This is a genomic window from Pelosinus baikalensis (assembly GCF_020819555.1).
Lineage (GTDB): Bacteria > Bacillota > Negativicutes > DSM-13327 > DSM-13327 > Pelosinus > Pelosinus baikalensis.
This window is the reverse complement of the sequence record NZ_JAJHJB010000015.1, coordinates 57,672-110,894: the sequence shown is the minus strand read 5'-3', so window position 1 is coordinate 110,894 and position 53,223 is coordinate 57,672. Positions and strand designations below refer to the sequence as shown.

Below are 53,223 nucleotides of genomic sequence, written 5' to 3'. Positions count from 1 at the left end.
CTCCCGCTCGCGGATGTGGCAGAGGCGCATCGACGCATGGATGCGAAAGAGATTACGGGGCGAATCGTTCTTAAGTCCTGAGTAGAATAGCAAAGGCAGACAACCTTTGGATCCAGTGTTAACATGGCATTGGTGCCATGTCCGTAAAAGTAACTGCTTGAGCAACTTTCTCTTTACCCCCAGTAAGTAATATAATTACATTTGCTCGTGTGCCTGCTGGATGTTGCTTTCTTTGAAGTAAATTTTTCTTTTCAAGTAGTAAATAAGAAGTATGGATACCAATAATAGCGAAAAACTCCTGTAAGGATTCTAATAAGAATCCTGCAGGAGTTTTGTATATTTGAAAAATGGCTAACTTGGGCTACACATATTCCAAGTGTGGAAGAGTGTAAAGAAAGAGCAACTACTGCTCTTGAAGCATTTAAAGAAAAGAGAGATTTACCATTCTATATTTTTACTAAAGATGAACAGAACTTTATTGGTAGAGCTGGATTACATCATATTGATTGGTCAGTTCCAGTCTGCTACTGTATTTCATGATAAATTTTAATCTTTTTTATTAGGCCACAAGAAAGAAGGTCAATAATATGGTAACAAATTATCTTGATAATGTGTCCTTTGAATTAAGAAAGAAACAAGATTTTTTATGGCTGAAAGAACTAGGAAAAATTTTCTGCGTGTTTGATCAGCAAGATTCTGGAAATATTTCCTTTGGTGTGCAAAATGGCGAGAAAAATATTTTGTAAAATATGCTGGAGCGCAAACAATTGAGTACGAAGGAACTACGCAAACTGCAATAGATAATCTTAATCAAGCGGTAACTGTATATCAGGATCTAAGACATGAAAATGTAATAAACTTTGTTGAGAAAATAAATACAGAAGATGGTATAGCACTTGTATTTGACTGGTTTGATGGCAAGTGTTTGTTTGCTCATTGGACATTTGATAAATGGAATAGATATACTCATCCAAACTCACCCTATTATAAATACAGAAGGTTGAGTTTGGAAAAACGGTTGAAATCGATAAATACAATCTTCCAGTTTTTATCGTTTGTTGAGCAACAGAATTATGTTGCGGTTGATTTCTATGACGGAAGTATCCTATATGATTTTAATAATGATAGAACCCAAATCTGTGATATAGATTTTTTCAGGAAGAAACCTACCGTGAATGATATCGGCGAAAATTTTTGGGGACCCAAAAGATTTAAATCACCCGAAGAATATACTCTCGGGGCACCTATAGATTCAATAACAAATGTATATACAATGGCTGTACTGTTATTTGGACTAATTGGTGGAGAAGCTGATCGTTCGTTTGAAAAATGGGAAGGTTCAAAAGAACTATATGAACTTGTTTGTAAAGCGACTTTGCCAGAAAGGGAACTGCGATTTCAATCCATAAAAAATTTTTATAAAGAATGGGAACTTTCTACGAAGAACTGCAAAAACAGGACTAACTAAATACGTCTCAAGCAAATGTGGCTAAATGAGAAAATTATGCGGTGTTAAGCTAGATAAATTCTAGGATTAGAGATTTCTCGGTTTAGGATCTAAATCGTTCAATGACATGTTATAGAAGTGAATTGAAACAACGCAAAGGTAGATAAATTAAGGGCTCATTGTATGCGGAGAGCTTGCTTTTTCAATGGCATGTCATGGAGCAAACTACAAAGCCTTGTAGCAGTTGGATTTGCTGGCTTTTCAAAACTTGTAAACAGTATTTTAAGTGACAGTGGTGCCATGTCCATGTAACATTTATTTTTAAGATTAGTTTGGGAGAAACGTATTGCAAACGGAAAATTTCCTGCTGAATTTTTGTATGAATTTGACAGGGATTTTTTATTTTTAAAGGAAATGTATAATTAAGGGAAATGTAATAGTTAGGGGGATTTAACTTGAAACAAAATGTCTATGATGATGAGATTTTTTATAAATCTTATGTTGAACTTAGAATAAATTCAACGGGTCTTAATGACGTTCTTGAGATTCCTGCATTTAGAACACTCTTGCCCGAGGATTTAACGCATATGGAAATCTTGGAATTAGGGTGTGGGTTCGGACAATCCTGTAGTTGGTATGTTTCTCAAGGAGCTGGGATGGTTATAGGCATAGACATTTCTGAAAAAATGATTGCTAGGGCAAGGCAGCTTTATCAGCATGATAAAATAGAATATGTACGCCTTCCTATTGAAGATATAAATTTTCCTAAGGAAAAATTTGATTTAGTGCTTAGTTCGTTAGCATTTCATTACGTTGCTGACTTAAAAAACGTTCTTGAAAGAAGTTATCATTGTCTAAAAAATAATGGATTTTTGATTTTTTCACAAGAACACCCCATTGCAACTGCTAAAAAGGTTCCAAACGGCTGGGTGAAAGACGAAAACGGCAAAAAGATGCATTGGATATTGGATAACTATAATGATGAAGGTATTAGAAAGCAAAACTGGTTTATTGATGATGTAATAAAATATCACCGAACAACATCAAGTATTATCAATGTTCTAGTTGAAACAGGGTTTAAGATTGTAAGAGTGTTAGAGCCAGCAGCAATTAAAGAAGCGGAAATGATAAATGATGATTTGAAAGAGGAACGAAGAAGACCACCTTTTCTTCTTATAAAAGCGCAGAAAATATAAACTGATTTATTCAATCGGATAGAAGAATAAACAAATATAAAACCTACTACGACCCCAAAACCAAAAATCACGACATCCACAGCCAAAACACCAATAAACCTAACCGTCTAATTTACGAGAAATCCCCATATTTACTGCAACATGCCAATAATCCAGTAGACTGGTATCCATGGGAGCAGAAGCGTTTCAGAAAGCACAGCGTGGAATCGGCCTGTATTTTTGTCTGTGGGCTATGCCATTGTCAGGATTGCTATACTGTGCAAAGTGCGGCAGAACAATGCAATATAAGCGGTATAAAGGAAAGAATGAAACCTATTGGAGTACTGCACGAAGTGCAACCAAAAGGGGAGAAAACTAGATGCAGCTTTCTATCATGCTTTGTATAGCACAATCACCAAGATTGACGAACAGACATTACAAATGGTTGATGCAACGAATGACCAGTGTAGCGAAACCAGAACATTATTGGAAATGAGGCAGAAGGAATTAGTTCAGACGGAACAGGCAATAGAGAAACTATTTGAGCTATATGAAGATGGGACAATATCAAAGCAGCGGTTTTCAGATCGGATGGCAATTCATAGCAAGAACAAGCAAGAGGCTCAAAGGGATATCGAGAATTATCGACATTTATTGGCTGTGAATGCGGATATGGTGACGTTGGATACGATTCAGGAGCAAGTAAGTGAGTTTAAAGAGGTATGGAATAATGCTTCTACTTCGAGTGAGACAAATAAGGCATATAGGTTGTTAATTGATAAGATTGTATATGATCGAGAAGAGAATGGTATAGTGCTGGAAGTTTTATATAAATAAAGTTTAGGTTAATTTTATAGAATTGAAAGTAAAAGAAGGAAACTCCTATTAAAATTTGTATGAATTTGGCAGGAGTTGTGTATTTCTTTGGGAATATTATAAATTATCATGGTACAACTCTTTAAGTACTCTTCTTGCGAATTTTTTCAATTGCAGAAGAAGTTTTTGGGGGGATAATATGAAGTGTAATATCAATGGAAAAGAATATAGTTATAATTCTAATATAACTGATAATGAACAGATACGAATCAGTTTTAATGAATTGGCCCAAAAAACATTTGGATTAAATTTTGAAAATTGGGAAAATAGCTATATTCCGCATGTTCTTTTGGATAATAAGCATGTGGTTGCAAATGTTTCTGTAAATATAATAGATACAGTATGGCAAAACCAGAGAAAATCTTATATTCAGCTTGGAACTATTATGACAGACATTGAGTATAGGAATAAAGGTTTGGCTCGCTTGTTAATCAATAAAATATTAGAAGAATGGAAAGATAAATGCGATGCAGTTTATCTTTTCGCAAACGATAGTGTTCTTGACTTTTATCCTAAGTTCGGTTTTGTTGAGGCAATTGAATATCAGAGTGAAATGCCTATTTATAAAACTCAAGGTGTTGTGAAAAAGCTTGATATGTCATTACCACAAGACAGAGAATTGCTGCTAAGTAAATATTCGCAATCAAATCCGTTCTCAGCCTTACCAATGATAGACAATGTAGGCTTACTCATGTTTTATTGCTCACAGTTTATGAATAATAATATTTACTATATTGAAAAGTGTGATGCAATCGTAATTGCGGAATATGAAGATGATAGCTTATTATGCTTTGATATATTCTGCAATAATGACAAAGATATGTGTGATATTCTATCCATTATGGCTATAGAAAGCACTAAAAATGTAGTGTTTGGTTTTACGCCAAAGTCGGCTTATAACTACAAAATCTCGCGATTGAATAAAAAAAATACTACGCTATTTGTTTTAAGCAGCAAAGAAAATGTCTTCGCCCACAATCAGTTAATGTTTCCTTTATTATCTCATGCTTAAAAGATCTTCTTGCTGCTTATGAAAAAACGGAGATAGAGAAATGTAAGCTATCTTTGACATCTCAAGTTACAATGGTGAGATTAGATACGATTCAGGTACAAGTAAGTGAGTTTAAAGAGGTTGTTTGGAATACGGCTTATAGATAATTGATTGATAGGATTGTATATGATCGAGAATAATGGGATTACGCTGGAGGTTTTGTATAAAAAGGGATTGTTATAACGAATAAAATACTGCTGGATTTGTACACATTTGGTAGTACCTTATCTGATTAAATGGTGATATTTAAAGGAGGGGATATCAAAGTTCTCAGATACTGATATGGGAGTGAGTATGTGGAAAATAAAAAACTCGTGATTCTGCAGGAAATAACGAAGACGATAGAGATTGGCTCAAATTGAATGTTATTCACTCTGATGAAATGGAAAATGCCATTAATATTCAACGAAAAATAATAGAAATATTGATATTAGTAATTTCAATAAGTGCAAACAGAGTTTGACTCATTCAGATTTATGGTGCGATAACATTTTATTTTTTTCAGACAACGTATCTGCAATTTTAGATTTTGACAGATTACAAGTAACTTATAAGGAATTAGATATAGCTAGAGCGCTACTTTCATTTGCTTTAGATGATAATTGTATGAGATTGGATATTATTAAAAATTTTATCAGTGGATATAACAAACTTAGTAATCTTTCAGTAAAAGATGTGATCGGTTCTATGAAACTACTATATTGTTTGGAAAGTTTTTGGTGGCTTGTAGGAGATGATCAGATTAAAGATGGTCCACCAAAAAGATTTGCAGAAGAAATGGTTTGGTTGACTGCCAACTGGTTTAACCTAGATAAGATATTTAAGACAATAACATAATATAGCTCTTAATGCAGAGATGGAGGTGAGTCAATGGCATTTAAAGATGCATTTAAGACCTTTCCGATTATTGAAGCAAAAAGACTGATATTACGTCCTACAATTTGTTGGGGTATTGCGCTTAAAGAAAGCAATGAACTAATTGGACGATTTGAGATATGTAGGTTTATTCGTCAGTCTATGGCAGAAGTTGCATATTCATTGGCGAAGGAGCATTGGAATAACGGATATATGACAGAAGCATTACGAGCTGTAGTAAAGTTTGGATTTGAAATAATGGACTTGCATAGAATAGAAGCTACAGCAGCAACTGAAAATGAGGCAAGTGCTAAAGTTTTACACAAAGCTGGATTTATTACAGAAGGGATTTTGCGAAAGTATAACTATGGTGATGAATTTCGAGATACATATATTATGTCAATTTTAAATGAGGACTATTTTAGTAAATAGCCAAAATGTTTAACAATAGCCTGCATGGATACTATTTCTATGCAGGTTTTAATGCGTATATCTTCATAATAATGGATAACCTAACCATATAAAATTTAGGAGGCGTTATTCATGGAAAATAAAACCTACTTCGACCCCAAAACCAAAAATCACGACATCCACAGCCAAAATACTAATAAACCCAACCGCTTAATTCACGAAAAATCTCCATACCTACTGCAACATGCCAATAATCCAGTAGACTGGTATCCATGGGGAGCAGAAGCGTTTCAGAAAGCACAGCGTGAGAATCGGCCTGTATTTTTGTCCGTAGGCTATTCTTAGCTGTGCTTAAAATAAATGATAGGATGTTACATTAATTTACATGCCATTGGTGTCACGTCATGGAAAGAGAGTGTTTTGAAGATCAAGAAATAGCAGATGTGTTGAATCAGCATTTTATTGCCATTAAGGTTGATCGGGAAGAAAGACCGGATGTGGATGGAATCTATATGTCTGTATGCCAGGCTCTCACAGGGCAAGGTGGCTGGCCGTTGACGATTATTATGGCTCCTGATAAAAAGCCCTTTTTTGCTGGAACTTATTTTCCTAAACATAGAAAGATGGGTAGGATGGGGCTATTAGAGCTTTTAACAACACTACATCAGCATTGGGAAAAGAATCGGAGTGAAATCCTAAAGGCTGGTAATGAAATTGTCAATATCCTGCAGCGACCAAAGCCGCCAAGTGGAGAAGGTCAAATCGGAGAGGATTTGTTAAAGCAAGCATACTTGGAATTAGAAAATAGCTATGATCCCCAGTATGGCGGTTTTGGCTCTGCGCCTAAATTCCCTACGCCTCATAAGATAACTTTTTTACTAAGGTATTGGCAGCATTTTAAAGAACCAAAGGCACTTGCCATGGTAGAGAAAACTCTTATGTCTATGTGGCAAGGAGGGATTTATGATCACTTAGGGTATGGCTTTGCTAGATATTCTACCGACCAGAAGTGGCTAGTGCCTCACTTTGAAAAGATGTTATATGATAATGCTTTGTTGTGTACTAGCTATCTGGAAGCCTATCAGTGTACTGGTAATCAGGAATTTGCTAGAATCGCTGAAGACATTTTAACCTATGTGATGCGAGATATGATGGACAAAAATGGTGGATTTTACTCGGCGGAAGATGCGGATTCCGAAGGGGTGGAAGGCAAATTCTATATTTTTACCAGAAAGCAGGTATTAGAGATCCTTGGGGAAGAAGAAGGAACTCTTTTTGCTGATTTTTATCATATATCTTCTCAGGGAAATTTTGAACATGGGACAAGTATTTTACATCTTATTGGGCGCAATCTAGAAGAGTATGCTAGAGTTGCCAATAAAACGGTAGAGAATTTGTCTGAGGTGCTAAAAAAAGGGCGGGAAAAACTGTATCAGGTGCGAGAAGCACGCATACATCCCTATAAAGATGATAAGATCCTTACAGCTTGGAATGGGTTGATGATTGCTGCATTTGCTAAAGCAGCACGGGTACTGAAACAAAGTAAGTATGCTAAAGTGGCGGAACAAGGGATAGCGTTTATTTATGAAAAACTCATGGGGTCAAACGGGCGTCTGTTAGCACGCTATCGAGAAGGAGAAGCAGCCCATCTGGCATATCTTGATGATTATGCATTCTTACTTATGGCTCTTATTGAAGCATATGAGACAACCTGCAATGATTACTACTTGCAGCAGGCTGTTATATTAGCGAAGGATATGGGAGAATTATTTGGGGATCGTACTGAGGGCGGATTTTATTTTTATGGCAATGATGGTGAAGAGTTGATTGTGCGTCCCAAAGAAATCTATGATGGTGCAATTCCTTCTGGTAATTCTGTTGCGGCCTTAGCATTGCAAAAATTAGCTGATATGACAGAGGATAGGAGTTTCAGCGATACAGCAGAGCGATTGTTAGGAAATTTTGCTGGAGAAGTCAGCCGATATGCAGCGGGTTATACTTACTTTATGATGGCTGTAGATTACTACTTAGCTGATAACACCAAGATTGTAATTGTTGGTGATAAAGAGGCTGCTGATACGAAGGCTATGTTCGATGTAATTAACAATTGTTTCTTGCCTTCTGCAGCAATGCGATTTTATGATAAACACTCCCGGGAAAATATGGAATACAAAGAAATAGATCATAAGGCTACTGCTTATATCTGTAAGAATTTTGCCTGTCAGCCACCAATTACTAATGTTGAAAAATTGCGCAATCTGCTCATGAAAGAGTATAATAAGATTAATTAATAATAATTATCAATAAATAAAAAAAGTTATTGATAAGAGCTGAGAAATATGTTAAAATTAACCTCATAAAAGATGTAATTGTTTTGAAATGAAAGGGGAATATAAAATGATCAGTACGAAACTTCAAAATGCATTTAATAATCAAATTCAAGCTGAAATGAACTCGGCACATATTTACTTAGCAATGTCTGTAGAAAGTGAGGCTAAAAATCTTAGTGGCTTTGCTACCTGGCTTAGAGCTCAATACCAAGAAGAAAATAGTCATGCTTTTAAATTAATTGATTATTTATTAGAGCGGGGCGGCAGTGTTAAACTGCAAGCTATTGAAGCTCCAGCTGCTGAATATGGTACGCCAGTAGAATTATTTGAAAAAGTATTGGCCCATGAAATACATATTAGCAATTTAATTAATAAATTGTATGAAGTAGCTTTGGAAGAAAAAGATTATGCAGCACAAATCTTCCTACAATGGTTTATTGCTGAACAAGTAGAAGAAGAAGCAAGTGCTTCTTCTGTTTTAGAAAGATTGAAATTTGTTGGCGATAAAGGCGGTTCCCTTCTTTATATTGATAAAGAGCTTGGCAAACGCGCGTAATAGAATGAAAGAATCCATCTCGCAATATGGGATGGATTCTTTTTCATTTTGATCAATGATAAATATTTCTTTCGTAGTGGATAGTAATACAGGTAACCGGGAGTTTTTTTGACTTCGGGTTATCCTTTTTTTTGAATATTATTGATACAATTCTTTAGATTTTCTTGCTTAGATTAGACTATATTCATCAACAATAAATATGGTTACTGCAAGAATCTGGATATTTATTGTGATATAAGTATTGACAAAAAATAGAAGGAAATGATATCTTAATAAAGATAATACTTTTTATAAGTATTATAAAAAGTATTGAGGGGTGCAGTATGATTCCAATAATCAACAATACGATAAGAGTGAAACAGGTCAATGTTGAGCTTGTCAAAACTGCTTTGAAGGCTTTGACATTTGGAACGAAATTAACGATAGCAAATGCAACAGGGTTAAGTGTAGCAACTTGTGGCAACATTCTAAATGAACTATTAGAACGTGGAGAGGTTATAGAAGCTGATTTAGAGCAGCCTAATGGTGGAAGACCAGCACGCCGTTTTATGTATAATGCCAATTACTCTTATATTGCTTGTATTTATGTGAGCAATGAAGGCGGAATCTATAAAACGATTCATGCAGTTACAAATTTAACAGGTGAGATTATTGAGGAAAATTCGGTGGAAGTAGAAGTCATTAACTATGAAGTCATCGATAATCTGATTGAAAAACTGATTTGCAATTACGAGAATATCAAGGCTATTGGCATTGGTATACCAGGGATTATACATAGAGGTGTAATTGGTGCCGGCGATATTAAAGAACTGGTAAATATTCCATTAGCCACCCGGTTAAAGGCTAAATATAATCTGGAAATTACAGTTGAGAATGATATGAATCTCATCTCATATGGCTTCTATAAAAGGCAGAATTATGATGAAGATAAAACGATTGCGGTTGTAATTTTCCCCCAGGATAATTGTTCCGGGGCAGGTATAATTGTTGATGGGCATATTATTAGGGGCAATACGAACTTTGCAGGTGAAGTGTCCTATTTACCTTTTGATCATTTACGAGAAGAGCAAATCATGCAGATCAATAATGCGGATATTGTTTTCCCTTTAATGGTGAAAACAATTGCATCTATCATCGCAGTGATTAATCCTGAAACAATTGTAGTGACAGGAGGATTAATCAGGGCTGATATGATGGACGATATTTCTAATGCTTGCGAAACATTGATACCTCATGAACATATGCCACAGATTATTATACAAGAGAATATGCAGAGTGATTATATTAATGGCTTGGTTTCCATTACTTTAGAAAGTCTGACCTGTGATATTCAACTGGTAGAAAAAAGAATGTAAGGAATTTTAGTAATGAGGCTTAGGTATTTTAATTCATATGATAGGTAGGTAATTAGATGGATAAAATGAATGAGACCTTTATAGTTCAGCGTGCCCTGACTAAAAATGAGTCCAAAGGGCAGTCAGGTGACTGCTCATTTTCTAAGTATCCTGTACCGGGTTCGTTGCAGCAGATTTCCACACGAGTAGCATTTTTCATTGCTGGATTTGGGATCTCAGCATGGGCACCTCTTATTCCCTATGCTAAGGATCGCCTTGGTATTGATGAGGGTGTTCTGGGACTTCTTTTGCTGTGTTTGGGGGCAGGATCTATTATTACGATGCCCATCGCTGGTGCACTTGCTGCGCGCTTTGGTTGTCGGTTAATGATTGGGGCTGCTACTGTACTTATATGTGCTTCTTTACCATTTCTTGCGATGGTCGCAAGCGTTCCAGCACTCGTGATTGTACTGTTGATCTTCGGTGCTGCTATTGGTGCTGTCGATGTGGTAGTCAATATCCAGGCCGTGATTGTCGAGAAAGCCAGTGGTAAAGCAATGATGTCTGGATTTCATGGGCTGTGGAGTGTTGGTGGTTTTGTTGGAGCAGGTGGTGTTAGTGGTCTTCTTTGGATGGGTGTATCACCACTAGTAGCGGTATTATGTGTCATAGTGGTGATTGTAGGGCTCTTATTAACGTTCGGAAGGCACTTGCTGCCCTATGGAACTGAAGATAAGGATGGACCGCTGTTTGTTCTTCCTAAAGGAATTGTCCTTTTCATAGGATTTTTATGCTTCATTGTTTTTCTTGCAGAAGGATCAATGTTGGATTGGAGTGCCGTATTTTTGACTTCTCTGAGAGGGGTTGATTTTTCTCAAGCGGGACTTGGTTATTCCTTGTTTTCAGTTACGATGATGATAGGCAGGTTAAGTGGTGATCGTATTGTTCAAAAATTTGGAGGAAAACAGATACTTATATTCGGGGGAATCTGCGCAGCTTCAGGAATTGCCATTGCTATATTCATTCCAACTTGGATCGCCTCTCTTATTGGTTTTGGGCTAGTCGGGTTAGGGGCCTCCAATATTGTGCCAGTACTGTATTCCGTACTAGGCCGACAGAAAGTTATGCCGGCAAACTTGGCAGTATCAGCTGTTACTACTCTTGGTTATTCAGGTATTCTGGTGGGGCCGGCACTCATTGGTGCTATTGCTCATATAACGAGTCTTTCCTTCGCTTTTTTGATTGTCGCCGCAATGCTGCTAATTGTGACAGCCAGTTCGCGTGTTGTCGCTAAATCATAACGCGGCTGTAACATTTTGTAATTCACTTTGTTCAGGTAGGAAAAGAGTATCAAAATCTGATTATAACCTTTTATCTAAAACCAGTGGGTTATCTTGAGTCTAACGGTAAGATATTTGCAAAGAGGAGTGGTTTTGATGAATAAAATTGATTTGCATATTCATTCCAATCATAGTGCCGATGGTGAATTGGCAGTCCAAGAAATTTTGGACATTAGTAAAAGACAGGGTTTGAACACGATTGCCATAACGGATCATAATAGTGTAAAAGGCATAGAAGCTGCAATTCATTATGGGAATCAGTTGAATATAGACGTAATTCCCGGTATTGAAATTGATTGCTCGTATCATTCCGTTAATCTTCATTTATTAGGCTATTTTATTGACTGGAAGAGAAAAGAATTTATCGATCTGGAAGAAAACTTATATAATCAGGAGATGGCGGCCTTTCCTAAAATGATTCGTAAATTAAGAGCTGCCGGAATTGTGGCTGATGAAGATGAAATATTGAAGGAAGCTGCTGGTAAAGTACCGTGTGGCGAATTGATTGGCGAAGTCCTGCTTCACAAAGAAAATGCTAAGAAAAACCCTATGTTGAGACCATATTTAGAAGGTGGCGAAAGGAGTGATATGCCCTATCTAAATTTTTATCGGGATTTTTTCGCTCAAGGCAAAATTGCGCATGTTCCGTTGCAGTATTTGCAGCTGAAAGAGGCAATAGAGCTAGTGAAAAATAGTAATGGTATTCCTATTATTGCGCATCCTGGTGATAACTTAAAAAACAAGATGGATTTGCTTGATGACATAATTCAAGAAGGGGTTATGGGTATAGAGGTTTTTAGCAATTACCACACTCCCGGTCAGATCGAATTTTTTCATAAAAAAGCAGCAAAAGAAAGCCTTTTCATTACCTGCGGAAGTGATTTTCATGGTAAAAACAAGCCTGGAATTACTATTGGTGCTTGTAATTGCCAGTTTGAGATAGAGCCTCTGAGAAGGCCAAAAGATAAGTTAGAGAATAGATAATAACAGCAGTAGCACGAATGAAACTACAAAGTCTACATGTGATGTGGTTTCTTGTGCAAAATATGGCCGTACCCTTTTAGAAACAGTATGATTGTGATGACACTGGCCAAAAGGTCTGTTATACTGCTTTTTCGCATAATTGAAGCCGATGATCGGCTGACAGCCCTGTGCAATTCCGTAAACGGGCATCAGGAAAACATTTATTAGGGCAAAGTTAGTTATATAACACCTCATTAGTGTGAAGTAACTGAATAACCTTTTTTGAAATGAATAGCTTTCAATATATCGGCAAATAATATATATAGGCTTCCAAAAATCATTACTGGAGGTGGCGTAATGGGAAAAGTTATGTCAGAAGAATCGAAATATAAATTAGCTCATGATCTTGGTTTTGGGGAAAAAGTTGAAGACCACGATTGGAGCGATGTCACTACAGGTGAAGTCGGATCTATGGTACATGAAGCTATAAAACGTGGGGAACAAGTGATGGCGGAAGAAGCTAAGGCTAATGGAGAAATACATCAAAACGCTAAATAATTTAAAAAGATGATCCGAAGCTCTAACAAGGACTTCGGATTATCTTTTTTTGTGTGCTATTGTTGCCATAGCAGTAAAAACAGGATGGAAGTTATTTCATTACTGTACTTGACAATCGTTAGATATCTAATAAAATAAAGTTATGAAACACAAAAATGTAATTGCTCTTGCGAGCCGAATCACAGAAAAGACGCACAGGCTTATTGTCAGAGAACTTGAAGCTCATGGGATTGATGGTATCGTTCCTTCTCATGGGGATATTTTGGTGAATCTCCTCAATGGTGAGAAGTATACTATGAAGGATTTAGCCGAAAAAATACATAGAACAAAACCAACAGTGACTGTATTAATTGATAAGCTTGTAGATTTTGGTTATGTTACCAAAATAAAAAGTAATGAGGATAGTCGAGTTACATTTGTTGAATTAACAGAGAAGGGATTAGGATTGAAACCTAGTTTTATGGAGATTTCTGAAAGGTTGAATGCTATTGTGTATAAAGATTTATCAGACAAAGAAGCTGAATTTATTGAAGCAGTATTAGGAAAAATAAATCGAAATCTAGATGAATAATCTTTAAATGATTATTTATTAGCCATATAGTTAGATGTCTAACAATGAAGGAGAGGAAAAGAATGAAATGTAGTGTGAAAGATGTAGCAGTAAATTATGAAGTATATGGTGATGGTAAAGCAGTAATTATGTTGCATGGCTACTCCCCAGATCACAGATTAATGACGGGATGTATGGAACCTGTTTTTGAAAAAAGGGCTGGGTACAAAAGGATATACATCGACTTGCCAGGTATGGGAAAAACAAAGGGTGAAGACTGGGTGAACAGTTCGGATGTTGTTCTGGATATTCTTTTGGATTTTATAGACATGCTCGTCCCTGGTGAAAATTTTTTACTTGCAGGTGAATCCTATGGTGGATATTTATCCAGAGGAATCATTTATAAGATGCCTCATCGGATTGATGGACTGTTTTTATTATGTCCGAAGATTTTGGATGGAAAGCAAAAAAAGGATGTTCCGTCACATGTTGTATTAAAAAGAGATGACGATTTGCTGGCAAAGTTGGACCCACCGGATGCCAAAGCATTTGATGCGATGCATGTTGTACAAAATGCGGGCATTTGGCGGCGATATCGGGATGAAATTTTATCTGGTATAAACTTGGCGGATTTTGGTTTTCTACGAAAGCTTAAGACAAAGTTTTCTTTTGAAGATACATTAAACGAGACATTTACCAAACCTACCCTATTTCTCTTAGGTCGGCAAGATGCCAGTGTTGGCTACAAAGATGCATGGAACATATTAGATAACTACCCAAGGGCAACTTTTGCCGTATTAGATAAAGCAGGGCATAATTTGCAGTTGGAACAAGTAGAAGTATTTAATTGTTTAGTTGATGAATGGATAACAAGGGTTGAAGAAGAGTAATTTAAGAAAAACAGTTATTCAAATTCATCTCATTGGAGCGACGTGCAACGGGAGAAGTTGGTTCTTGGTTAGAGAGGCTATTAAGCGGCTAAATGAAAAATAACGCGAAGTCTTTATTGAGGAATTCGCGTTATTTTTAAAGTTTTCCTAATTATGGTAGGAGTTTTATGCTTTTCTTGGAAATAAAGTTATTTAGTGTAGATAATTACAAGTGGATTTTATGAGAAGAAAGGGAGGCGATATACATGACAAGCTTGGAAAATACAATCAAAGTTAAAGCCCAGCAATTGGGATATGAAGCATGTGGTATTATTACAGCAGGTATATTTGAAGAATTTTTAATGCAGCTCAATACGCGAAGTGAGCTTTTTCCTCATGCGAAGTGGTTTTACGAGAAGTTGAGAAAACTAGCTATACCCCAAGAACAGATTGATTGGGCAAAGTCAATTGTTGTCTGTGTGCGGCGATATGATAAATACAAGATTCCAGACGGATTTATTGGCAAAGTTTTTGTGTGTGACGGTCGGTTGAATTATTCGCAGGAATATAAAAATAATGCGGCGTTTGAAGAGTTCTTACAGCAGCTTGGTTTTCGGACAATGCCAAATGTCGTACCTGCACGTTGGGCGGCTGTTAAGGCTCGGCTAGGAAATTAAAGCGTTTACTGGTAGTGCAGTAACTTTATCAAAGATGTCAGTATTGAAGAATGAGGAGAGAGTGACAATATGACTGTAAAGTTTTGTACATCCGTATTATTAGTAAATAATATAAAAGATTCACGTGAGTTCTATGAGGATATACTAAATCAAACGGTAGAAATAGACCATGGAGAATGTATTGGATTTGTCGGTGGATTTTCAATTTGGCAGATAGAGCATGCATATGAAATCATGGCTAAGAAGTTTTCGAATAGCTCAGTTGGTAATGAAAATGGCCATTTTGAATTGTATTTTGAAAGTGATGATCTAGATGATATGCATAAAAAGCTGACAGCTAAAAAAGTCGAGTTTGTGCATGATATGATTGAGCAGCCATGGGGGCAGCGGGTATTTCGGATATATGATCCGGATAAACATATGGTTGAACTTGGCGAGCCGATGACTGCAGTAATAAAAAGATATTTAAATCAGAGGATGACACCGATTGAAGTGGCGAAACGTACGTCAATGCCGCTTGAAATTGTTCAAACAATGGTAATAGAAACTAAGTAAACGGAAAAGCACATTAAGTTTATATCCCCGAAAAGGGTATTTAGAAACAGGTTTTTCAAACTTCAAGTAGCTTAAAGTAGCTAATTGGAAAAGGTCGTGTATAATAAAGTCGGAAATGTGATACACTTAGAAATACATTACAAATAATTTTTGAACGGAAAAAGGTTATTCAGAAACATCACATTGGAGCGATGTTACTACAGGTGAAGTTGGTTCCATGGTACGTGAGGCAATTAAACGTGGTGAACAAGCAATAACAGATGAAGCAAAAGCTAATGGTGAAGCTCATCAGAATGCTAAATAATTATAACGATGACACGGAGTTCCTTCTTTGGAACTCCGTGTCTCTTTTTGTTGCATAACATGACATTGTTCCATATTTGCAAAATTGGAACCAGAAAAATCATTTAATGTTGCTCTAATTACGCATTTGAAGGATTTTCCTTTCTTAAAATGTAATTATATTTAAATTACAGATATAAAATATAGTGGAGTTATTTTATGAAACAAAATATATTTATTGACTTTAAACCTATGCTCCTCGCTATGTTTACTAAGGATAGAATGTTATATTCTGAGTACCAGCCTTGCAAGGAGCTTCGCCAGATTATAAATTGTTATTGGGTGTCCCCGACGCTGTATAGCCTTGAGCAACGTATAGATAGTGTAAAACAAGAAATAATTGTTCCCGATGGTTGCCTAGATATTATTTTTGAAGTAGACAAACAAACTAATGACTATAATTGTTTCATTGTTGGTATGATGTCCAAGCCAATTATTACTTCACCGGACTTTTCCAAAAAACAAATTTATGCCATTCGATTTAATCCTGGAGGAGCATATTCTTTTTTTAGGAATGATTTGGATGATTTCACAGATTTAAAGGTTGACTTCAAGAATGTATCCAAGAATCTCGAAAAGGGATTGGCTGCGATTTTTCTTTCTAAGAACAGCCTTTACGAAAAAATTAAGTATTTAGATGCATTTTTTCTTAGGAGCTTTGTTGAGTGGGGACAAAATGCAGTTATTATGAATTCTTTAGCAAATATTTTTAGCGCTAAAGGAAATGTGGAAATAAAAAAAATGGCTCAAGGCCAGTATGTAAGTGAGCGGCAGTTGAATCGGCTGTTCAAGCAGTGGATTGGCTTATCCCCGAAGGAGTTTACTAGAATTATTAGATTTCAAAATGCCTTGCGAAATATAATTTTAGCTGATAATGTAAATTGGAGTTCTCTGGCAGTGGAGAGTGGATATCACGATCAAGCTCATTTTATTAGCGAATTTAAAGCTTTTACTGGTATTACACCGACCCAAGTAGCTAAATAATGGTTTATGTCCGATTTTTACAATACAGCTACTAAGAAATATTATAAAATGCGATTAAATAAGTTTAGGAATCGGCTTAAGGCTGATGAAGTTTTATGTCTACAAAACGGTTATTAATAGGTGGAAAGGAATGATTCGATTGAAACAATTAACTCCCAATTTGATGGTTGATAATGTGAACGAAACAGTGAACTTCTATCAGGAGATTTTAGGATTTGAGCTAGTTATGTCAGTTCCCCAAGAAGGCGTATTTAATTGGGCTATGGTACAACACGGCGATGTTAGTTTTATGTTTCAGGAAAGGGAAAATATAATTGGGGAATATCCAGTGTTAAAAGATGTACCGATGGGTGGCGGGCTCACTTTCTATATAAAAGTCAGAGATGTCAAAGGCTTGTATAACAAAGTACAGAAGCGGGTAAACATTGTGCTTGATTTACACAGGACATTTTATGGCGCTGAAGAGTTTGCCATTCAAGATATCAATGGTTTTTTATTAACCTTTGCAGATGCTGCCAGTACTGAAGAATGAGGAGAGAGTGTCAATATGACTATAAAGTTCTGTTCATCTGTATTATTAGTACATAATATAAAAGATTCACGTGAATTTTATGAGGATATACTAAATCAGATGGTAGAAATAGACCATGGAGAATGTATTGGATTTGTTGGTGGATTTTCAATTTGGCAGATAGAGTATGCATATAAAATCATGGATAATGTTTTTTCTAAGAGGGTATCTAGTAATAAAAGTGGCCGTTTTGAATTGTATTTTGAAAGTGATAATCTCGATGACATTCATAAAAAGCTGACAGCTAAAAAAGTCGAGTTTGTGCATGATATGATTGAGCAGCCCTGGGGGCAGCGAGTATTTCGGATATATGATCCAGATAAACATATGGTTGAACTTGGCGAGCCGATGACTGCAGTAATAAAAAGATACTTAAACCAAGGGATGACGATGATTGAAGTGGCGAAACGTACATCAATGCCAGTTGAATTTGTTCAAACGATGGTAATGGAAGCTAATTAAACAAGATGCGCATTGAGTTTATGTACCCCGAAAAGGTTATTCAGATACATCTCATTGGAGCGATGTAACCACAGGGGAAGTTGGCTCTATGGTACGGGAAGCGATAAAACGTGGTGATCAGGCAATTGCAGATGGAGCAAAAGCTAATGATGAAGCTCATCAAAATGCAACATGATAGAAGTGACCCGAAGTTCTTTGTGGCTTCGGGTTAGTAGTATGTTTATAGGTTAAAAAAATAATATTGACAATAAGCTTTCACCTGTAATATATTTATTACAGGTGAAAGCTTATTTCGGATTGCGCCTGCATGATTTATTTTTTTAAAAAGTAGAGGATTCTTTAGATGGGGAACTGGAGGGGAAGAAAATAAAAAAAAAATTACAGCCAATATCACCTTCTAGAGAGGATTTAATTAAAATGTTAGAGGCACTGGCAAATCCGCATCGCTTGCAAATCATAGCATTGTTGTGCGACAGGCGTATTCATGTGAGTCAACTTGCTCGTGAGGTTAGGATAAGTCGACCATTGCTATATTTGCATTTGAAGCGTTTGGAGCAGGCTGGCTTGGTAACAAGTAAACTAGAATTATCGGCGGATGGAAAAGCAATGAACTATTATGAAGTAACACCATTTGTACTTTGCTTAAGCCCGGAGAGTATTGCGGAAGCGATGAAACCAATCAATGTAAAAGAATTCGGCGAGGTTACTATTGATGTTGATGAGGAAGAGGGGGAGAACGAATGAAAAGCTTTGATATTTATGGATTTACTTTCTTAGTTGCCGGAATGATACTGATGTTGATGTTGGCGTGGCAATGGTTTAAGATGCATCAAATTCGAATTACGAGTACGGCTGAAATAGCAAGAGACGAGGCGTATCGTAAGTTGACGGAGGAAGCAATCTTAACACAACAGAAAATGAATGAAAATCAACAAAAAATGCTTGAAGAACTTTTCGAACTGCGGATACGTATCACTAGTATAGAAAAAATGCTGCGGGAAGTTGAGTGAACAACAAAATGGAATATGGGAGGGAAATGATTAAGTCTATATCTGTAATCATAAAGAACACCAACCGAAAGTATTTAATCACTGTGATAGCGGTCATGATATCAATTGTTTTAATTGTTTCAGGAAGTTTTGTCTATAAAAGTTTAACATTGATTCCAGAAATGTTTCAATTAAATAGTGAGCTTCGTGCCGAAGGGTATTATATGGGGGAATTTGAATTTAAGATGGTCGGAATCGTCTACTATATTGACAAAGGTCAATATATAACAGCATTTAGCCGACTCAATCAATTTCATAAGCAATTAAAAAACAGAGAGGGCCTAATTAAGGTTCCAAAGTTTGCTGATAAAAAAGAGGAATTAGAATTTTATTTAGGATTGCAAAACCCCAGGACAGGTGCATTTATGGACGATTCGTATCCTCTTTGTACATATGTTGGTTCTACGCTTAATATGGTGAACCACCTTGAACTATTGGCAAAGGAATTAGGTCAGCCACTTCATCTAAGATATCAGCTAAGCTTCTTAGATCAAATGAATACAGGAGAAAAATTAGAGACTTACTTAGATGATTTGTCCACAGCAGGCTGGATTGCATCCAAATTACCTAAGACTCCATATATATTGGCTTTTGAAATAGTCTACTTTTCCGACTTGGAACGTGTTAATTTATACGATTTCTCTCCTGAGTGGAAACATGCACTTTTACAATGGTTTTATGAAAAACAGGACAGCAAAACTGGATTTTGGGGTCCCAGATTAAGGAGTTCTGGACAACTATTAGATTCAGGAGATTTAGTAGCTACTTCTCATATTGTGAGACTGTTTGTAGATGATCAAGGCAACAACCGCCATTCCGAGTTTCCTCTGCGATATAAAGAGGCGATGTTTGCTAATACATTGCAGAAGCTTTCCATGCCTATGCCTAAAAATTTAGCTGAACAGCACGACTGGTCATTAGCTACCTTCCGTGCATTAAGAATTCTAACGAATTTTTTATGGAGCGATGCTTCGACTGAAAATAAAGATAGTGTTAGGGAAATTATGGAAAATATTATGCGGAATAGATTTGAGAAGTTCTATATTCCGGATCAGGGTGCTTTCAGTTATTATTCCGGAGCATTGGAGGCCGATTTAGATGGTACGGGAGAAATTTTAGATATGCTGCGAAATATCGGGGTACTATCAAGAGCGCGACAAGAGCGGCTATGGGGTAAGAATGATCAGACCATTACAGATTTGGGAGTATATAACGTTTCGGAAATAAAAGAAGATGACTTTGAATTATTGAAAAACTTTTCTGACATCAACTCCATACGTTTATACCGGATAGATCCCGTTCATGACAGTTATACATCCAATGTTGCTAGCGTTATCTACCCCAAAGAGACGTCAGTCTTAGATAGTATGGAGTTATTACCGAAAATGAGTAGGTGGCTGAACGAAACACCGCAAAACATGGGAAACTGGATATCTAAAGAATGGCTTATACAAGAATTGGCGGCTATACAAAATCAACCAGTTCCAGTTTCCAAAGGAGGCATTCCTTTGGAACTTGCGAATACGGTGTTACAGAATAACCGGGAACTAATCGTAGTCGGTTTTGATATATTACAAGTACCTAAATACAAAATGACAATTCGCATTAAATATAAATAGGTTATATCTATCCTACAGGAATTCGCACTTTTATTTTAAATTTTGCATCCTACATTGGGAAAAACGATGTTCGCCTAGTTACCGTGAACCGTCAATCTTATTTAATTTACCGCCTAGGCGACCTATATCTTGCTGAATGTAAATGTTTGTTAGAATTATGCTCATTCATAGGTGTATATCTACTCTTATCAGGTAAAACTACATGAGTAAATATAAACTCAGGAGGTCTTACTGTGAATAATCAGATATTAATGTGGTCTATGCTATTTCTGCCATGGCTTACTTTGTTTTTTATGAATAAAGAAGAGATAAAGCGTTTTATGCCTGTCGCTCTGTTCTCTGCGCTTACTAGTGTATTAGTTGTAGAGACGGGGGAAAGTCTAGGGTGGTTTATTTATGGAGAAACAACTTATCCTTTAAGGACATCTTCTTATCATATTTTCGGATTAAATTGTGTCACTACTATCTGGCTTTTTCATTTTATCTATGGTGATTTTTGGAAATACATAATAATAGATCTAGTGCTAAACTTTGGATTTATATATTTATTTCATGTCTATTTCCTTGGCGGTAGAGGGATTTTTCATGAGGTAGGTATCACTCCTTTTATAAATGCATTAATTACTACTACCGATGGTGTTTTAATATATGCTTATCAAATGTGGCAAGAAGGTATTTTCGTTCGTTATGAGAGAAAAAAGAATTTGCGAGTCTTACAGTCGGAAGCAGCCAAACCATTAGACCATGAAAAACAAGAGGATAATGAGCATTAAAGTGGTGTCAGGGGAAGGGGGTGATCCTAGCCAGACTTGACTTGCTGGAAATTCATTTTTATGTGACGCTAATAGCAATAGCTTATTAAAGAACTAGTTGAAAAGATTGATTTTATTTAGAGAAAACGCTAGGAAGTGAGTATTAAAAATGAAGCTGCTTTTGCATTCGCTGCCCATACGCATTTTTCACTGGGTTATGTTTTTGGCAGTAATCATATTGCTGTTTACGGGATTGTACATGAATGCTCCTTGGAGTTGGCTGCATCTGCCTATGGAAGTGGTGCGCAAAACCCATACGCTTTTTAGTTCTATCATTATTGTTAATTTAGTAGCCCATATTTATTATTATCTTTATACGAATAAAATCACTGAAATTTTATTTTTACCTCGGGATTGGGTGAATGTGCCTAGTTTTATACGTTATGTTTTTTTTATTACTGAAAGTCATCCTAATTTTGGACGTTATAACCCTGGGCAAAAGCTAGTATTTTCCTCATGGTTTTTAGCAGTAATAATTGCTGCAATAACTGGAATCATAATGCTCTTTCCCGCAAATTCTCAGTGGCTGCAGTGGAAGTTGGGGGGATTGAACGTCATTCGAATTCTTCATTTTGGCGTTGCGATTTTTTTTGCTGCGTCTATCCCTTTACATTTATATCTGGTATTTACGGAAAGCCCAGCCAATTTACAGGCTATGTTTACGGGATATATTAATAAAGAAGTAAAACCTGAAACTACAAAGAATGAGCATAAAGACTTGCTGCCTTAATAGTAATGAATGATGAAATAGTAAGATTTACTAGTGTAAATGTGGAATGGACTAGTAAACCAATTCTAAATTATCATAGTAGGGATTTCAGGTGCATCTATCATATGGACGGCGCAGGTAAAACAGGGATCAAAGGAGCGAATTACTCGCCCAACTTCAACTAAATCCTCTGTATTCGCTACTGGTGTACCAAGGAGGGCTTCTTCTACTGGACCGCGTTGTCCTTGATTATCACGAGTGGAGAAGGTCCAAGTCGTTGGCGTGATAATTTGATAATGATCAATTTTACCATCTTTTATTCGCAGCCAATGACCTAGACCGCCGCGCATGGCATCTGTTAATCCGATGCCTTCGCCCTGCATTACCGATGTATATGGGGTATGGGTTGGCCCGCCAGGAGAAAGTTGTGCCAGCCATTCTTCTGCCAACTGGCATATTTTTAATGTTTCCTGAGCGCGTGTTATGATTCGGTCCATTACGCCCGTACCTCGCTGGTACTTGCCGCTTAGCCAGGCTCTTGCTAGTGGACCGCCTTCAAAGGCTTGTCCTGCATAACGGGGGGCTTTTACCCATGAGTAAGCATCTGCTTTATTTCGGTCTGGTATTGTTGTTCCTTCCTGTGGTCTTTGCATTGTATCGCCTTGATACCAACTGTATTTAATATCTTCGCTGATTTTATTGATATCAAGGGCCTGAACTTCTCCTTTGGCAAGCATGACGCCCGATGCATATTCCCTTCTGCCAGTTATGGGCTGGGGAAACATGCCGTAGGATATCATATTGCCTTTTGAACTTCCGATGGTATAGTAATCTTTATAATAATCGGCCAGTACAGCCACATCATATAGATAAACTTTTTCCACCCATTCCATGAGTTCATGTAAAATACTTGCATAAGCACTGATACGGTCAGCAGTTGCTTGTTCGGTAACACCTGTAACAAGAATAGTCTGCTGCATCGGAATCTTAGCGCCAAATATTGCTAGCATTTCATGGGCACGCATTGCCTTTAGCATTCCTTCCTTAGTATGGGTTATTAATTCCTCATTTAGTTTTTGGGGCAAACGATAATCTCCTTCTCGGCGTGGAGAGTAGGGAGGCATATTTGGGCCTTTGACGTAATCATAAATAACCAGTAGATAAAAATGGCGAATATGATTTTGTATAATATCACCAGCAAAAATCATATTTATAAGATGCTGTCCGTTTGGTGTAGGTAGCACACCGAACGCTTGCTGAAGGGCAAGGGCAGCCGAGATCGCATGGGCAGTTGAACAAATTCCGCATATGCGCTGTGTGAATAGTGCAGCATCACGCGGATCGCGTCCGATCATCATATTTTCAAAGCCACGGAACAAGGTAGCGCCTACTGTTGCTTCCACGACCTGACCATTTTGTATTTCTACGTCCACGCGAAGGGGCTCATGTACCCTTGAAACTGGAAATATTGTTTTTTTTGTCATATCTCTCCTTATTCTCCACCTTTGTCTTTAGGATAAAAAAATTCAGCTAATTTACGTCGCCACCATTTGCGATGGCGCAAGGCTTGCTTGACATCTGATTTTGTAGTGATGGAAAGCAAGGCATTTTTTTGCTTTGTTAATTCATTCAATTCCTGCTTAGCCTGTTCTAGTGTTTCAGGTGGCAGCGTTTCAAGGGGCTTTGTCCCCTTTATATAGTGTTTATGAATACGTTTTTTTAGTACTGCCGCGGCAAAGTGGGTGCCAACTCCTCCAATACCGAATGCTACCAGCCCAGCGCTGATCTTTTTGATGTTTAAAGTAGCAAACGAAGTCGGAATATCTGGTAAATGATTGTAGAATGGCATCATGCCATCGGGGAAATGAGGGCTGGCGCAACCAATACAGGGAGCGCCAGCTTTGACTGGCCAGTTGACACCATGGTTCCATTGTCGCAAAGGGCAATCAGCATGAGTAACTGGACCTTTACAGCCGACTTTATACAAACATCCTGGACCACCAGGAAAGTCGGCAAAGATCCCATCTTCAAACTGTTGACGACGCTCGCATAGATCATGAATGGTTTTACTAAAGAAGAGGAGCGGACGATTATAACTATCAAGTTCTGGCACCCCATAGAGCAAAAGATGGGTAAAGGTGCCACTCATCCAGTCTGGGTGGGCAGGGCAGCCGGGAATATTGATGACCTGTCTTTTCACTACTTCCCATACTCCTTTGGCACCACCAGGATTGGGAAAGGCTGCTGAAGGTCCACCGAAAGCGGCACAATCCCCCACCGAAATTACATATTTTGCTTTGGCAGCAATCTCCATCACCGCTTCCATACCTGTCACCATTTTGTCGTTCCTCATGAAAATTTCATTATAACGACCGTTGTCTGCTGTCATCACTGACCCTTCTACAATGAGCCAAAAATTTCCGGCCTCTTTTTCCACTGTATCTTCTAGTGCTTTCGTGATATCATCTCCCTGGGCAACGTTCAGCAGCCAATGATAGCGTACATCCAATATTTCCGACAGTAGTTGTTCCATGGATGGGTTTATGGCGTTTTCCAAGGATACGGAGTTTCCAGTACAGGAACCAAGTTCCAGCCAGATTACTGGTGCCTTGGCGGTTTTACTTTGCGCAAATGTGCTGCGCATGACGGGAATTAAGTATTCTGTAAGACTCATACCAACCGTTGCTGACATACACAGTTGAATAAATTCACGTCTTGAAAGCATAACGAGTTATTCCTCCTGGTGTATTATTCTGTCTAGCTTTGCCAATTTTGCAATAGTTTATGTAATGGTGGGAGAATAATCCATATCTACTGGCGGAATAGTATCGTTAAGGACGCGAAATACTATGGTAAGGGTGAATTTGTATGCTAAAACATTGGTATCAGGCTAAAAAACCGCGAAAAATCGGAAAATATAACAATGCTCATTATGATACCAGCAACAGGGAAAAATATGATGCCATTGTAGTAGGAGCAGGGCCAGCTGGAGCTAGTGCTGCCTACTTTATGGCTAAACAAGGTCTTAATGTTCTACTTCTCGAACGCGGACCATTTCCAGGTGCTAAAGTTTGCGGCGGTACCTCATTAATTTCTGAGCATACTCATAAACTATTTCCAAATTTCTGGGATGAATGTCCCTGCGAACGTATTGTAACGCAGCAGGCCTATTGGTTTATGACGGAAGATTCGCTATTATCAACTTCCTTTCAAAGCACGAATTTGGCAGCTGCCCCTTATAATCATATTACTGTAAAACGTAAATTGTTTTACCAATGGCTTGTGGACAAAGGGATGGCTGTAGGCGTAGACATTCACTTTAATCATCATGTTACAGAAGTGTTATTTGAGAATAATCAAGCTGTTGGGGTTCGAGTATCACCGCCGCAAAATTGTCAGTTTTTTGCGAATATCATTATTTTAGCTGATGGTGCCAATGCAATGGTTGGCCAACGTTCTGGTCTTGTACCTAGAGTATCGCCCCAAGATTTAGCTCTCTACGTCAAAGAAACCATTGCTCTACCTGCAAAAGTGATTGAGGAACGGTTCAATTTGCTGCCTGGTTATGGCAGTTTAATCGGAGTATTGGGTTATCCCACAGCTGGCTTCAATGGGACCAGTTCCATACATACGTTTAAAGATTGTATTAATCTTAATGTAGGTATGGCAATTTCTGATTTTGCAATTTCAGGCATTCGGCCTTATGACCTCTTGGATCGTATAAAAAAGCACCCTTTGATCAAACCACTGTTGCTTGGCGGAACCGTATTGGAATATGGTGCAGCAGTCATCCCCGAAGGCGGCTATCACGCAGTTCCCGAACTTGTCCATCCTGGTCTGATGATACTGGGTGATGCTGGATCATTAGTGAATGGCACTCATGGCATAAATTTAGCTATGTGGTCAGGATTTTTCGCTGCCCAAGCCGCTAATGAAAGTAAGAAAAGCAGAGATTTCTCCATAGAGAAATTATCCTTATATCGCACATTGCTTGATGAAAGTTTTATTATGCAAGATCTCAAAGCAAATGCAAAAATCGCTAGCTTACAACGAGATCTTCCTTATCTGTTTGATTTATATAGTAAAATAGTAAATCAAACAGCCTTTCATGTTGCCAAAGTGTATACTATGCCGAAAAAAGCTAAGCGTATATTTATCTTCAAAAAAATAACCAGTATCCAACCTTTACTTAAAATGGCCAGCGATATTTGGAAAGTACTAAAGGTGGTCAAAGGATGAATAACGAGCTTCAGGAACGACTGTCATTACTTCATTACCAACCAGATGAGAAGTGGCAGCATGTTACCATTTTAGACCAAACAATCTGCCGAGATTGCAAAAATAAACAATGCTTAACTTTCTGCCCTTCTGGTGTATTTAGGGAGAATTCACAAAAAAAACAATCACTTCTCATACTGTATAAACAGTGTGTCGAATGCGGCGGTTGTCGTTTAATTTGTGATAATATTGATTTTTCTTATCCGAAAGGCGGGTATGGGGTTACTTTTTTAGAAGGGTGAAGAGCAAAATAAGGTAGTCCATGAGTCTTATATACAAGACTCATGGACTACCTTATTTTAGTGAGTATGTGACTAGATAGAATAAATAGTTATAGAAAAATAACCTGTCCGTTGGAAAAAGAGGCGATACGGGCTAAGGATTCCACTCGGTAGCCCGCATCCATTAATTTTTTTGCACCAGGCTGGAAGGATTTTTCAATAACAATACCGATTCCAGTAACCTTTGCATTGGCTTGATGGACAATCTCAGCCAAACCGGCAGCAGCCTCTCCATTAGCCAAAAAGTCATCAATAATTAACACATGATCGTCCTTTTGCAGGAATTGCTTTGAAACAATAATGTCATTGCTCTCTTGTTTCGTAAAGGAATAAACTTTTGTATAATATACATCTTCAGTGATCGTAACCGATTTTTTCTTTCTTGCAAAAACCACTGGTATCTTAAGCACTAAACCTGCCATCACAGATACTGCAATTCCAGAGGATTCAATCGTCAATATTTTAGTAATTTGCTCTCCTTGGAAGCGATGAGCAAACTCTTCACCTATTTTCAGCATAAGATCAGGATCAATTTGTTGGTTTAGGAAAGAATCGACTTTGAGTAATGAATCATTTAGGACCAGTCCGTCAGATTGAATCCGTTTTTTTAATAATTCCATATAACCTCCTAAATATAATATATAAAAAGATCTTGACAGTACGAATGCCGCTGCCACGAAAATCCTTAGTGGCCGTTGCGTCTTTGTGGTTCGATTATTTTATAGATTTTAAAGACGCGTAGCGCCTTTTTACGTTATATCAATGTGTGCATTTATTCTAGCAGTCTAAATATTATTGTCAATTTAAGATAAGGACAAACCAAAGATTTCTTTACATTTTATTTTCCGGAAAATATAATGAGTCTATCCATTTTTGGTGGTCTAACAATCGATAGAAGATTTTTTTATGTATTACGTAAGCAATAGAAGCGTATTTTCAATTTTTTTGTTGAATAAAATCGTATTTTTATCGAATCTATATCTTTAGATAGAGGCATTTATTAGTAGAATATTCTATAGTTAGTAGTAATTGGTTCATACATCAGCAATTTATATAAAATTAAATAGCATTATGTCGAATGAATATCTACTATATTATAATGAAAAAGGGATTGCCAGGGGAAATGAAGAAATAAATGCTAACTTCACAGTAAGGAGGATAGAAGCGTGGCAAAAATAGTAGATATAATCAATAAGGCTGAGACCACTCATTCTTTAACGAAAGAAGAGATTGTGGATTTGCTGAGATGTGATGAATATGATCAACAATTGTTTCTAGCCGCTGATAGAGTGCGTAGCCAATATGTGGGAGATCAAGTGCACTTGCGTGGTTTAATCGAATTCTCAAACATTTGTCAACAGAATTGCTTTTATTGTGGGTTAAGAAAAGAAAATACTAAGGTGAAGCGGTATAAATTGACCCCAGATACGATTATTGATCTTGCCGATAAGGCCAAAAGCTATAATTATAAGACGGTTGTACTACAATCTGGTGAAAGTCAGTCTTATACTGTGGCTGATATGCAATACATCATTAGGAGCATAAAGGCTTTAGGATTAGCCATTACTCTAAGCCTTGGCGAAAAAAGCAGAGATGAATATCAATTCTATAAAGAAGCTGGCGCAGATCGATATTTACTTAGAATCGAAACAACGAATTCAAGGATCTATAAAGAATTGCATCCAGGCATGAGTTTTGAAAATCGATTACGATGTTTACAAGATTTAAAAGATCTTGGATATGAGCTGGGGACAGGTTGTTTAGTGGGACTTCCGAATCAAACAATGGAATGTTTAGCGGATGATATTTTGTTTTTTAAATCATTAGATGCTGATATGATTGGGTTAGGACCTTTTATTCCCAACGCTGATACTCCGCTGGCACAAGAGAGAGGGGGGACTTTTAACACAAGTATAAAAGTGATGGCAATTACTAGGCTTTTATTGCCTGATGCTAATATTCCAGCTACTACGGCTATGGAAACATTAGACAAAAATGGACGTATTATTGCTCTGCAAAGCGGTGCTAATGTAGTGATGCCCAATGTTACCGAAGGTGAATATCGAAAAATGTATATGTTATATCCAGGTAAAATTTGTGTTAATGACACTCCAAAACACTGCGTAAGCTGTATTACGGGGAAAATTCAAGGAATTGGCAGACATATCTCTACCGAATTTGGCTTTCGTCAAAGCAAAAAATTAACAAATAATTTGCAGGAATATGCAGAAAAAGAAAGAAATATGTAAGAGGCAGATTGTGGATTTATTTTTACAAGTATATATGCTAACTAGAAGTAACTATACTGATCGTTAGGTTTAGGGGGATCTGAATTGTGGAATTATCAACAATAATTGGTATTGGACTCGGATTTGTGGCTGTTGGCGTAGGGATGGTGCTTAAAGGTGCAAGTTTAGTAGTGTTAATAAATCCAGCGGCATTTTTGATTATTATTGCTGGTACGGCAGCTTGCTTGTTAAATGCATTTCCTATGGAAGTTCTTAAAAATTTTCCGACGCTTGTTAAAATGTTATTTAAACAACCTGAATTTATGTCAAAAAGTGACATGTTAAAGATGTTTGTGGAATTATCACAAACAGCTAGACGGGAAGGTATTCTAGCTCTGGAAAGTCGTGTGGAGGAAGTGCCGGATGTTTTTCTCAAAACTGGTTTGAGCATGGTAATTGATGGACTTGATCCAGATTTCGTGGGTGATGTGCTAGAAGCTGAGATTCAAGGAATGGAAGAACGTCATCGTGTTGGTGCGCTGATCTTTTCCCAGGCAGGTTCCTATGCGCCTACATGGGGGTACTTGGTGCTGTAGTTGGTTTGATTGCTGCATTAGGAAATCTCAATGATATTGATGCTCTGGGACATTCCATTGCAGCTGCGTTTGTAGCTACCTTGCTCGGGATCTTTACGGGATATGTAATCTGGAATCCTTTTGCAAACAAGTTAAAGATCATGTCCAAAAAAGAAGTTGATGTAAGAAAAATGATGGTTGAAGGAATATTGTCCTTGCAGGCAGGAGATTCTCCTACTGCAATTGAAGCCAAGCTGAAGGTGTTTATTTCCCAAACAGAAAGGGAGCAGATGAAGGCTAAAACGGAGGAAGCATAATGTCTAGAAGGAAGAAACATCATGAAGCTCATCATGAAGAACATATGGATGAATCTTGGCTCATTCCTTATGCTGATATATTGACTTTGTTGTTAGCGTTATTTATTGTATTGTTTGCTACAGCTCAAGTAGATCAAAAGAAATTTGATCAGATGGCCTATGCTTTTAATACTGCTTTCAGTGGAAGTCCTTCGATTTTCGATAATAATCAAGCAATCACTCCTGAATTGAATTCAGCAATACCTAACCAGCAGGCCGCCGAAGGTACTATGGGCCAGGAGCAGCTGCAAGAGACCGTTCAACTTTCTGAATTAAAAAAGCAGATTGACCATTATATTCAAGAGAATAAATTAACTGGTGATTTAAATACAACACTTACAGAAGATGGGCTAATGATTCGTATTAAAGATTCTGCCTTATTTACATCAGGACATGCGGATTTGCGTCCTGAATCCTTGCGTGTTGGTGAGGAAATAGCCAAAGTATTGGTTCCTTTAACCCAGAAAATTGTTATCTCAGGGCATACTGATAGTATACCGATTAATACTTCGGAGTTTCCGTCTAATTGGGAGCTTAGCTCCAAGCGGGCGATTAACTTTATGAAATTTATCTTATCTAGTGAAAAAAGTTTACAGCCTGAGCGCTTTAGTGCTATTGGATATGGGCAATATCGTCCACTTGAGGCGAATGATACAATTGATGGGCGAGCTAAGAACCGACGAGTCGAAGTACTCATTATGAGAAACTTTAGGAAATGAATATAGAAAAGAAAGACTTAGCCTAGGCTAAGTCTTTCTTTTCTATATTCATTTCTTGTATTTTGCCCGTATCTATTGGCAAAAGACAGTTAATGCTGGTACAATGAATGATAGTAAAAGGTAATATGGAGTGAAATCTGTGATTATTGGTACTGGAATTGACATTATTGAAATCAATCGTATAAAAGATGCTATTATGCGCCAATCTTTTATAGACAAAGTATTCACCCTGCAGGAACAGCAATATTGTGAAAGTCGAGGTATACAAAAAGCGTCTTCTTATGCAGCACGATTTGCTGGTAAGGAAGCAGTCATGAAAGCCTTTGGCACAGGAATGGCAGGTGGAAGACTTAAGGATATTGAAATTATTCTTGATGATAAAGGTTGCCCGCATGTGAATTTAAGTGGACAATTTGGCGCTTTAGCTAAAAGTATGGGGGTTAGTATGACATATATATCATTGACACATGCACGAGAATATGCCGCTGCCCAGGTCATTTTATGGGGAGGAAAATAGTATGAAAGTAGTAACCGTTGCTGAAATGAAAGATATAGAAAGGGCAGCAATCGAAGAATATGGTATTCCTGGTATTGTTCTCATGGAGAATGCTGGCGTAGAAGTAGCAGGGCAAATTGAGAGTATACTAGGAAATTTACATAATAAAAAGATTTCTGTATTTGCTGGTACTGGAAATAATGGCGGTGATGGCTATGTAGTTGCTAGGCATCTTCATAACCAAGGGGCGAAAGTCAAAGTTTTTTTAATCGGCAGTAAAACGGCTGTAGTTGGTGATGCGTTAACGAATTTACAAATCATTACCAATATGGGAATTGATATTTTAGAAGTGATAAATCAGCACGACTGGGATAAAGTAAAAATTGCTATGACCTTTACGGACTGCCTGGTAGATGCGCTGCTAGGTACAGGCTTTACTGGTAAACTTAGGGATCATATGGTCCAGGTTGTAGAATGTATGAATAAAATGAATAAGGTTATTATTGCCGTAGATGTACCAACAGGTGTTGATGGCGATACAGGTCAGATTCAGAGTGTAGCGGTAAAAGCAAATTATACCATTACGTTTGCTCTGCCTAAGCAGGGACTTTTGTTATACCCTGGTGCTCTTTATGTTGGTGAACTGTACGTGGCTGATATTGGTGTACCTAGATTACTGGTACAAAATATTGCAATTCAGCAAAATCTTATTACCAGCGGCGACGTGACAAACATGCTTGGCAAAAGACAGCCTGATGCCCATAAAGGGAGTTGCGGCAAAGTATTCGTAGTGGCAGGTTCTAGAGGATTAACAGGTGCTGCTGCCCTGTCAGCAAGTGCCGCTATGCGCTCTGGTGCAGGTACGGTAAATTTAGGTATTGCTGAAAGCTTGCATGATATCATGGAAATGAAAGTAACGGAAGTCATGACCAGTCCTTTAGCTGAGGTGAGTCCTGGTGCTTTAGGAGAAGAGTCTTTTTCTGAACTTCAAAGACTTTCCTTGCACAGTGATGTAGTGGTGATTGGTCCTGGATTGGGCCGCCATGAAGAAACCATGTCACTTGTGCGCCGTGTGATTACGACAATTGAAAGGCCTTTAGTGATTGATGCAGATGCCTTATATGCACTGATTGACCATACTTCTTTATTAACCGAGGCTAAGTCTGTACCGATACTAACGCCGCACCCTGGAGAGATGGCGCGGCTTGTCGGTTTAACTGCCGAAGAGGTCAATCAAGATCGCATATATATTACTCGTCAGGCGGCGATTGAGTGGGGAAGTATTATTATTTTAAAAGGAGCACGTACAGTAGTCGCATTTCCAGATGGTGAGGTATATATTAATAGTAGTGGTAATGCTGGTATGGCAACTGGCGGTGCTGGTGATGTGCTAACTGGAATCATTGCAGGATTTGTCGGCCAAGGCTTGTCAAGTCATGAAGCAGCATTGGCTGGTGTATATATTCACGGCTTAGCTGGAGATATTGTCGCCAGAAATGGAATGATTGGTATGATCGCAAGTGATATCATTAAGGCATTGCCAGCAGCAATATTTGGTATTCAAGAAAATGATTAGGCATAAATTCCTCTTGTTTCATGCATACTTATGATAGTGGGGTTATTCAATGACAAGTCGCTCAAGACTCCCATTTTCGATAAGCAGCAGTTAGAGCGGCTAATTTCGGTGGATAAGTGTGACTACGATCCAAATGGAGTTAATACTCCATTTGAGTCAAGTCTTTGGTTATTTAAATATGTGCGCAGCCGGTCATCATTCGCCAAATGATAAAATCGTGTATAAAAAAATTGACATTTGTATATAAAGAAACTATAATCTATCTATATGAATGTTGTGTTAACTGGCGGGGGTGAAGGCGTGGCAGAATTGAGGCGTATTATGATTAGTATCCCGAATAGCTTGCTTCAAGAAGTAGATGGTATTATTGCAATTGAAAAATTAAGCCGTAGTCAATTTGTGCGTGATGCCATGCGACTGTGTATTGAAGAGCGTAGACGTAAGGAAATATATGATAAAATGCGTAAGGGATATCAGGAGATGGCTGGGATTAATCTGACATTAGCAGAGGAAGGCTTGCTAGCTGATGCAGATCTATTTGAAATGCCTACCCTACTGGCGGAGCGTGAATAAAAGATGGTCGTAAAACGTGGAGATATTTATTATGCCAATTTAAGTCCGGTAGTGGGTTCGGAACAAGGAGGGCATCGTCCCGTTTTGGTCATCCAAAATGATGTTGGTAATAAATATAGTCCGACCATTATCGTAGTAGCCATTACTTCGCAGATTTCGAAGGCTAAGCTGCCGACTCATGTGGAAATCAACTCGAAACAATCGAATTTGGAAAAAGATTCTGTGATTCTATTAGAACAACTGCGCACCATTGATAAGCGTCGTTTAAAAGAAAAGGTTTCTCATTTGAGTGAAGATATTATGTCTATGGTTGATGAATCAATTAAAGTGAGTTTAGGGTTGGTTGAGGTATAATTTTTGTATCATATAAGGATATAGTTCTTTTAAAATTTCGGCATGCAGCTAAGGCTTGGTGTAAACCAAGTCTTTTTAGTTATGAGAGATAGACGTTCTCATGTTTGCAATGAAGTGGTACTATTTTAGGAGGTAAAATGATGGGACGTAAGTGGTTTGGGGTACTTCTGGTAACCCTTGCTATGCTGGTAGCAGCAGGATGTGTTAAAGACAGAGAGGCAAATGTCAGTCAAGGACAGACAAATTCTCCTCTTACTGTAAAGGTGTTAGATATTGGGCAAGGAGATGCTATTTTAATTCGAGCGGCAGGACAAACTGTATTGGTTGATACAGGAGATACTGGCACGAAAGACAAATTAGCAGCGTACATAAAAAAAGAAGGAATTACAACGATCGATAAAGTGATTATTACTCATCCTCATGCCGATCACTTAGGGGGAATGTCGAGTATTCTAGAGAATTTTAAAGTAAATCAAATTTATGACAGCGGACAAACGACGACTACGGCATTGTACCGTAAATATTTATCCTTAGTACAAAGTAAGAAGATACCGTTTTCAGTTCTTACTGCCGGTACGGAAATTGTTATCGTAAATGATATAAAACTAAAAATTTTGGCACCAGAGAAACCTTTTATAAAAGACTCAGAACTAAACAACAATTCCATTGTAGCAAAATTGATGTATCATGATTTTTCGATGCTACTAACAGGCGATGCAGAGAAGGAATCAGAAGAGCGTATGTTGAAAAAGTATAAAACAGAACTGAAAAGTACGATTTTAAAAGCTGGCCACCACGGCAGCAATACATCTTCGTCAGTTTCTTTCTTAAAAGCCGTAGCTCCTGAAGCTGCTATTATCTCGTTAGGTGCGAATAATGATTATCATCATCCTCATCCTTCTACATTGAAAAAATACGGTGAGGCTAAAGCAAAAGTATATCGTACCGATACAGATGGTACGGTGACAATCAATAGTGATGGTAAAACCTATACCATAACAAAGGAGAAATAACAGTATGAAGGTTTTAGCTGTAATTGATCGTTTTGAAGGGGATAAAGCAGTATTATTGTTAGACGATGAAGAAGTGCAAGTCATATGGCCCCGAGAGAGTTTGCCAAGTGAAGCCCAAGAAGGGGATGTCATAACCATGGTGCTGCAAGTCGATCATGAGGCAACGATAGCAGCCAAAGCAGAAGCAGAGCGATTATTAAAAGAAATAATGGAAAGAAATCAGGAAGGCTAAAAGCTTTCCTGATTTTTTTGCAGCATCAAAATTTATAAGTATTATTAGTCTGCCAGGAGAATAGTTTCATAAATCTAAATATTCTATAAATTATTAAAAAATAAGCAGGAATTTTATTGTTTCAGGTAGAAAGGTTAAGTAAACGTTTACAAGGATAACTGGTTAGGAGTTTATGATGGCATATGATAAAGAAAACTTTAGAAATGTAACAATTAAAGATGTCGCGAAAAAAGCTGAAGTTTCAATTGCAACAGTGTCGCGAATCTTGAATGGAAAAGGCGGAGTCTCACCATTGTTAGCAGAGCGTGTTTTGCTAGCAACCAAAGAATTGCAATATCAGCCAAATGATGTGGCAAGAGCGTTAAAGATAAAAGAATCTCGTAGCATTGGTCTTATTATTCCGGATATCGAAAATCCTTTTTTCCCTGCGTTGGTGAGGGGGGTTCAAGATGCGGCTAAAATACATAATTATGCTGTTATCTTGTGTAATACCGATGGAAAAACAGAAGAAGAAAAAAAATACATCCAGTTTTTGTATAGTAAACGTGTGGATGGCATAGCATTTACTGAAAGTGTTGACAACAAAAAAAATATTGCGTTGTTAGATTCATTAGGCATCCCTGTTGTTTTGCTGGATCGGAGAGTAGAGGGAATGAAGGCCAGTGGTGTTAGTACGGATAATCGCTTAGGGGCCTTTATGGCTACCAAGCATTTAATTGAAAGAGGTAAGCGGCGGATTGCCTTTATTAGCGGATCGCCAAAACTTTCTTCAGGAGCTGATCGGGCAAGTGGTTACCAAGATGCTCTTCTTAGCTATAACATTCAGTATGACAAGAAGTTGGCGTTTATTGGTGCTTTTACCTATGAGAGTGGTTATGCTGCAGTGGAGAATCTGTTATTGAGTCGCCACCAATTCGATGCTATTTTTGCATCTAACGATATCATGGCCATCGGTGCAATTGAAGGTTTGAACCAATATGGCATTCGGGTACCAGAGGATGTAGCCGTTGTTGGTTTTGATGATATACGGTTGGCGACATGGTATAAGCCGTTATTAACTACGATTCGGCAGCCTGTATATGAGATGGGACAATATGCGATAAAGCTTTTGGTAGAGCATATTACAGGTGAACGAAGCAGTCCGTATGAAAAGATATTTGTACCTGAACTGATGATTCGTCAATCTTCAGGTGGCTTGGAGGAATCAAAATGAGCATGTTGACAAAACCAATACTGGTTGTGGGCAGCCTAAATATGGATTTAGTGGTAACCGTTGCTGAGCTGCCCCAAAAGGGTGAAACTATTTTCGGGAAAACGTTTACAACCTTTCCAGGCGGCAAGGGCGGGAACCAAGCGGTGACCGCGGCTAAATTGGGATCGAAGGTAACAATGGTAGGAGCTGTCGGGCGGGATGAATTTGGTGAAAGGCTACGATGCAGTCTTTCACAAAGCGGGGTAGGTACTTCCTATATATCTTTAGCTGAAACTTCTACTGGTACAGCATTAATTACAGTGGATCAAAGGGGAGCCAATTCCATCGTGGTAGTGCCTGGAGCTAATTACGCATGTTGTCAGCAAGACATAGATTCAGCATTGGAAGCGGCAGAAGTGCCTGGAATTCTTCTTGTACAGAATGAAATACCAGAAACAATCGTGGAATATACAATTAGGACCGCCAAGGGGAAAGGGTGGACTACAATTTTGAATCCTGCACCAGCGCGCCTAATTTCAGAGGGACTCTTATCGATGATCGATATTCTGATTCCCAATGAGACAGAAGCATCGGTGCTTACGGGCGGCGAAGCTGGCGCAGAAGATGAAGCGGCACAAGTTCTATTAGATAGGGGCGCAGCAGCCGTCATTATTACATTAGGCAGTAAAGGGGCTTTATGCTGTACCGTAGAGCAGAAGCAGCAGATACTCCCCTATAAGGTAGACGCAGTAGATACGACTGCTGCTGGAGATGCGTATGTCGGCGCACTAGCCACTGCCTTAGCGGAGGGGAAAACAGTGCTGGAAAGTGCAAAATTTGCAGCAGCTGTAGCGGCTATAGCAGTGACGAGACCTGGAGCCCAGCCATCATTGCCTTGGCGAGACGAAGTAGACGAATTTATTCGTAAACAGGAGGAGGGACAGCAATGAAGAAAATTGGAGTATTAAATCAAGGGATCAGTGAAGTCATTGCTGGTATGGGACACAAAGATCAGCTAGTCATTGGAGACTGTGGTTTGCCAATACCGCAAGGAATACGACGGATTGATATAGCCTTGACTCCTGGTATTCCAGGATTTTTAGAAACGCTCTGTGTAATATTGCAAGAACTAGAGGTGGAGAGTGTGGTGATAGCCAATGAGATGGAAACCGTCAGCCCAAAGATGTATGAGGGTGTGAAGGAACTGTTAGGAGCTGTGCCTATTCATCGATGTAGTCACGAAGAGTTTAAGGAAATGAATCAGAAGGCAGTTGCTGTGATTCGCACTGGTGAGTGTACCCCTTACGCCAACATTATACTAAATTCAGGTGTCAACTTTTAACTGGGGGTGATTACGGTATGGACAATGAAGTTATTTTACGCATGCAGGATATTAATAAGGCTTTTCCTGGAGTGCAGGCTTTAAATCATATTAACTTTGAACTCCGTAAAGGAGAAGTTCATTGTTTATTAGGAGAAAATGGCGCAGGTAAATCGACCTTGATTAAGATTATGAGTGGCGCCCATCAAAAAGACAGCGGTACAGTTCTATTGTACGGTAAAGAAGTAGACATTAAAAATGCTCACATTTCTCGTGATCTTGGCATTAGCACTATTTATCAGGAAATGAGTTTAATCCCAGGAATGAGCGTGGCAGAAAATATTTTTTTGGGAGAAGAAATTGTTAAATCTCCCTTCTATATAGTTGATAAAGAAAAAATGGAAAAGCAGGCAGAAGAAATCTTTCGTGAAATGAATATCGATATCAATCCCAAAGGACTGGTTAAGGAAATGAGTACAGCCCAGCAGCAGATGGTAGAAATTGCCCGGTCATTAGTAAAAAAACGTCAAATTATTATCATGGATGAGCCAACTTCCTCGATTAGTGACAAGGATACCCATGAATTGTTTCGGATCATTCGCAAGCTGAAAGGCCAAGGCGTGGCGATTATTTACATTTCTCATCGACTGCAGGAACTTAGTGAAATTGTAGATCGCATCACTGTCATGCGAGATGGTCAAGATATAGGAACTGTTAATATGAAAGATGTGACAATCGATCAACTGATTACGATGATGGTGGGACGGACATTAGAAAAAATGGATAAACCAGTCAGGGATCATATTGGTGAGGTCTTGCTGGAAGTGAAAAATATTAGCTGGGGTAATGTTGTACAAAACGCCAGCTTTATTTTAAGAAGAGGTGAAATTTTGGGATTTGCAGGTTTGGTTGGTGCTGGCAGGAGTGAGCTGATGAGGCTGCTCTTTGGTGCAGAAAAAATGGATGCGGGCAGGATATTGCTTCAGGGAGCCCAGGTGGAAATTCACTCTCCAATACAGGCGATTGGTCATGGTATTGGCTATCTCAGTGAAGATCGGAAGAGAGATGGGTTAGTACTTAGCATGGGGATTGATCAAAACATTACCATGGCAAATTTGCCCAGAGTGTGCAATGGCTTTTTCCTTAGTCGCAAGAAAGAACAGTTGGAGGCAAAGAATAGCGTACAAGCTTTAAATGTAGCTACCAATTCTATTCATAAGTTGGTGAAGTTTTTAAGCGGGGGAAATCAGCAAAAGGTGATTATCGGAAAGTGGCTTTTGACGGATTGTCAAATATTGATTTTTGATGAGCCGACTCGGGGGATCGATGTAGGAGCAAAGGCTGAAATTTATAAATTGATGAATAGATTAGCTCAGTTAGGCAAGAGCATTATTATGGTGTCTTCCGATTTACCTGAAATTATTAGAGTCAGTAATCGGGTTATTGTAATGAATCAGGGAAGGATTGCTGGTGAATTTGAAAATGATGGTACGATTACCCAGGAGGGAATTATGCCATTGATGTTAGGGGGCGTTGGAAATGTTTCATAAAATTGCAGATCGATTCGGAATCGGAATTGCAATTGTCGCATTGTTTGTATTTTTGTCCGTTAGCAGTCCTCATTTCTTGGATATTGCCAATCTACTCAATATTTTGCTGCAAGTTTCGATTTCAACGATTATTGCCGTCGGCATGACCTTTGTTATCCTCACCTCTGGTATTGATTTATCCGTAGGACCGCTGACGGCATTTTCCAGTGTAATAATCGGCTTAACGTTACATTTAGATATTGGTATTGGCATACCGATACTGAGTGGAATTCTAGTCGGTGCTTTATTAGGCTTTATGAATGGAATATTAATTGCCAAACTTAAAATTCCAGCATTCATTGCAACCCTTGGTATGATGAGTGTGGCAAGAGGAGCCGCCTTATTTATTACAAACGGGCAGACTATACATATGTTTCCTAGTGAATTTCGTTTTATAAGCGCAGGAAACCTGATGAGTATTCCGATTCCTGTCATTTATGCTCTTGTTGTTGTAATGATTGCGATCTTTATTTTAAATTATACTAAATTTGGTCGTCACATTTACGCTATTGGAGGAAATAAAGAAGCTGCTCGTTTATCGGGAATTAATGTGAAGTCTGTAGAAACATGGGCCTATATCATTTGCGGCATAACATGCGGTATTGGTGCCGTTATTTTGACAGGTCGTTTGAATGCTGCCCAGCCTATTGCAGGAATCGGCTATGAGCTAGATGCCATTGCTGCCGTTATCATTGGTGGTACCAGTTTAAATGGCGGTGAGGGATCTATTGGCGGTACGCTTATGGGAGCGATTCTGATTGGGATGCTGCGCAATGGCTTAAATCTTCTGAATGTTTCGCCTTTTTTGCAGCAAATTGTAATTGGTGCCGTTATTGTTAGTGCTGTGTTTTTTGATCAATACAGAAGATCAAAAAAAGACAGCAGTGCAGCCAAGGGACTGAATCGACCAATCGAAGCAGTGGGGGCGACAAAGCCATATCAATGACAACATATAAGCTTAATTTGTGTAGACCTTGTTGGTAAACAATCTTATTGCATTTCTTTCGTAAGGTTGTTATATACACCAAGGGCTAGGACTAGAATGATGCTTAGCGTCATTTTAGCCTAGTCGAGCTTGAATCATCAGACTAAGGCGCCCTCAGCCTTTCTTATGAAGGTGAGAATATTTATAGCGAATTCGTCTTGAGATTCAAAAGAATCGTAAGCGGCAAAAGAGTCCTTTACTGCTTGCAAGAACAGGTAGCACAGCGAGTTTAAAAAGAGGGGGAGAATCAACTTATGTACAAAAAAACATTAGCGATTCTGGTGGGAGTAGGTTTAATGGCATCTTTAGTAACTGGATGCGGCAGTTCTGGCAGCGATAAACCTGCTGCGAAGGCGGACAAAAAAGAATTAAAAATTGGCTTTGTTATGAAAACATTAAGTAATCCGTTTTTTATCAGTATGGAGAAAGGCGCTCAAAAGGCTGGGAAAGAATTAGGTGTGAAATTGGAAGTTCAGGTAGGTCAAGAAGAAACTTCAATCGAACAGCAAATTGCCATTGTAGAGAATATGATTGCGACAAAAGTAGATGCAATATGTATTGCTCCAGGCGGTTCAAAAGAAATAGTGCCTGTTCTGAAAAAGGCGCAGGATGCAGGAATTCCAATTATTAATATTGATAATCGTATTGATGCAGATGCAGCGAAAGCGGCTGGACTTAAACCCATTCCGTATGTTGGCGCCAGTAATCTTGATGGTGGTTATCTTGCAGGTAAATATTTGGCTGAGCAACTGAAAGGGAAAGGGAAAGGGAAAGTGGCTATCATAGAAGGTATTCAAGGAGTCGATAATGCAGAGGGAAGAAAGAATGGAGCTAAAAAAGCATTTGCTGAATACAAAGATATTCAAATCGTCGCTTCTCAATCTGCAAATTGGAAGACAGAAGAAGGTCTCAATGTAATGACAAACATTCTGCAGGCAAATCCAGATCTCAATGGGGTATTTTGTGCCAATGATATGATGGCTTTCGGTGCCATTCAAGCCATTGATGGCGTTGGTAAATCTGGGAAAATAATAGTAACAGCGTATGATGCTTTAGACCAAGCGAAAGTATACATTAAAGAAGGGAAAATGGCATCAACTGTGGATCAAAAACCTGATGATCAAGGTTACTATGGTGTAAAATATGCCGTTGACTTGATCAATAAGAAAGAGGTGCCTATGGAGTATATGGTTAAATTGGAAAATATCACGAAATAAAAATAGAATATGCCTGTGTCAAAAAGAGGGCCGTAGCTGTGGTTTGTTGCAGCTAGGTCCTCTTTAAAATCACAAAGTGGATTTTTTCTTGATTTTTTATCCTTATACCCGAAAGTCCTGCAGGATTTTTGTCAGTAGGCACGAATTGTAAAACAATATATCATCATATGCATTTTTTTGAAATATTATGTATGATAGATTGATTTGCCTATAAAAATAATAAACTTGTGGTGACAAACGGAGGTGTTATAAATTGCGTCGATTTCGTTCTGCTTTCTTAAGTCTGCTATTCTTGATGCTATTTTTGGTGCCTCAGGTTGGTATGGCGGCGTTAAATGATAATAGGCCAGGGGCTAAACCAGCGGCAGCTATAACTTCACTGAAAGCAACAGCGCTATCGCAGACAAAACTTTCTGGTAACAATCAGTTAATCAATGTTCGGTGGTTAGTACATAAAGATGCTGTGGAAGGGACTAGTAAATTACGCTTAGTAATTGATACCAAGGATGCCGTGAGAGTTAGCAGCAAGCTGGATGGGGCAAACGGCTCTCAGTTAGTCATTGATATTAACGGTGCAGCAGTGGGAAATGTTAATAATTTAGTAGACTTAGATGGTAAAATTGCGGACAAGGTTCGATTTATCAAAAAAGATAATACCAACAGTCAAGTCATAGTAGACCTATCTACTATGATTGAGGATAGTGATTACAAAGTGTTTACTTTGAAAAGTGACGCAATTAATAATAAAACCTTTCGTGTGGTAATTGACGTGAATCAAGTCGTACCTAAGGTCGAGTATAATTTTACTGCTGGTTTAAGGAATAAAGTGATTGCTATTGACCCTGGGCATGGTGGCAGTGACCCAGGCGCCATTGGTCCTAACAAATTGCAGGAAAAGACTGTGACTTTGGCAGTAGCACAAAAGGTACAGGCTTTACTAGAAAAGGCAGGCGCTAAAGTATTAATGACCAGAAAGACAGATGTAGATGTCTTTGGACCGAATGCTAGTGCCGTTGATGAATTAAATGCTAGAACTTTGGGGGCAAATAACAATAAGGCAGACGTATTTGTCAGCCTGCATATTAATGCCTTCACTAGTCCCAGTGTAGGCGGTACAGCTACTTATTATTATCAGAAGAGTAATTATGATATCTTGTTGGCAAATTGTATTCAAGATAACTTGGTTAAAACCGGGGGACTGCAAGATCGTGGAATTAATGCCGCAGGATTTTATGTAATCAAAAAAACCAAAATGCCTTCTGTTTTGGCTGAGTTAGGTTTTATTTCTAATCCTGATGAAGAAAAATTGTTGAGTACTCCACAATTCCAGCAGAAACTGGCGCAAGGGATTGTGCAGGGATTGGATGACTTTTTTGCTCAAGCCGCTAGAAAGGGAGGTGGCTTATAGTGTTTGGTAAAAGAATCGCTTTAATAAGCATGTTGCTCATGCTATCCATGATCCTGGGTGGCTGCGATACGGCTGCTCCTCAGTCGCCAACAGTGCCGAATGTGCAAAATGAAAATTCCCAAACAGGAATAGAGCCAGGCAAAACAGTGAATCCAGGGCAAGATACGATGACCATGACAGTATATTTTGCAACAAAAGATGCAGCGAATTTAATAAGTGAGAAATATGTGGTTCCAAAGAATAGTCATCCAGCGCAAACTGCTATGGAGTTATTAATAGCAGGAACCAAGAACCCTGATTTAGTCGCTGTATTTCCGGCAGGAACTAAGTTGCGGAATATTTTGGTCAAGGATCATATTGCCTATGTTGATTTTAATGATAGTTTAGTGAAGAATAATAAGGGTGGTTCTGCCTTAGAAATATTGCTGGTAGGTGCCATTGTCAATACGTTAACAGAGTTTCATGATATACAAAAAGTGCAAATTCTGGTAGAGGGTAAAAAGATTGATACGATATCAGGTCATATGGATATCGGAGAACCTTTAAGCCGATCTGAGAAAATAATTAAAAAAAGTAAATAATACTTCTAAAAGCAGCAATCTAAAGTCAGATTGCTGCTTTTATGTATTTTAGCAGATCGATACGGTGAATAATAAGGCAAATGGTAATAAAAAATATTTTTTATAAGATTGTTGCATATGCAGGATTTCAAACTTGTAAAACAGAATTTTAATACATTTATACTGTTTGGCGGTTAGGTAGGTGTAAGATGGAAATTAAAAAATTGGGAGAGTTTGCTTTAATTGATCTGATAAAGGTCGATACGATTCATAACAAGGAAAATGTAGTGATTGGAATTGGGGATGATGCAGCAGCTCTGATACCAGCCCCTCACCACTTGCAATTGGTTACTACTGATATGCTGGTAGAAATGGTCCACTTTGATCTATCTACTACCAGTGCCTGGCAGTTAGGGTATAAATCGATTGCAGTAAACCTAAGTGATATTGCAGCAATGGGAGGACAGCCAACCCATGTTGTTATATCTATCGCTTTGCCTAGCTATTTGTCTGTAGACTTTGTTGTATCCTTATATGAGGGTATGAAAGAAATTTGCCATGAGTTTGGTGTTAATATAGTCGGTGGGGATACCGTTTCGAGTCCTAATGGATTGGTGATTAATGTAACGGCAATGGGTGAAGTAGATCCAAAGAAGCTCCAGCGGCGTTCGGGAGCTGGTGTAGGAGACTTAGTGGTTGTAACGGGTGCATTAGGTGACTCGGGATGTGGATTAGAGCTCTTGCAGCAGGGAAAATGGACGGAGCATGGATTCTTTCAGCCTTTAGTGACAAGACATGTAACACCAAGACCGCAAGTTACAGCAGGAGCGATGATTGCGTCTTCTGGTTCAACAAGTATGAATGATATTAGTGATGGTTTGGCAAGTGAAGCCAATGAGATTGCTAGGGCGAGTCATGTAGGGATGCGAATCTATGCTGAGATGATTCCCTTGTCGGCAGAAGTATGTGCTGCAGCCCGTGCTTTGGGGAAAGATGGTCTAGAGTACGCATTATATGGTGGTGAAGATTATCAATTGGTCTTTACGATTCCACCGCAGCAATTTTCACTGTTATCCCAAGCTGATCTTGGTACTAAGCTGACGGTTATTGGTGAAGTGATTGAGGAAAGACATGGTGTGCTATTGGTGGATGAAGATGGAGCAGAGTCACTGCTAGAACCTAAAGGGTATAATCATTTTCGCCAGTAGGCTAGGTAATTAGGAGGAATTTTTTCGTATGCTGGAATTTAAAACAACTTCCCCTGAGGAAACATCTGCGTTTGGCAAACGTTTAGCTAAGGTGCTATCTGCAGGGAAGGTAGTATGTTTGGTTGGAGATCTAGGGGCTGGAAAAACCTTATTGGTACAGGGGTTAGCAGAAGGATTGGGCATAGCAGAAAGCGTACATAGTCCCACTTTCACCATTTTAAATGTATATGAAGGGCGTTTTCCTGTATATCATTTTGATTTATACCGATTAGAAAATGCTGGGGAATTATTTGATATTGGTTTTTATGAATATACGGAAGCGGATGGGCTTTCGATCATTGAGTGGGCAGACAAGTTCCCTGAGGAGCTTCCTGCTGAATATTTATGGATTGAGATACGTTCGAACTATGAGAATAATGAAGGTAGCGTAGAGGAAAGAGTCTTGCAAGTACGGGCACTTGGAGCTACTTATGAACAACTTTGTGAGGAGCTGAAACAGACATGCCAATTCTTGCGATAGATACAGCTACATTGGTGTCCAGTGTTGCTTTAGCAACTGTGGACAACCTATTGGCTGAGATTACATTACAAACAAAAAAAACACATTCTGAATTATTAATGCCTCATATTGCTAAACTAATGGATATGGCTCAGGTGGCTAAAGCGGATCTTAAGGGGGTAGCTGTCAGTATTGGACCTGGCTCGTTTACAGGTCTTAGAATTGGTTTATCTACGGCTAAAACCTTAGCCTATGCTTTACAGATTCCTGTGGTTGGCGTACCTACTCTGGCAGCCATGGCTTACGGCTGTCCGGTTCCCGGAGTGATTCTGGCTCCTATGCTGGATGCACAAAAGGGAAATGTCTATCAGGCCTTATTTGAATGGCATCAGGGAGAATTAAAAGAGATACAGCCAGCGATTGTGACAGAGGTTACCGCTGCTTTAGAGAGTTTGAGCCAGCAGGAAAGACCTGTAGTAGTAATGGGAGAATCTGCGGTCATGTATCGTGACAAAATAGAACAGATTGGAAAAAATCTAATACTTGCTGCACCTCATGTGGTTATCCAGCGAGCCAGTAGTGTTGCCGGTTTAGGATACAAACTGATCAAACAAGGAGTGCGACATGATGTAATGGGTTTAGAACCTTTATATATTAGACGTTCAGAAGCTGAGGTTTTGTGGGAGTGTCGTCATGGAGTCGACAAATGACCGTAATGATGGTACGGCGTATGAATACGCTTGATATTGATGGTGTTCTTGCAGTAGAGCAGCAATCCTTTACGACTCCCTGGTCTCGCGAGGGATTTGTCAATGAAATGAACAATGAATTGTCCTACTATCTGGTGATGGTAGAGGCTGGTAAAATCATTGGCTATGCAGGTATGTGGCTCATTGTAGATGAAGCACATGTTACGAATGTAGCGATTTTACCTACATATAGAGGGAAAAGACTAGGCGAAAGATTAATGTCCGCTCTTCTTGAACATGCGAAGAATAGGGGAGCGGTTAGAATGACCTTGGAGGTGCGAGCTTCTAATACGGTTGCTCAAGGTCTATATAGTAAATTTGGTTTTACTTCCCAAGGAAGACGGCGTAATTATTATACGGATACCAAAGAAGATGCACTCATTATGTGGTGCGAGAAGTTATAAGGAAATTTCGATAAAAAAAGAGCCACTTTCGTGGCTTATAGGGTGATTGATGATACTTACAATATGTCATAGTGGGTAAGAATGTGACTATTATTGTATTGATTGGAATGATAGAAAGATGGAGGCCTTTGTTTTGGAAAATACGCAGCAAGAAACCAGAAAACCTTGTTTAACACTGGCTCTAGAAACCAGTTGTGATGAAACATCTGCAGCAGTAGTGGCTGATGGACGCATTGTTTTATCGAATATTATTTCTTCCCAGATTCCAGTACACCAAAAATATGGTGGAGTTGTGCCTGAGATTGCTTCCCGTAAACATATTGAAAATGTACTCCCAGTGATCGATCAAGCACTAAAGGAGGCTGGGATAGCATTAACAGATATTTCAGCGATTGGAGTTACCTACGGACCAGGTCTGGTGGGAGCATTATTAGTTGGTGTATCAGTAGCAAAAGCCTTATCTTTTGCTGCAGGGATACCTCTCATTGGCGTGAATCATCTAGAGGGACATATTTTTGCCAATTTTTTGGCTCACCCGAAATTAGAGCCGCCGTTCATGGCTTTAGTAGTATCGGGAGGTCATACTTCCTTAGTACATGTGAAGGGGTATAATGAATTTACATTATTAGGCCAGACGCGGGATGACGCGGCAGGGGAAGCTTTTGATAAAGTCGCAAGGGTGATGAAACTGCCTTACCCTGGAGGTCCTTATATTGATGCTTTGGCTGCTAAAGGTAATCCGGAAGCCATTGCTTTTCCTCGTGCGCTATCAGGAAAAAATAGCTTTGAATTTAGCTTTAGCGGGTTAAAATCGGCAGTGTTAAACTATTTAAATAGTGCAGCGCAAAAACAAGAAGAAATAAATACAGCAGATGTAGCGGCTAGTTTTCAGGCAGCTGTAATTGATGTGCTGGTTAGTAAAAGTCTTCAAGCTGCGGCTGTCTGTGGTGTAGGGCAGATTGTTCTTGCTGGAGGTGTAGCTGCCAATAGTGGTCTTAAAGCTAAATTAGGGTATGAATGCCAACAGGCAGGGATATCCTTCTACTATCCAGATCCTATATTGTGTACTGACAATGCTGCCATGATTGCTTGCAGAGCCTATTATCAGCATCAAATAGGCGATTATGCCGATTTGCATTTGAATGCAAAACCTTCTTTGAAATTAGGCGCAAGGGAAATAGTGACTTAACATATGGAGTAAAATGTAAAATAAAAGTTTGAAAATTCCACGACAAGGAATTTTTATATAATAAGTGGAATAAGTATAAACAAAGTAATAGAGCAGGTATTCGCAATTATTTTTAAGTAATAGTTGGAGGTACAAATGGGAGTGGCTGGAGATATTTGTCGAAAAGTAACTACATTAGCCCCAGCGCAAATTGCAGTGCTAGATACAATTTGCACCGTATTGGGATTAGCAAGTGACTTGGCGCACGCCCAAGTTACCTTATATACGAAAGCGCGTATGGAGAACTTTTTGGTTATTGCAGCGCAAATAAAACCCAATACCAGCTATGTGCAGCATAAGCCCAGCTTATTGGGGACAACTGTCTATGCCTTAGAGGAGCCGCTTATATGGCGAAGTATCTCCATGGGAGAAGCGATTCATGGGCAACGGGAATGGGCTCTGGGTATGTGGATGGAAATGCAGGTCTACCCGGTGCGAGATGCTAGCGGTAATGTAATTGCTGCTGTCAGTTTTGAATCTAGCATGGAAGAAGCTCACGTACATGGGCATCAACTCTTGGTTGAAACCGCACAACTTCTTTTATCGACGGTGAAAATACCAAGCAGCAGCAAGCAATATCGTTCCTTGTCTGCCAGTGATGGTATTCTCATTGTAAATGAGCATGGTAAAATCATTTTTGCTAATTCAACTGCTGATAGTATATATAAGGTATTAGCTGTAGGTAATATTGTCGGTCGGCGCATTTATGAGCGCCAGGCCAATATGGGGTTAGCCCAAAAGGCTATGACCATTCAAGAGCCTTGTGAGGCAGAATTGTCAGCAGGCAATATGGTATTGGTACAAAGGGCAATTCCCATAGTTGTAAATCAAGTTACAGCCTGTACGGTTGTAATTTTAACAGATGTTACCGAGGTAAAAAAGAAAGAAAAAGAACTATTAATAAAATCAGCAGTCATTCAAGAAATACACCATCGGGTGAAAAATAATTTACAGACCATTGCCAGTTTACTGCGGCTGCAGTCAAGGCGTACGAAATCCCAGGAAGTAAAAGCTGCTCTACGGGAGAGTGTGAATCGAATTTCTAGTATTTCTGTTGTTCATGAATTTTTATCACAGCAGGATGCAGAATTTATCGATGTAGCAGAAGTGGCTAGAAATATTCTCGACCTAGTTATTCAAAATATGCTGGAACCAGACTTTAATTTACAAACTATTTTTAATGGTGAGACAGTGGTATTTCCCTCGGAGCAGGCTAGTAGTTTGGCTCTGGTTATTAATGAGCTGATCCAAAACTCAATCGAACATGGTTTTGTAGGTCGGCATGAAGGCATCATTGGGGTTGACATTAGTACCCTGGAAGATGAATATAAAATCGAAATCTATGATAATGGCATTGGCATGCCACCGAGCTTTAATCCCCAATTATCCAACAGTTTGGGATTGCAAATTGTACGAACACTGATTGAGAGCGATGTTGGCGGTAGTTTTGCATTATACACGGATAATGGTACTCATGCTTGTATTACCATTCCCCGTAAGGCGAAAGGAGGAGTTTAGAATGGAATCATTGCGGATTGTTATAGCTGATAATGAATCAATTATTCGGATGGATTTAAAAGAGCTTTTGGAAGAGGCAGGACATACGGTCGTGGCAGAAGCCTCTGACGGATCGAGGGCTGTTGATTTAGTTCGTCAATATCGGCCTGATTTGGTTATTATGGATATTAAGATGCCTGAGATGGATGGTATTACAGCGGCAAAGATAATTTCCAATGAGAAGCTTGCTCCGGTTCTATTGTTAACAGCATTTAGTCAAAAGGATATTGTGGAGAAAGCCAAGGATTCAGGTGTACTGGCTTATTTAGTGAAGCCTGTTAAAGAAGTGAATTTATTTCCTGCTATCGAGATCGCTTTGTCTCGTTTTCAAGAGTTTGCTGAGTTAGAACAAGAACTCGAGAATGTGAAACAATCCTTAGAGACACGAAAAATTCTTGATCGTGCGAAAGGCATTTTGATGGACGCTTACAATCTTAGCGAAACAGAAGCCTATCGTCGCATTCAACAATATAGTATGAGTAAACGCAAATCAATTAAAGATGTTGCTGAATCCATTGTAGAAGCAGCAACGAAAAGAACATAGCCTGCCTAAAGTGCCTAATTAGGCACTTTTCTACTTATAAGCAGCAAAAAGGACCATTTATCTTTTGCGTGTAATATACGCAATGAGAAGTGAGTCTAAATATTTTTTGAAAAAAATATGGATTTTTCCTATTAAACACTTGCTTTTTCTTGCTGAATTTTATATCATAAATTATGTGATTAGCACTCGCTAACAATGAGTGCTAACAAAACTAATATCATTACATATCGTGGAGGAGGAAATTTCAATGATTAAGCCATTGGGTGACAGAGTCGTCATTAAGGTTTTAGAAGGCGAGATGAAAACAAAAAGTGGTATCGTACTACCTGATACTGCTAAGGAAAAGCCACAAGAAGGTGAAATTATCGAGGTCGGTACCGGTAAAGTATTGGACAATGGTCAACGCGTAGCTCTTGATGTAAAAGTTGGCGATAAAATTATATTCTCCAAGTATGCAGGTACTGAAGTGAAATATGAAGGGCAAGAATATCTGATTGTAAGTGAAAGAGATATTTTAGCAGTTGTACAATAATAAAATTATTTGGGAGGTTTACATATAATGGCAAAACAAATTTTATTTGATGAAGACGCACGTCGCGCATTAGAAAGAGGCGTAAATGCACTTGCAAATGCAGTAAAAGTAACACTTGGACCTAAGGGGCGCAATGTTGTTCTGGATAAAAAATTCGGTGCTCCTACTGTTACAAATGATGGTGTAACTATTGCACGTGACATTGATCTGGAAGATCCGTTTGAAAATATGGGTGCTCAGCTTGTTAAAGAAGTTGCTACCAAAACCAATGATGTGGCTGGTGATGGTACTACTACTGCAACTTTACTTGCACAAGCTATGATTCGTGAAGGTATGCGCAATGTAGCAGCAGGCGCAAACCCTATGATCATTAAAAAAGGTATCGAAAAAGCAGTGAAAACTTTAGTGGAAGAAATTAAAAAATCTGCTAAGAAAGTGGAAACAAAAGATGCGATTGCACAAGTTGCTTCGATTTCCGCAGCTGACGAAGAAATCGGTAATTTGATTGCTGAGGCTATGGAAAAAGTGGGTAAAGACGGTGTTATCACTGTTGAAGAATCCAAAGGTATGGGAACTAGTCTTGATGTAGTAGAAGGTATGCAATTTGACCGTGGCTACATTTCCCCGTACATGGTAACGGATACTGACAAAATGGAAGCGATTTTAAACGATCCTTACATTTTGATCACTGACCGTAAAATTGGTGCCATTGCAGATTTACTACCTACATTGGAAAAAGTGGTGCAACAAGGTCGTGAACTTTTGATCCTTGCTGAAGATATTGAAGGTGAAGCATTAGCAACTTTGGTTGTGAATAAATTACGCGGTACCTTTAAAGCTGTAGCTGTAAAAGCTCCTGGTTTTGGTGATCGTCGTAAAGCAATGCTAGAAGACATTGCTGCTTTAACTGGCGGTACTGTTGTTACAGAAGAAATTGGTCGCAAACTTGATACCGTAGAGCTGGTTGATCTTGGACGTGCTCGTCAAGTGCGTGTTTCCAAAGAAGAAACTACTATCATTGATGGCGCTGGTGATGTAACTCTAATCAAAGCTCGCGTTAGCCAAATCAAAACACAAATCGAAGATAGCACTTCTGATTTTGATAAAGAAAAACTTCAAGAACGTCTTGCTAAATTATCTGGCGGTGTAGCTGTAATTCAAGTAGGTGCTGCAACAGAAGTAGAACTGAAAGAAAAGAAATATCGCATTGAAGATGCTTTGAATGCAACTCGTGCTGCTGTTGAAGAAGGTATTGTCGCAGGTGGTGGTACTACTTTCATCGATATCTTATCAGCTCTTGATGCCATTGAAGCAATTGGTGACGAAAAGACAGGTGTTGAAATTGTAAAACGTGCAATTGAAGAGCCTGTACGCCAAATCGCTAACAATGCAGGCCTTGAAGGTTCCATCGTTGTTGCAGGCGTGAAAAAAGCCGGTAAAGGCATGGGCTTCAATGCATTAACTGAAGAGTATGTTGACATGATTGCTGCAGGTATTGTTGATCCAGCAAAAGTTACTCGCTCTGCATTGCAAAATGCTGCTAGTATCGCCGCAATGGTATTGACTACTGAAACATTAGTAGCTGATAAACCAGAAAAAGACGGTGGTGCTGGTGCTGCTGCTATGGGCGGCATGGGCGGTATGGGTGGCATGGGCGGTATGGGCGGCATGATGTAATATCAGCCTCAAACCCCTTTGCAGGAACGGGTTTGAACGCTACCTACCCCTAAATGGTAACATTTTGGTAACATAAAAAAGAATTTTTTAGAGGTCTCGCGAGAGTTGAGTAAACTTTTGTGCGGCCTCTTTTTTCATGTCCCTTGTGATTATTACCTTTTCTAGAGCCTTTATAACAATAGGATCAACTTCAATAATTGTATCGATGCCTCTGTTTTTGGTGGGAGTAATTCATACGTTGTAATGGAATTCCTCAGATTGTAATAGGTCTTTGTAGCAATAATTGCATTTAGCTTAGTATCTCTGTCTGTCTTCTTTAAGGCGCATAATTCACCTGCCCTAAGATCAGTATAAGCAAGTGTTAAAAAAAAACTCGTAATCGTCCTCTATGCCTTTCTCACGAGCAGTCTTAAGAAATAGGGCAAGCTCTTCTTTTTCCAGATACTTAGGCACTACATTTCTTTGCTCAATATCTTCTACTATTTTGACGCTTTCTTGATAGAGGTCAAGCCACTCTTGAGATATTGCTTTCGTCAACATATGTATTGTCAGATAGTTCTTTTTGAAACTCAGCTGCTGCTAGCTGAGCTTCTTTTTTTGTTTTGAATCCTCCTTTTCTTTTTTATATCCTTCAATCTTGCTAACTCATGTGGAATGTCACACATTTTAGCAAGGGTAGAGAGCGTTGTTTCCTTATGCCGCTGTATACCTGCTCTTCACATTGATGGTGATACGAAGGATATTGTTTGCAAGGCAGCTAGATAGACAAAAAGAAAAAGCCCGAAAGCTTTTTCTCTGAAACCTTGCAACAATGGAAGTTAACGGCGTGGAAAACAGGAGAAAGTAGGAGAGCATTGTCTAGGGGAACAAAACTGTCTAGGGAAGCAAAACTGCCTAGGGAAGCAAAACTGCCTAGGGAAGCAAAACTGTCTAGGGAAGCAAAACCGTCTAGGGAAACAAAACTGCCTAGGGAAGCAAAACTGCCTAGGGAAGCAGAAGCGACGAGGAGAGCAGACAAAGCCAACACCAACTCCAACAAATTGTCGATCATCTTCTTCCCTGTAATCGTCTTCCCAATCTTCAATTTCAGGGTCTGCCCAATTATGATCCATTTTGTAGTATCACCTCCTAATTTACCTATCGAAATATCTTCTATACATAATATGATCTACGGTAAATAAAGGTGATTAAGCGGTTAATCAATTGTTATTAGAGCATGAGGGGGAAAAATAAAAAAACCAGAGCTCTGTTTTTTAACAGTCACTCTAGTTGGTGGAATGTGCACTTCCAGAATTATAATGCCCACAATTTAAGTTATTTATACCATTATTAATAGAGAGTGAGGTAAGTGGATGATCCATAGAAACTATTTACTAAATATGCCATTAACAACATTACCAATAAGATAAATATAGCGGATTTTGCGCAGTGACAATGGATTAGGTGTCTCATTAGAACCGCTCCTTTTGATATTCTTACAAAAATATTTTAGCCTACGATAAATAGAATTATGCAGAGAAAATTGCAATGAATCATAAATCATTAGAAGGTTATGGATGAATCCTAACGAAGCCATAAATTGATTAGCAACTTGGAAACATAATTAATACATCTCGGAACGAACCTTATGATAACTGCATATTTTATATAAAGGGGCATTATGCCGGTTTTTTCCCACATTAAGAGTTGCTGCGGGTTGTATCGGATATGTAGAACCATAACAGAATTGGACGGTGGTACAAATGACGAAATCAGAACACGATATTCAAAATGAAGT

General features: G+C 38.7%; 59 protein-coding genes and 3 pseudogenes (1 of these 62 cut by a window edge). 57 read left to right on the top strand and 5 right to left on the bottom strand.

The window, feature by feature from the left end; all coding sequences use genetic code 11:
* Positions 1-587 precede the first annotated feature (587 nt).
* The 28 genes and pseudogenes from LMF89_RS12420 (at position 588) to LMF89_RS12295 (ending at position 22,116) form a co-directional block, all read left to right on the top strand.
* On the top strand, positions 588-746 hold the full coding sequence (locus LMF89_RS12420; RefSeq protein ID WP_229535354.1) for a hypothetical protein: 159 nt from the start codon (positions 588-590) through the stop codon (positions 744-746).
* 260 nt (positions 747-1,006) lie between these two features.
* Positions 1,007-1,468 carry a hypothetical protein gene (locus LMF89_RS12415; protein ID WP_500797128.1) on the top strand — a complete coding sequence of 154 codons (462 nt, stop codon included), beginning with the start codon at positions 1,007-1,009 and terminating at the stop codon, positions 1,466-1,468.
* 434 nt (positions 1,469-1,902) lie between these two features.
* Positions 1,903-2,643: a class I SAM-dependent methyltransferase gene (locus LMF89_RS12410; RefSeq protein WP_229535353.1), complete on the top strand. Its 741-nt coding sequence runs from the start codon at positions 1,903-1,905 to the stop codon at positions 2,641-2,643.
* An 8-nt stretch (positions 2,644-2,651) separates the two neighbouring features.
* Positions 2,652-2,849: pseudogene (locus LMF89_RS26215) on the top strand (DUF255 domain-containing protein); the annotation flags it as partial.
* Entirely contained in the window at positions 2,813-3,001 is a 189-nt protein-coding gene (locus LMF89_RS12405) for a recombinase zinc ribbon domain-containing protein (protein ID WP_369412590.1), read from the top strand. The pseudogene LMF89_RS26215 and the gene LMF89_RS12405, both read left to right, overlap by 37 nt.
* A complete protein-coding gene (locus LMF89_RS12400) occupies positions 2,959-3,459 on the top strand; it encodes a hypothetical protein (RefSeq protein WP_229535352.1) in 501 nt (166 codons plus the stop codon). The genes LMF89_RS12405 and LMF89_RS12400 overlap by 43 nt, the downstream gene beginning before the upstream one ends.
* Positions 3,460-3,637: 178 nt before the next feature.
* Positions 3,638-4,510 carry a GNAT family N-acetyltransferase gene (locus LMF89_RS12395; RefSeq protein WP_229535351.1) on the top strand — a complete coding sequence of 291 codons (873 nt, stop codon included), beginning with the start codon at positions 3,638-3,640 and terminating at the stop codon, positions 4,508-4,510.
* 498 nt (positions 4,511-5,008) lie between these two features.
* Entirely contained in the window at positions 5,009-5,386 is a 378-nt protein-coding gene (locus LMF89_RS12390) for a protein kinase family protein (protein ID WP_229535350.1), read from the top strand.
* A 33-nt stretch (positions 5,387-5,419) separates the two neighbouring features.
* A complete protein-coding gene (locus LMF89_RS12385) occupies positions 5,420-5,836 on the top strand; it encodes a GNAT family N-acetyltransferase (protein WP_229535349.1) in 417 nt (138 codons plus the stop codon).
* Between the two features lie 111 nt (positions 5,837-5,947).
* Positions 5,948-6,160 (top strand): DUF255 domain-containing protein, encoded by a 213-nt coding sequence (locus LMF89_RS25790; RefSeq protein WP_255711273.1) that lies wholly within the window; start codon positions 5,948-5,950, stop codon positions 6,158-6,160.
* 59 nt (positions 6,161-6,219) lie between these two features.
* A complete protein-coding gene (locus tag LMF89_RS12380) occupies positions 6,220-8,106 on the top strand; it encodes a thioredoxin domain-containing protein (RefSeq protein WP_255711272.1) in 1,887 nt (628 codons plus the stop codon).
* Positions 8,107-8,212: 106 nt separating this feature from the next.
* Positions 8,213-8,701: a ferritin gene (locus tag LMF89_RS12375; RefSeq protein WP_229535348.1), complete on the top strand. Its 489-nt coding sequence runs from the start codon at positions 8,213-8,215 to the stop codon at positions 8,699-8,701.
* A 323-nt stretch (positions 8,702-9,024) separates the two neighbouring features.
* Positions 9,025-10,056 (top strand): ROK family protein, encoded by a 1,032-nt coding sequence (locus tag LMF89_RS12370; protein ID WP_229535347.1) that lies wholly within the window; start codon positions 9,025-9,027, stop codon positions 10,054-10,056.
* A 56-nt stretch (positions 10,057-10,112) separates the two neighbouring features.
* The gene (locus tag LMF89_RS12365) at positions 10,113-11,336 is read left to right on the top strand and encodes an MFS transporter (protein WP_229535346.1); all 1,224 of its coding nucleotides are present in this window, start codon (positions 10,113-10,115) and stop codon (positions 11,334-11,336) included.
* Between the two features lie 135 nt (positions 11,337-11,471).
* Positions 11,472-12,359, top strand: coding sequence for a PHP domain-containing protein (locus LMF89_RS12360; RefSeq protein WP_229535345.1), 888 nt, complete (start codon positions 11,472-11,474; stop codon positions 12,357-12,359).
* 336 nt (positions 12,360-12,695) lie between these two features.
* On the top strand, positions 12,696-12,896 hold the full coding sequence (locus LMF89_RS12355; RefSeq protein WP_229535344.1) for a small, acid-soluble spore protein, alpha/beta type: 201 nt from the start codon (positions 12,696-12,698) through the stop codon (positions 12,894-12,896).
* Between the two features lie 142 nt (positions 12,897-13,038).
* A complete protein-coding gene (locus LMF89_RS12350) occupies positions 13,039-13,467 on the top strand; it encodes a MarR family winged helix-turn-helix transcriptional regulator (protein ID WP_229535343.1) in 429 nt (142 codons plus the stop codon).
* A 62-nt stretch (positions 13,468-13,529) separates the two neighbouring features.
* Entirely contained in the window at positions 13,530-14,336 is an 807-nt protein-coding gene (locus LMF89_RS12345) for an alpha/beta fold hydrolase (protein ID WP_229535342.1), read from the top strand.
* Positions 14,337-14,581: 245 nt separating this feature from the next.
* The gene (locus LMF89_RS12340; RefSeq protein ID WP_229535341.1) at positions 14,582-14,992 is read left to right on the top strand and encodes a hypothetical protein; all 411 of its coding nucleotides are present in this window, start codon (positions 14,582-14,584) and stop codon (positions 14,990-14,992) included.
* Positions 14,993-15,061: 69 nt separating this feature from the next.
* Complete coding sequence (locus tag LMF89_RS12335; RefSeq protein ID WP_229535340.1) at positions 15,062-15,547, top strand: VOC family protein; 486 nt, start codon at positions 15,062-15,064, stop codon at positions 15,545-15,547.
* Between the two features lie 501 nt (positions 15,548-16,048).
* Positions 16,049-16,873, top strand: coding sequence for a helix-turn-helix domain-containing protein (locus LMF89_RS12330; RefSeq protein WP_229535339.1), 825 nt, complete (start codon positions 16,049-16,051; stop codon positions 16,871-16,873).
* Positions 16,874-17,003: 130 nt separating this feature from the next.
* Positions 17,004-17,405, top strand: a complete 402-nt coding sequence (locus LMF89_RS12325) for a VOC family protein (RefSeq protein ID WP_007957880.1) — start codon at positions 17,004-17,006, stop codon at positions 17,403-17,405.
* A gap of 15 nt (positions 17,406-17,420) precedes the next feature.
* On the top strand, positions 17,421-17,906 hold the full coding sequence (locus tag LMF89_RS12320) for a VOC family protein (protein ID WP_229535338.1): 486 nt from the start codon (positions 17,421-17,423) through the stop codon (positions 17,904-17,906).
* 417 nt (positions 17,907-18,323) lie between these two features.
* Complete coding sequence (locus tag LMF89_RS12315) at positions 18,324-18,650, top strand: ArsR/SmtB family transcription factor (protein WP_229535337.1); 327 nt, start codon at positions 18,324-18,326, stop codon at positions 18,648-18,650.
* Positions 18,647-18,916 (top strand): hypothetical protein, encoded by a 270-nt coding sequence (locus tag LMF89_RS12310; protein WP_229535336.1) that lies wholly within the window; start codon positions 18,647-18,649, stop codon positions 18,914-18,916. Before LMF89_RS12315 ends, LMF89_RS12310 begins: the two co-directional genes overlap by 4 nt.
* Positions 18,917-18,942: 26 nt before the next feature.
* On the top strand, positions 18,943-20,574 hold the full coding sequence (locus LMF89_RS12305; protein ID WP_229535335.1) for a hypothetical protein: 1,632 nt from the start codon (positions 18,943-18,945) through the stop codon (positions 20,572-20,574).
* Positions 20,575-20,807: 233 nt separating this feature from the next.
* Positions 20,808-21,347, top strand: a complete 540-nt coding sequence (locus tag LMF89_RS12300; protein WP_229535334.1) for a hypothetical protein — start codon at positions 20,808-20,810, stop codon at positions 21,345-21,347.
* A 148-nt stretch (positions 21,348-21,495) separates the two neighbouring features.
* A complete protein-coding gene (locus LMF89_RS12295; protein ID WP_229535333.1) occupies positions 21,496-22,116 on the top strand; it encodes a cytochrome b/b6 domain-containing protein in 621 nt (206 codons plus the stop codon).
* A 65-nt stretch (positions 22,117-22,181) separates the two neighbouring features.
* Here the strand turns inward: LMF89_RS12295 and LMF89_RS12290 are convergent, their stop codons facing one another.
* Both LMF89_RS12290 and LMF89_RS12285 read right to left on the bottom strand, forming a co-directional pair.
* The gene (locus LMF89_RS12290) at positions 22,182-23,579 is read right to left on the bottom strand and encodes a nickel-dependent hydrogenase large subunit (RefSeq protein WP_229535332.1); all 1,398 of its coding nucleotides are present in this window, start codon (positions 23,577-23,579) and stop codon (positions 22,182-22,184) included.
* 8 nt (positions 23,580-23,587) lie between these two features.
* Entirely contained in the window at positions 23,588-24,820 is a 1,233-nt protein-coding gene (locus tag LMF89_RS12285; protein WP_229535331.1) for a hydrogenase small subunit, read from the bottom strand.
* 143 nt (positions 24,821-24,963) lie between these two features.
* On the opposite strand from LMF89_RS12285, the gene LMF89_RS12280 reads away from it, so the two are divergent.
* The gene (locus tag LMF89_RS12280; RefSeq protein ID WP_229535330.1) at positions 24,964-26,334 is read left to right on the top strand and encodes an FAD-dependent oxidoreductase; all 1,371 of its coding nucleotides are present in this window, start codon (positions 24,964-24,966) and stop codon (positions 26,332-26,334) included.
* Positions 26,331-26,615: a ferredoxin family protein gene (locus tag LMF89_RS12275; protein ID WP_229535329.1), complete on the top strand. Its 285-nt coding sequence runs from the start codon at positions 26,331-26,333 to the stop codon at positions 26,613-26,615. The genes LMF89_RS12280 and LMF89_RS12275 overlap by 4 nt, the downstream gene beginning before the upstream one ends.
* 89 nt (positions 26,616-26,704) lie before the next feature.
* On the opposite strand, the gene LMF89_RS12270 is transcribed toward LMF89_RS12275, so the two are convergent.
* Entirely contained in the window at positions 26,705-27,274 is a 570-nt protein-coding gene (locus LMF89_RS12270; RefSeq protein WP_229535328.1) for a xanthine phosphoribosyltransferase, read from the bottom strand.
* A 546-nt stretch (positions 27,275-27,820) separates the two neighbouring features.
* Between LMF89_RS12270 and hydE the strand changes: the two genes are divergently transcribed.
* From hydE to groL, 26 genes and pseudogenes are all read left to right on the top strand, one after another.
* Entirely contained in the window at positions 27,821-28,903 is a 1,083-nt protein-coding gene (hydE, locus tag LMF89_RS12265; RefSeq protein WP_229535327.1) for a [FeFe] hydrogenase H-cluster radical SAM maturase HydE, read from the top strand.
* A gap of 86 nt (positions 28,904-28,989) precedes the next feature.
* Positions 28,990-29,774 (top strand): annotated as a pseudogene (motA, locus tag LMF89_RS12260) (flagellar motor stator protein MotA).
* On the top strand, positions 29,774-30,532 hold the full coding sequence (motB, locus tag LMF89_RS12255; RefSeq protein WP_229535326.1) for a flagellar motor protein MotB: 759 nt from the start codon (positions 29,774-29,776) through the stop codon (positions 30,530-30,532). The pseudogene motA and the gene motB overlap by 1 nt, the downstream one beginning before the upstream one ends.
* Positions 30,533-30,671: 139 nt before the next feature.
* Entirely contained in the window at positions 30,672-31,049 is a 378-nt protein-coding gene (gene acpS / locus LMF89_RS12250) for a holo-ACP synthase (protein WP_229535325.1), read from the top strand.
* A 1-nt stretch (position 31,050) separates the two neighbouring features.
* Positions 31,051-32,604: an NAD(P)H-hydrate dehydratase gene (locus LMF89_RS12245; RefSeq protein WP_229535324.1), complete on the top strand. Its 1,554-nt coding sequence runs from the start codon at positions 31,051-31,053 to the stop codon at positions 32,602-32,604.
* Positions 32,605-32,904: 300 nt separating this feature from the next.
* A complete protein-coding gene (locus LMF89_RS12240) occupies positions 32,905-33,177 on the top strand; it encodes a CopG family ribbon-helix-helix protein (protein ID WP_017531357.1) in 273 nt (90 codons plus the stop codon).
* A gap of 3 nt (positions 33,178-33,180) precedes the next feature.
* Positions 33,181-33,531, top strand: coding sequence for a type II toxin-antitoxin system PemK/MazF family toxin (locus LMF89_RS12235; protein ID WP_007932142.1), 351 nt, complete (start codon positions 33,181-33,183; stop codon positions 33,529-33,531).
* Positions 33,532-33,671: 140 nt separating this feature from the next.
* Positions 33,672-34,544, top strand: a complete 873-nt coding sequence (locus LMF89_RS12230) for a ComEC/Rec2 family competence protein (RefSeq protein WP_369412592.1) — start codon at positions 33,672-33,674, stop codon at positions 34,542-34,544.
* Positions 34,545-34,548: 4 nt separating this feature from the next.
* Entirely contained in the window at positions 34,549-34,776 is a 228-nt protein-coding gene (locus LMF89_RS12225; RefSeq protein WP_229535322.1) for a DUF3006 domain-containing protein, read from the top strand.
* 172 nt (positions 34,777-34,948) lie between these two features.
* Positions 34,949-35,989, top strand: a complete 1,041-nt coding sequence (locus LMF89_RS12220; RefSeq protein WP_229535321.1) for a LacI family DNA-binding transcriptional regulator — start codon at positions 34,949-34,951, stop codon at positions 35,987-35,989.
* Positions 35,986-36,918 (top strand): ribokinase, encoded by a 933-nt coding sequence (gene rbsK, locus LMF89_RS12215; protein ID WP_229535320.1) that lies wholly within the window; start codon positions 35,986-35,988, stop codon positions 36,916-36,918. Before LMF89_RS12220 ends, rbsK begins: the two co-directional genes overlap by 4 nt.
* The gene (gene rbsD, locus LMF89_RS12210) at positions 36,915-37,310 is read left to right on the top strand and encodes a D-ribose pyranase (protein WP_229535319.1); all 396 of its coding nucleotides are present in this window, start codon (positions 36,915-36,917) and stop codon (positions 37,308-37,310) included. Before rbsK ends, rbsD begins: the two co-directional genes overlap by 4 nt.
* 17 nt (positions 37,311-37,327) lie before the next feature.
* Positions 37,328-38,839 (top strand): sugar ABC transporter ATP-binding protein, encoded by a 1,512-nt coding sequence (locus LMF89_RS12205; RefSeq protein WP_229535318.1) that lies wholly within the window; start codon positions 37,328-37,330, stop codon positions 38,837-38,839.
* A complete protein-coding gene (locus LMF89_RS12200; protein WP_229535317.1) occupies positions 38,829-39,824 on the top strand; it encodes an ABC transporter permease in 996 nt (331 codons plus the stop codon). Before LMF89_RS12205 ends, LMF89_RS12200 begins: the two co-directional genes overlap by 11 nt.
* Before the next feature lie 293 nt (positions 39,825-40,117).
* Positions 40,118-41,080, top strand: coding sequence for a sugar ABC transporter substrate-binding protein (locus tag LMF89_RS12195; protein ID WP_229535316.1), 963 nt, complete (start codon positions 40,118-40,120; stop codon positions 41,078-41,080).
* Between the two features lie 253 nt (positions 41,081-41,333).
* A complete protein-coding gene (locus LMF89_RS12190; protein ID WP_229535315.1) occupies positions 41,334-42,488 on the top strand; it encodes an N-acetylmuramoyl-L-alanine amidase family protein in 1,155 nt (384 codons plus the stop codon).
* Entirely contained in the window at positions 42,488-43,069 is a 582-nt protein-coding gene (locus LMF89_RS12185; RefSeq protein WP_229535314.1) for a GerMN domain-containing protein, read from the top strand. The genes LMF89_RS12190 and LMF89_RS12185 overlap by 1 nt, the downstream gene beginning before the upstream one ends.
* Before the next feature lie 188 nt (positions 43,070-43,257).
* Complete coding sequence (gene thiL, locus LMF89_RS12180) at positions 43,258-44,256, top strand: thiamine-phosphate kinase (RefSeq protein WP_229535313.1); 999 nt, start codon at positions 43,258-43,260, stop codon at positions 44,254-44,256.
* Between the two features lie 28 nt (positions 44,257-44,284).
* Positions 44,285-44,776, top strand: a complete 492-nt coding sequence (gene tsaE / locus LMF89_RS12175) for a tRNA (adenosine(37)-N6)-threonylcarbamoyltransferase complex ATPase subunit type 1 TsaE (RefSeq protein WP_229535312.1) — start codon at positions 44,285-44,287, stop codon at positions 44,774-44,776.
* Positions 44,758-45,465 (top strand): tRNA (adenosine(37)-N6)-threonylcarbamoyltransferase complex dimerization subunit type 1 TsaB, encoded by a 708-nt coding sequence (tsaB, locus tag LMF89_RS12170; protein WP_229535311.1) that lies wholly within the window; start codon positions 44,758-44,760, stop codon positions 45,463-45,465. Before tsaE ends, tsaB begins: the two co-directional genes overlap by 19 nt.
* Positions 45,462-45,908: a ribosomal protein S18-alanine N-acetyltransferase gene (gene rimI / locus LMF89_RS12165; RefSeq protein ID WP_007957827.1), complete on the top strand. Its 447-nt coding sequence runs from the start codon at positions 45,462-45,464 to the stop codon at positions 45,906-45,908. The genes tsaB and rimI overlap by 4 nt, the downstream gene beginning before the upstream one ends.
* Positions 45,909-46,041: 133 nt before the next feature.
* Positions 46,042-47,097, top strand: a complete 1,056-nt coding sequence (gene tsaD / locus LMF89_RS12160; RefSeq protein ID WP_229535310.1) for a tRNA (adenosine(37)-N6)-threonylcarbamoyltransferase complex transferase subunit TsaD — start codon at positions 46,042-46,044, stop codon at positions 47,095-47,097.
* A 135-nt stretch (positions 47,098-47,232) separates the two neighbouring features.
* Positions 47,233-48,654: a histidine kinase N-terminal domain-containing protein gene (locus LMF89_RS12155; RefSeq protein WP_007957823.1), complete on the top strand. Its 1,422-nt coding sequence runs from the start codon at positions 47,233-47,235 to the stop codon at positions 48,652-48,654.
* Position 48,655: 1 nt separating this feature from the next.
* A complete protein-coding gene (locus LMF89_RS12150) occupies positions 48,656-49,237 on the top strand; it encodes an ANTAR domain-containing response regulator (RefSeq protein WP_007932110.1) in 582 nt (193 codons plus the stop codon).
* Positions 49,238-49,484: 247 nt separating this feature from the next.
* Complete coding sequence (groES, locus tag LMF89_RS12145) at positions 49,485-49,769, top strand: co-chaperone GroES (RefSeq protein ID WP_007932109.1); 285 nt, start codon at positions 49,485-49,487, stop codon at positions 49,767-49,769.
* 27 nt (positions 49,770-49,796) lie between these two features.
* Complete coding sequence (gene groL, locus LMF89_RS12140; RefSeq protein ID WP_229535309.1) at positions 49,797-51,446, top strand: chaperonin GroEL; 1,650 nt, start codon at positions 49,797-49,799, stop codon at positions 51,444-51,446.
* Between the two features lie 505 nt (positions 51,447-51,951).
* On the opposite strand, the pseudogene LMF89_RS12135 reads toward groL, so the two are convergent.
* Positions 51,952-52,038, bottom strand: a pseudogene (locus LMF89_RS12135) (hypothetical protein); the annotation flags it as partial.
* Positions 52,039-52,203: 165 nt separating this feature from the next.
* Complete coding sequence (locus LMF89_RS12130; RefSeq protein ID WP_229535308.1) at positions 52,204-52,530, bottom strand: hypothetical protein; 327 nt, start codon at positions 52,528-52,530, stop codon at positions 52,204-52,206.
* Between the two features lie 658 nt (positions 52,531-53,188).
* Here LMF89_RS12130 and LMF89_RS12125 point away from each other — a divergent pair.
* Positions 53,189-53,223: the 5' end (the start) of a VRR-NUC domain-containing protein gene (locus tag LMF89_RS12125; protein WP_229535307.1), read on the top strand. Its footprint extends 358 nt past the window's final position; 35 of the gene's 393 nt are visible here — the first part of the coding sequence; it begins with the start codon at positions 53,189-53,191; the stop codon falls past the right edge of the window.

Excerpts from the sequence above, each read along its gene's own strand:
- LMF89_RS12420 (WP_229535354.1), top strand. The coding sequence starts at position 588 with ATGGTAACAAATTATCTTGATAATGTGTCCTTTGAATTAAGAAAGAAA.
- LMF89_RS12405 (WP_369412590.1), top strand. The coding sequence starts at position 2,813 with ATGGGAGCAGAAGCGTTTCAGAAAGCACAGCGTGGAATCGGCCTGTAT.
- LMF89_RS12395 (WP_229535351.1), top strand. The coding sequence starts at position 3,638 with ATGAAGTGTAATATCAATGGAAAAGAATATAGTTATAATTCTAATATA.
- LMF89_RS12385 (WP_229535349.1), top strand. The coding sequence starts at position 5,420 with ATGGCATTTAAAGATGCATTTAAGACCTTTCCGATTATTGAAGCAAAA.
- LMF89_RS25790 (WP_255711273.1), top strand. The coding sequence starts at position 5,948 with ATGGAAAATAAAACCTACTTCGACCCCAAAACCAAAAATCACGACATC.
- LMF89_RS12380 (WP_255711272.1), top strand. The coding sequence starts at position 6,220 with ATGGAAAGAGAGTGTTTTGAAGATCAAGAAATAGCAGATGTGTTGAAT.
- LMF89_RS12375 (WP_229535348.1), top strand. The coding sequence starts at position 8,213 with ATGATCAGTACGAAACTTCAAAATGCATTTAATAATCAAATTCAAGCT.
- LMF89_RS12370 (WP_229535347.1), top strand. The coding sequence starts at position 9,025 with ATGATTCCAATAATCAACAATACGATAAGAGTGAAACAGGTCAATGTT.
- LMF89_RS12365 (WP_229535346.1), top strand. The coding sequence starts at position 10,113 with ATGGATAAAATGAATGAGACCTTTATAGTTCAGCGTGCCCTGACTAAA.
- LMF89_RS12360 (WP_229535345.1), top strand. The coding sequence starts at position 11,472 with ATGAATAAAATTGATTTGCATATTCATTCCAATCATAGTGCCGATGGT.
- LMF89_RS12355 (WP_229535344.1), top strand. The coding sequence starts at position 12,696 with ATGGGAAAAGTTATGTCAGAAGAATCGAAATATAAATTAGCTCATGAT.
- LMF89_RS12350 (WP_229535343.1), top strand. The coding sequence starts at position 13,039 with ATGAAACACAAAAATGTAATTGCTCTTGCGAGCCGAATCACAGAAAAG.
- LMF89_RS12345 (WP_229535342.1), top strand. The coding sequence starts at position 13,530 with ATGAAATGTAGTGTGAAAGATGTAGCAGTAAATTATGAAGTATATGGT.
- LMF89_RS12340 (WP_229535341.1), top strand. The coding sequence starts at position 14,582 with ATGACAAGCTTGGAAAATACAATCAAAGTTAAAGCCCAGCAATTGGGA.
- LMF89_RS12335 (WP_229535340.1), top strand. The coding sequence starts at position 15,062 with ATGACTGTAAAGTTTTGTACATCCGTATTATTAGTAAATAATATAAAA.
- LMF89_RS12330 (WP_229535339.1), top strand. The coding sequence starts at position 16,049 with ATGAAACAAAATATATTTATTGACTTTAAACCTATGCTCCTCGCTATG.
- LMF89_RS12325 (WP_007957880.1), top strand. The coding sequence starts at position 17,004 with ATGATTCGATTGAAACAATTAACTCCCAATTTGATGGTTGATAATGTG.
- LMF89_RS12320 (WP_229535338.1), top strand. The coding sequence starts at position 17,421 with ATGACTATAAAGTTCTGTTCATCTGTATTATTAGTACATAATATAAAA.
- LMF89_RS12315 (WP_229535337.1), top strand. The coding sequence starts at position 18,324 with ATGTTAGAGGCACTGGCAAATCCGCATCGCTTGCAAATCATAGCATTG.
- LMF89_RS12310 (WP_229535336.1), top strand. The coding sequence starts at position 18,647 with ATGAAAAGCTTTGATATTTATGGATTTACTTTCTTAGTTGCCGGAATG.
- LMF89_RS12305 (WP_229535335.1), top strand. The coding sequence starts at position 18,943 with ATGATTAAGTCTATATCTGTAATCATAAAGAACACCAACCGAAAGTAT.
- LMF89_RS12295 (WP_229535333.1), top strand. The coding sequence starts at position 21,496 with ATGAAGCTGCTTTTGCATTCGCTGCCCATACGCATTTTTCACTGGGTT.
- LMF89_RS12290 (WP_229535332.1), bottom strand. The coding sequence starts at position 23,579 with ATGACAAAAAAAACAATATTTCCAGTTTCAAGGGTACATGAGCCCCTT.
- LMF89_RS12285 (WP_229535331.1), bottom strand. The coding sequence starts at position 24,820 with ATGCTTTCAAGACGTGAATTTATTCAACTGTGTATGTCAGCAACGGTT.
- LMF89_RS12280 (WP_229535330.1), top strand. The coding sequence starts at position 24,964 with ATGCTAAAACATTGGTATCAGGCTAAAAAACCGCGAAAAATCGGAAAA.
- LMF89_RS12275 (WP_229535329.1), top strand. The coding sequence starts at position 26,331 with ATGAATAACGAGCTTCAGGAACGACTGTCATTACTTCATTACCAACCA.
- LMF89_RS12270 (WP_229535328.1), bottom strand. The coding sequence starts at position 27,274 with ATGGAATTATTAAAAAAACGGATTCAATCTGACGGACTGGTCCTAAAT.
- motB (WP_229535326.1), top strand. The coding sequence starts at position 29,774 with ATGTCTAGAAGGAAGAAACATCATGAAGCTCATCATGAAGAACATATG.
- LMF89_RS12245 (WP_229535324.1), top strand. The coding sequence starts at position 31,051 with ATGAAAGTAGTAACCGTTGCTGAAATGAAAGATATAGAAAGGGCAGCA.
- LMF89_RS12235 (WP_007932142.1), top strand. The coding sequence starts at position 33,181 with ATGGTCGTAAAACGTGGAGATATTTATTATGCCAATTTAAGTCCGGTA.
- LMF89_RS12230 (WP_369412592.1), top strand. The coding sequence starts at position 33,672 with ATGGGACGTAAGTGGTTTGGGGTACTTCTGGTAACCCTTGCTATGCTG.
- LMF89_RS12225 (WP_229535322.1), top strand. The coding sequence starts at position 34,549 with ATGAAGGTTTTAGCTGTAATTGATCGTTTTGAAGGGGATAAAGCAGTA.
- LMF89_RS12220 (WP_229535321.1), top strand. The coding sequence starts at position 34,949 with ATGATGGCATATGATAAAGAAAACTTTAGAAATGTAACAATTAAAGAT.
- rbsK (WP_229535320.1), top strand. The coding sequence starts at position 35,986 with ATGAGCATGTTGACAAAACCAATACTGGTTGTGGGCAGCCTAAATATG.
- rbsD (WP_229535319.1), top strand. The coding sequence starts at position 36,915 with ATGAAGAAAATTGGAGTATTAAATCAAGGGATCAGTGAAGTCATTGCT.
- LMF89_RS12205 (WP_229535318.1), top strand. The coding sequence starts at position 37,328 with ATGGACAATGAAGTTATTTTACGCATGCAGGATATTAATAAGGCTTTT.
- LMF89_RS12200 (WP_229535317.1), top strand. The coding sequence starts at position 38,829 with ATGTTTCATAAAATTGCAGATCGATTCGGAATCGGAATTGCAATTGTC.
- LMF89_RS12195 (WP_229535316.1), top strand. The coding sequence starts at position 40,118 with ATGTACAAAAAAACATTAGCGATTCTGGTGGGAGTAGGTTTAATGGCA.
- thiL (WP_229535313.1), top strand. The coding sequence starts at position 43,258 with ATGGAAATTAAAAAATTGGGAGAGTTTGCTTTAATTGATCTGATAAAG.
- tsaE (WP_229535312.1), top strand. The coding sequence starts at position 44,285 with ATGCTGGAATTTAAAACAACTTCCCCTGAGGAAACATCTGCGTTTGGC.
- tsaB (WP_229535311.1), top strand. The coding sequence starts at position 44,758 with ATGCCAATTCTTGCGATAGATACAGCTACATTGGTGTCCAGTGTTGCT.
- rimI (WP_007957827.1), top strand. The coding sequence starts at position 45,462 with ATGACCGTAATGATGGTACGGCGTATGAATACGCTTGATATTGATGGT.
- LMF89_RS12155 (WP_007957823.1), top strand. The coding sequence starts at position 47,233 with ATGGGAGTGGCTGGAGATATTTGTCGAAAAGTAACTACATTAGCCCCA.
- LMF89_RS12150 (WP_007932110.1), top strand. The coding sequence starts at position 48,656 with ATGGAATCATTGCGGATTGTTATAGCTGATAATGAATCAATTATTCGG.
- groES (WP_007932109.1), top strand. The coding sequence starts at position 49,485 with ATGATTAAGCCATTGGGTGACAGAGTCGTCATTAAGGTTTTAGAAGGC.
- groL (WP_229535309.1), top strand. The coding sequence starts at position 49,797 with ATGGCAAAACAAATTTTATTTGATGAAGACGCACGTCGCGCATTAGAA.